Below are 56,668 nucleotides of genomic sequence, written 5' to 3' on the forward strand. Positions count from 1 at the left end.
GCTTCGAAGAATGAGAACGGGAAATACGCATTCATGGGTATCGGATTCGGTCAAGATCTGGCCGTCGCCCTGGACACGGCAGGGACCGAGGCAGGAAAACTGGTCTACGAGTTTCCTGCCGATGCTTGGTTCATGATTGACGAAGATAGCGTGCATGGCCTCAATAAGCAGGCGGAATCCGTGATGGGAAAAGGGGATTGGAGTCTTTCCCGTTACATGGAGTATGTTCATGGGCGATACAGTGATCCGGAAGTGAGTATGGAGCACGGACAGAATACCGCCACGGGCGGAGCCGGATTGCTTCCGGACCAAGATGAAGTGGAACGTTCCGGTCTCCTGTATGTCGGCCTGGGCATTCTGTTCATAGTGGGAGTCTTGATGACGTCTAGAATGAAGAGAAAAAGATCCTCTTAATCTCATAAAATGGAACATTGAAATCTGGAGGTAGCATATGACAACCCAATGGCAAGAAATCACCATCATCAAAGGAGAGGAAATCGATCTCCATCTCGTTAAAACCGTACCGGGCAACCCGGCAAAGAATTGGGTACCGGCCTATCATTTCAACATCGCCCTGAAGGGTTCCGCCACGCCGATCGGTGTCATCGATCTCCGCATCGGCCATAACGAGAACCTCTACTATGGAGGACATATCGGCTATGCCGTCCATTCCGAGCATCGGGGCCATCACTATGCAGGGAAGGCGGTGCTCCTGTTGAAGGAACTTGCACTCGCACACGGGATGGAAAAGGTGACGATCACCTGCAACCCCGACAACCTCCCGTCCAGGAAGACGTGTGAATATGTGGGAGCGGAGCTGAAGGGAATCGTAGCCGTCCCTCCCCATAATGATCTGTACCAGCGCGGGGAAAAGGAAAAATGCATCTATGAGTTGGTTTGGTAGAATAATAGGCAATCAATTCGTTCAAACGTTTGTTTAATTTCAATTGTAGGGAGAGCATGCATTATGAAGAAAACCGTCATCTTTGATATGGACGGAACATTATTCCAGACAAATAAAATCCTCGAGGCGTCCCTCGTGGATACGTTCGATCATCTTACCCGTGCCGGCAAATGGCAAGGGACCGCTCCTTTGAAGGAGTATCAGGACATCATGGGAGTCCCCCTTCCGAAAGTGTGGGAGACGTTGATGCCCAATCATTCAGAAGTGGACCGCAACGAAACGGATCGGTACTTCCTCGAGAGCCTGATCGCCAACATCCACGGGGGAAAAGGTGAGCTGTATCCGAACGTGGCCGAGCTTTTTGAACGATTGGATGCGGGTGGCTGTGCCATCTACATAGCCAGTAACGGGTTGAAAAGGTATCTGGCTGCCATCGTGGACCACTATAAGCTCGACCGCTGGGTTGCAGGAGTCTACAGCATCGAGGAAATCGACTCCCTGAATAAATCCGACCTGGTCGGAGCCATCCTGGCAGAGGCGGGGAACGGACCTGCCGTGATGGTCGGGGACCGCCTGTCCGATTTCAACGCAGGGCGTGATAACAACATCCCGTCCATCGGCTGCAGGTTCGACTTTGCCCGGGAGGAAGAGTTGGCATGTGCCGACTATGTCATCGATAATCTGTTGGATGTAGTGGAGATTATGAACAAGACTGAATATGTAACGGAGTGATAGGTGGATCCTGATTCTGAATGAATCGGGATCTTTTTTTGTTTATCCGACATCCCCCTGACACATTCGCTCCCTACAATACAACTATAGACCAAGCGAAAGGAGGAACAAATATGAGTCAAATCGGAAGAAAAGAACTGAAATTCGCCATTTCCATCCCCGAATATCACATCCTGATCCATAAGCTCAAGTGGCTGATGACGAGGGATGAGCATGCCGGACGGGACGGGAAGTACCATATACGAAGCGCTTATTTCGATAATATGGACGACCGGATCCTGACGGAGAAGAAGGAAGGCTACCTGAACCGTGATAAGTACCGGGTGAGGATCTACAACCTCTCCACGTCCGTGATCCACCTTGAGCGGAAGAGCAAGCGGAACAATCAGACGTTCAAAACGAAATGCCCGTTGACCCGGAAGGAATATGAAGCCATCCGCCGGGGAGAAACGGAGTGGATGGAGGATGACATGCGGCCCCTCATCCGCGATCTTCACGGGGAGATGACGAGACGGTTGATCAAGCCGGTGGCGGTCGTCGATTATGAGCGGGAAGCCTACACCTATCCGTATGGAAACGTCAGGATCACCTTTGATCAGAATATCCGCACGAGCCTGAGGAATACGGCGATGTTCGACCGGAACCTGCCCATGGTTCCCGTCATGGAAGAGCCCCTCATCATCCTTGAGGTGAAGTTCGATGAATATCTCCCGGATATGATCAAATATGCCCTGCAGGCAGTGGATACAAGGACGGAAGCCTACTCGAAGTATCAGCTCAGCAGGATGTTCGGCTAAATCAAAAAATTGAATAAGAAAGATGAGGTACACCAACGTGAATGAACAAATCAATTTCAGTGATATTTTTAAATCCAGTTTCATCGAGAAGACGACGTCGTTCAGCCTGACCGACTCCATCATCGGTCTCGTCGTAGCTTTCTTGATCGGCCTTTTCATCTATGTTGTCTATAAGAAGACATTCAATGGGGTCATCTATTCCCATTCTTTCAATATTTCCCTGCTCATCATGACGATGGCGACGGCCCTTGTCATCATGGGGATTTCGAATAACGTCCTCTTGTCACTTGGTATGGTCGGTGCATTGTCTATCGTACGGTTCAGGACGCCGATCAAGGATCCCATGGATCTGGTCTACATCTTCTGGTCCATCGTGTCAGGTATCCTTTGTGGAGCGGGGTTCATCCCCCTTGTCGTCATCGGTTCTGTCCTGATCGGGCTCGTCCTCCTTGTATTTGTGAATAAGATCACCGTGGAGAATCCGTTCCTGCTGATCGTGAAGGCAGACAGTGGAAGCAGCAGTGAAACGATCGAAGCAGAACTCAAAAAGCTGACTTCCCGCTATCAGCTGAAATCTCAATCCTTCATGGGAAGCGACGAAATGGAAACGACCTATGAAGTACGCATGAAAACAGGCGAATCGGCCATGCTTGCCGAACTGAAGGCACTGCCGGGTATCAAATCCGCCGTCATGGTGAGCTATGATGGAAACTTCACTGCATAGGAGGTGGAGGGAATGATCGGAAAAAAGATGGTGGCTGTGGTCTTTGTCCTCCTCATGCTTACCTTTGTGGCAAGCGTATATGTCCTTCCGGCCGCCGGACTCGAAGAGAAGGATACGTCCACCTCCTATAAACAGACGGTCTTCAACGAGAGCGAGGTGGGGCGCGTCGATATCGAAATCGACGAAGACGACTGGGATGACCTTGTGGAAAACGCAACCAAGGAGGAATATAAGCGGGCGACCGTGACCGTCAACGGCAAAAAGGTGAGCGATGTGGCCATCAGGGCGAAGGGGAATTCTTCCCTGACGTCCGTTGCCAATAGTGACTCGGACCGGTACAGCCTGAAGATCGATTTTGATCATTATGACAGCTCTCAAAGTCTGTATGGCCTGAAGAAATTGAATTTGAACAATAACTATAGTGACTCGACGCAGATGAGGGAATTTGTTTCCTATGAAATGATGGAAGAGATGGGGATCGCGACGCCTGCCCACTCTTACATGTATGTGACCATCAACGGTGAGGACTATGGTCTGCTCCTTGGAGTCGAACAGGTGGATGAAACGTTCCTCGCAAGCGAGTTCGGATCCAATGACGGATTCCTGTTCAAGCCTGACGGGGTCGGTTCCGACCTTCAATGGATCAGTGATGATCTCGACGACTACACGGGTGTCGAGCTGAAAACGAACGAGTCCAACAAAGATCAGTCGACCTTCACCGATATGCTCGATGCCATCAACAACGGCGGCGACATCGGGAAGGTTCTGGATGTCGATGAAATGCTCCGCTATTTCGCCGTCAATACAGCGCTCGTCAACCTCGACAGCTATCAGGGGCAGATGAAGCACAACTATTATCTCTATGAAGAGGATGGGAGCTTCTCCATCATCCCTTGGGATTATAATATGTCCTTCGGAGGCTTCGGCGTCGGAATGGGCGGAAGGGGCAATGCGGGAGAAGAAGGTCTAGAGGACGGGGAACAGGCTGAAGAGCCCGGTGCCCAAGATGGCAATGCGAACGATGCTCCTCAAGGGAACGATGGGATCGACAAGCGCGGCATGGGGGACGGAATGATGACGAGCCAGCTCATCACCGACTCTGCCATCGACTTCAGCGTGAGCGAGCCCGTTGTCAATACGACCCTTGAAGACCGGCCCCTGCTCAATGCCCTCCTATCCAACTCGGAGTATAAGGAGAAATACGAAGAGTACTTGAAGACCTTTGCTGAAGAGATCTTCACAGAGGAGCGCGTTTCCGAGATCACGAACAATCTGGCGTCGATCCTGACCACTTATGTCGAGAGCGACCCGACCAAGTTCTTCACAACGGATGAATTCCTGAAAGGCGTTTCCGGCGACGAAAGCCTTGCGGAATTCACGAAGCTGAGATCCGAGTCGATCCTGGAACAGCTGTCCGGCGAGCGGACGGTTGAAAGCCAGGCCGGATCCGGCGGTCAGGGGCAGGGCCCTCCGAATGGCGGACAGGCAAATGAAGGTCAGGATGATAAGGCAGGGCAAGGCAATCCAGCAGCAGACAATGCTCAAGGGAATGCTCCTCCGGCCGAGGGAGGACAAAATGGTGCTCCTCCCGATGGAGGGAACGGCGGACAGGGAGAACCACCAGAGGGGTTCGATCCCGCTGATAGACCCGATGGATTCAACCCCGGGGCTGGTCCCGGGGGAGGAGGACCACAAGGGAACGAAACAAAAGAAGCAGCCGTCGATCCGATGGCAGCCCTCACGGTGAGTGGAGTCTCCATATCCGTGCTCATGCTTGGTCTCATTGCAGCATGGCGGTTCAGGAGAAGAAAGGGCTTCCGCTGAGACTCGGACAGGCAAGATCCTTTACCGTCCCGCCGGAAAACCGTATACTTATACTAATCTATTTCGCGATGACACCCATATTAAGTAACCGGACAGCCCTCTGCGGCTCTGGTTACTTTTTTGTTGGGGTGGGTACGATAAAAGAGACATTCAATCGCAGGACGAGTAAAGGGTTTGATGACAATGAGACAACTACATCGACAACATATATGGCTTGGACGCTTCCTCGCTTCCGATCCCGGAAGAAAAAGGTTGCAGCAGGCCGGCAAGACAACGCTGAGCCTCATGACTTCGGTATTTATCACATTATTCCTATTGAAAATGAATGAGTATCCGTCCATCACACCTGCCATCGTTTCAGGGATGGTGGGGATGTTCGGTGTCCTGATCGTCTTGGATGATACGGACCGGAAGAAGAAAGTGACGCTGCTGTGCATCGCTGTTTCAGTGGCCGGGGGGATCACGGTCGGGTCCCTGTTCAGCCAACATCCTTATGCCGTCAACATCCTTCTCGTGGCGGCCATGTTCAGCGCCTTTTATTTTTCACGCTTCGCCGTCCGCTATTTCTCCATCGGGATGGCCTCTTTCATGTCGATCTACTTTTCATCCGTTCTTAAACTCGACGCATCGCATCTGCTCTGGTTCTATATCGGAATCGTGATCGGGGCGCTCAGTGCCTACATGTATCAGTTCCTTCTGTTCAAGAGTTCTTCTTACGTATTGAAAAGAAGCCTGATTTCGTTCCATATCCAGTCGAATCTGACATTCACCATCTTGTTGAAGGCGATGGAAGATCCAAAAAGCAGTGAGAAGAGGAAGAAAAGTCTCGATCGAAACGTACGCAAACTGAATGAGTATGCACGGACGCTGTCGGGTGACATCAATGAAAGTGATCTGAAGGAACTGTATCCAGGAATAGACGTATCGGAACTCAGGCTCTATGTCTTCGATGCGGAGATGCTGATCCAGACGCTATCTGATTCCTTGAAGAAGCTGAAGGAACTGAAGGCTTTCGAACAGGATGAAATCCGCCAGCTATTGATGCGGGTCATCCGTTCCTTGCGGGATGCCGACGTCCTGGCACAGGATTATGAACCGAAGACACTGGAAGAAACCGAACGTGCCCTTCAGGAACTGCGCCTGATGCTGGCGGATGTCCTGAAGGATGAGGAGGATCTCCCGCGATGGATTTATCTTCTGCGCAGGATCGAGTCCATCTCGAATCACGTCCTGCAGGCAGCCCTTACGATCCAGGAAGCCTTGAAGGGCGAACGGGAAGTCCATTCTGAAAAGGAAGAGGAGGAACCGGAGGAAGAAGAGAAGGAAGACGAAGAAGAGTCAAAAGGATTGAAGCCGTCGACGAGAAAAGCGATACAGGCTTTGATTGCAGGGATCCTCGCCATCGTGGCAGGAGAACTGATCGCCCCCGCCCAGCCGTACTGGGTGCTGTTGACCACGTTCATCATCATGATCGGTACTGAGACGGTGGGAAGAACCTATCTGAAGGCGTTCCAGCGTTCATTCGGTACCGTCATCGGGGCAATCGTCGGATTCGGGGCCGCGACCCTTGTGTCGGGGGTGAAGCCCCTTGAGGTGGGACTGCTTTTCCTGGCCCTCTTCCTATCATTCTACCTATTCCCCGTATCCTATACGCTCATGAGCCTGTTCATCACCATGCTCATCGCCTTTATGTACGATATCCTCCTTGGCGGGATTTCCGTTGGCCTCATGGGGGCGAGGGTGCTTGATACGATCATCGGTGCCTTCATCGCACTGATCGTGTCGGCAATCGTATTTCCGAAGAAGACGAAGGCCAAGGTCACGGATGCATTCGATGAGTTTTTTGATGAGCTCGGAGAATATGTGGAAACCTATCTTTCTTCCTTCCTGAAGGAGAAGAAAAAGCCCCTGACGGACCGGGCCTTCGATCTTGACCACAAGGTGCAGGCAATCAAGGATGAAGCCCAGTCGATCCTTCAGCGTCCAGGGGCCATGACCCGGACCGGACTCGGACGGTGGATCACCGTCGTCATCGCCGTCAATTATTATGCGAAGCATCTGCTTGCTTCTTCCCATAGACGGAACGAGCCCTTCCCGGAAGAATTGCAGAAGGTGATCGGGGTGACGAGCGAGAAACTGACGCAGAACATCGAAGCGGTCCGACTCATGATGAAAGATCCTTCCGCGCACTCCAGTCTCTGGGATCTCGCGGAAGAACGAAGGGAAATCGAAACCCAGGCCCCCGGGAGGCTGAAATCCCATATTGATGTCATTCATCATGTGTATTATATATGGAAAATCAATCAGTCCATCGTTTCTCTCGGCGAAGAGCTCGGGGGAAAAGTGAAATCGGAAGAGGAAAAAGGGTGAGAGCATATGCTCCCACCCTTTTTTGGGTTTACCGAATGATCATATCCCCGCTGGAGAGGTCAACATTGATGGAATGTTTTCCAGAACCTTTCGTCCCTTTGACGGATCGTTCGCTGCTTGTTTGATCCTTCAGGTCGATGGTGTTGAGGATATCTCCGCTGCCAGCCTTCCCGTTCAATTTGAAGCTTGCGTCTTCAGGCAAATTGAGATCGACATCCCCCGATCCAATGGTGAAATCAACATCCCCCGAAAGTTTTTTCATGGATACCGATAGATCCCCTGAGGAAACCGAGCCCTTCAATGGTCCTTCGTATCCCGTCAGCAGCACATCCCCTGAGCCCATATCAACCGATCCTTCCCGGGTTTTGATATCCTTGCCGACAAAATCTCCGGATGACCCCTTATATGTGAAGGATCCGGTATTGAAATTCCCGATTTTCATATCGCCTGAGCCGATCTCGGTCTTCAGGTCGTCCAGGGACATCATTTCGTCCGGTATGAAGATCAGTTCTCCTGAGCCGACCTCGATTTCCAGATTGTTTTCGTAGTTTTGAGGAAGAAATACAATCGTATCAAATTTTTTGTTGTTGAAGCCGATATAAAAGATAGGCTTCATTTTGACATCGAGATTGATTTCATCTCCCCGATCTTCAAGGTTCATAGTCCCTTTTCCATTGAATTCGACCCTGACTTCATCATCATCCGTCGTGACGATTTTCGTATCTCCGCTTCCGAGTGACAAGTGGATGAGCTTGGTTCCGTCTTTCACTTTTACACTGTCTGTGGATGTTCCACCTTTGGCAAACAGGGTGGTCCGATCATTCAAAATGAGGAAGATCGCACCCAGTGCCAACAAGGCGACCACGATGGCGAATACATTCTTTTTCATCTCTCTCTCTCCTTGGTTCGTTTTTCCAATCTTTCTATAGTGTAAGTGGAGAACCGTTATTCCGCAATGCGCCCCCGGATCAATTTTTTATCCGCCTCTGGTCTTAGTGGAGAGTTTGAACGTTGATCAATTGGGGGAGTATGCAGGATGAGAGGAAATGAAAGGTGGGAAACCATGACGCATCGTGTGTTGGAACAGACATTTTATGAACAGCCGACGCTTGAGCTTGCCAAGTCCCTCCTCGGCTGTCTGATGGTCAAAGAAACGGAGGAAGGGACCGTTTCGGGCTATATCGTCGAAACGGAGGCGTATATGGGACCTGAGGATCGTGCAGCCCACAGCTACGGCAACAGGAGAACGAAACGGACGGAAGTGATGTTCGCGGAATCGGGCAGGATCTATACCTATGTGATGCATACCCACTGTCTCGTCAATGTGGTAAGTGGAGGCATAGGCGTACCGGAAGCGATTCTGATACGGGCTATTGAGCCAGCTGAGGGTCTTGGACTCATGGGCAGCCGGCGTGAAGGCCACTCCATGAAAAATTGGACGAGCGGTCCCGGCAAGCTGACCAAAGCCATGGGCATCACCATGGAAGATTACGGTGGAAGCTTCCTTGAGCCTCCGTTGACTATTTGCGAAGGGTACCTGCCGGAAAGAATCGCCGAGGGTAAGCGGATCGGCATTGATAATAGCGGGGAAGCAAAGGATTATCCCTGGAGGTTTTGGATCGAAGGGAATCCCTACGTATCAAAGGGTCGCGGGCGAAATTCAGAAAAATAGGAATAAATACCCCCATAAACTATTTCGTTTATGGTATATTTTACTTATATAACCAACCTCACCGTCTATTGGGAAGGCGTTGAACCTGAATGTCCGATGGGCGCTTGCATTCAGGGGAGCCAGTAGCGCAACCGACCACATATGAAGTCTATTTCTATGTGGTTTTTTTGTACCTGTTTGTTCAAAAAATACAGAGAGATAAGGGGTCCTAATGAATATTTTCAGCATCTTTCAAGACGACTTGATCTATCACGAATTCCAGCCCTTGTACAGGCTGGGGCATCATCAGTCTCTCTATGCGTATGAGGGGCTCCTCCGCAATACGTTCAACCAGAATCCGGAGCACGTGTTTCAAACCGCCATCAAAGCCAATATCCTGTATAAGCTCGACACTCTTTCCATCACAAAGGCGATGGAGAGCTTCGTGAATACCGGCCTCGACTGCAAGCTGTTCTTGAATATTTACATCACGACCATCCTGCATCCGAGTTTCCGTCATTACTTCGACCATCTGATGAAGGCCCATCCTTCGATGGAAGGAAGGCTCGTCCTTGAGATCAACGAATCAAGTGCCGAGGAACTTTGGCAGAACCCCCTGTTAAAACAGGCGTTGAAAGGGTTGAGGGAGTACGGGGTGTGGTATGCCATCGATGACTTCGGGCAGGGGACGTCTTCCATCAAGAAGTCCATGGAATATGAGCCGGAAGTGATCAAGCTCGACCGCTATTTTGCCATGGATCTTGCACGCGATCCCAAGAAGCAGAGGTTCCTGTCGTTTTTCAGCCAGTTCTATTCCGAAGATACCCTCATCGTCCTCGAGGGGATTGAAAAGCAGGAAGACATGGAGGTCGCCCTTGAGATGGGGATCGCCATCGGACAGGGCTATCACTTGGGCAGGCCGGGAAGATTGTTGGCCTGATCAAGGCGCTGGGTTTGGCAGGGCTTGTGCCTCTCCCTATTTTTTATTGACAGAAAATAAATTAAATTGAAAAATATTGAAGAGGAGAGTAGGATAAAGGAAAAAGAGAAAAAGGGGATCCATATGAACAAGTACCTATCTGTACCATTGCGTTTTATTCTTTATTACATACTGGGGATTCTCGGAATCCTGGGCGTGAGCGTCGCCCCGCAGGTTCTGAGTGAAAAAGGACTGTACAACTTCGTCGCTTTCATTGAAGAATTCCTCAAATTCACCATCTATTTTGCTGATCCGGCAAACTGGGAATACAACTATAAGGGACAAGTCGACTCTCTTTTCAATGTCCTGTGGGAGCCTTATCTGTATTCCATGACCATCATTCTTGGGGCCATCGCCCTGGGCCTTGTACTGGCGGTGATATTTGCCGTGATTACCTTTTTCCTCCCGACTCCGATTTCTTCCATGCTGAAGAAAATCCTGAACTTCATGGAGTCGGTGCCGGATCTTCTATTTGCTTTTCTCCTGCAATTATTTATCGTTTTCTTCTTCAAGAAGTACGGCATTATGCTCATGGAGTTTACGGAGTTTGACGGGGTACAGATTTACGGGGCACCAATCTTCACCCTTGCCATCGTGCCGATGGTTTCCTTCTTCCGGATCCTCCTCCTCGTCATGGAAGAGGAAATGGTGAAAGATCACATTGAATTTGCCAGGAGCAAAGGGTTATCAAAAAGCCGCATCCTCTTCTCACATGTGATGAAGAATATCACACCAAGCTCCTTTTATCATGGGAAACTCATCATCTGGGGGACCCTGTCGAGTTTATTCATTATTGAAACCCTGTTTGATATGAAGGGGATCACTTTCTATATCACACAGGATTTCAGACCTGTCGTGATTGCGTATGCCCTGATTCTTCTTTTCACTCCGTTCTTTTTTATCTATCAAGGAGTTTACCTGTGGATGAATCGGGCCGCCGTGATCGATGATTCCCACTACCGCATCAAAAAGGACAAGGTCAAGTTCTCAGAATGGAAGATCTGGGGGTTCATCGCCACTTCGTGGAGGGCTTGGAAGGTGCACATGAAGAATCCGAAGTTTGCTGGAGGATTCATCATCATCTTCGGAATGATTGTGTATAGTTTCTGCCATTCCCTCTTCAAGGATGAACCTGTCAGCAAGCTTTACTATGTAAAGGATGATGACGGCACTCTGATCAGTGTCCCGCCTCATGCGCCATCTGAATTCATGGCGCTCGGATCCGACTACAACGGCTTCAGCATTTTGGACCAGCTTATCGTCGGAGCGAAATACACGCTCATCTTCGCCCTTGTTGTGGCACTGTTGCGGGTGATAGGCGGCTTCTATCTCGGGGTAGGCTATCACTTCTTCTTGAACGAACGCAGGAAGAACTGGGTGAACAGAATCGTGGATTCGATCCACTTCCTGCCGTTGAGCCTCATTGCGTATCTTCTATTAAGACCGGTGCTGTGGGGATTGACATTCGAAGGCTTCCAGCACTCCCTGTTTGAACGGCTCGTCTTCGAGGCTATCGTCCTGACGATCCTGGTGCTGCCGCTGACGATGGTATTGATCGGCAATGAGTTGAAGCTGATTGGACAGCAGGACTTCGTCGTCTCGGCCAAGCTTCTTGGAGGGAGTAACCGCCACCTGCTCTGGACTCATCTGTTCCCGCATCTCGCGCCGAGAATGTTCATCCTGTTCGGGCAGCAGTTCATTCAAACGATGCTCATCCTGGTCCATATGGGACTGTTCTATTTATTCCTCGGTGGAACCATCGTATCAAGGGGACTCCTTCCCGATCCGCCGAAATCTGCTACATTTGAATGGTCCGGGCTCATCAGTTCCTCCAAAGAAGCATTGATGACCGAGAAATATTGGATCGTATTATTCCCGCTCTTCGCCTTCATGATTGCCATCTTCGCCATGCAACTCGTGGTCCAGGGCGTCAAGGAGATCCAGCAGGCCAAGGTCGGTGTAAGGGTGAATAAGAAACCGATCAAAGGATGGAAAAAGTGGAGTAAGAGTGAAAAGGCTAAGGTGAACCCGCCTCTTGAAGGAGACTTCACCTTGACGCATCAGAACATCAAGGGATGATGTCCACCCGGCATGAAATCTGAAACGGAAGGACATGTTAAAGGAAAAGGAGTGATGAACGATGAGGATACTGCTCATCAGCTTGACGCTGACTTTTTCTTTGACAACGACGGGGGTTGCAAGGGACATCCTGCCCCTGCCCGCCCATAAAAAAGAACTTGCCATCGTGATTGATGACCTTGGGAACGATATGGAGGGAACGGAAGATATCCTTGATACAGAGGCGACGCTGACGATTGCTGTCATGCCGTTCCTGCCGTCTACAAAGAAGGATGCCGAACGGGCTCATGCGAAAGGCCACGAAGTGATTCTCCATATGCCGATGGAGCCGGTGACGGGAAAGGCAAGCTGGCTTGGGCCCGGGGCGTTGACAACAGACCTGTCGGATGATGAGATCCGAAGCCGTGTGGAGAAAGCAATCCAAGATGTCCCGCATGCCGTGGGGATGAATCATCATATGGGTTCGAAGGTGACAGCCGATGAACGCATCATGAGGATCGTCCTCGAAGTATGCAAAAAGCACGGGATGTTTTATCTCGACAGCAAAACAACGGGGAAAAGCGTCATCCCGAAGCTTGCTGACGAACTGAAGGTGCCGTATCTCGAGAACGGTCTTTTCTTCGATGATGTCTACACGAAGGAGCATATCGGACAGCAGGCGACGAAACTTGCCGCTAAACTTGAAAAAGACGACAGCATGGTAGCCATCGGTCATGTCGGTGTAACGGGTACGATGATTGCATCGATGCTGAAGGACTTCATTCCTGTCTACGAAAAAGAAGCCAATATTGTCCCATTATCCGACCTTATTCCTGAGTATCACTTGATTGATGAAAGCATGCCATGAGTTGTATGCTGATAGGTGATGAACAATCGGAAGGGGTGTCGATTACATGAAAATGGCTATTGTGACCGGAGCAACAAGGGGACTGGGCGAAGCAATCGCTTCGGGCCTGGTGAAAAAAGGGGTCGGGCTCATCAACATATCCCGGCGAGATAATGATAACCTGAAGGCCATGGCCACGGATGCAGGGGTGGCATATTCTTTCCATCCGTGCGATCTGACGTCTACTGCAGACACGGAGAAGGTATTCAGGGAAGTGGGGGCAAGCGTGTTTTCAAGCGGAGCCGACACGATTTATGTGATTCAGAATGCCGGCTTGGTCACTCCGATTAATCCGTCCGGAAAAGTGGATGCCGAGAGCCTGGAAGCGAGTGTGCACGTCAATCTCCTCGCTCCCATGATCGCCTTGAACGAATTGATCTCTGCGTCTGAAGGAACGGCTGGACAGATGCTGATCGTCAATATCAGTTCCGGTGCCGGCAGCCGGCCCGTCTATGGTTGGAGTACATACTGCTCCACCAAGGCAGGGCTCAATATGCTGACGGAAACCGTGAGCCTGGAGCTATCCGGTTCAGGACGTGATCATAAGGTCATTTCCTTCAGCCCTGGTGTCATGGATACGGATATGCAGGGAGAAATCCGTTCCTCAGCGAAGGAAGCTTTCGCTGAAGTGGAAAAGTTCAAACGCTATAAGGAAGAAGGGACGCTTCGCAGTGCAGAAACGGTGGCAGATGCACTCGTCGGGCTGATCACGGGAACAGAAGTGGAAAGCGGCAAACTTTATCACATCAATGACCTTGTATGATCTGACAAAAAAAAGCCCCGGGCTCTGGTTGATACCAGCATCCCGGGGCTTTTCCTGTTGAATTATGATCGTACCGGCTCTGTAGAATGAGCTTTCCTGCGGGTGAAACGAGGCAGGGCGAATTTGATCGCCACCAGGCCACAAATGGCCGTCAAGATCGGGTAGAATGCATACGGAAGGATGCTCAGTGGCGAAATGCCGGCTGTTTCTGCTACGAGAAGCATCTGGGCACCGTATGGGATCAGACCCTGGACGGCACATGAGAAGATATCAAGGATACTAGCTGTCTTCCGGTTGTCCACTCCGTATTCATCACTGATCGATTTGGCAAGGGGCCCGGCAATGATGATGGAGATTGTATTGTTGGCCGTGCAAAGATTCGTGGAAGCCACGAGTCCAGCTGTAGAGTATTGCGCGCCTTTGGATGAACCGATCTTCCTGGTTACAAGATAGAGAAGCGCCTGGATTCCACCGTTATGACGGATCAGTTCCACCACTCCACCGATCAGGATGGATAGGAAGGCGATCTCGCCCATGCCGAGCATGCCATCGGCAATGCTGCCGAAATAGCTGGTCGGTGTGAAGCTTCCGTCGATGAATCCGATGATTCCTGATAGAAGGATGCCGCCGAATAAGACGGCAAATACATTCAATCCCGACAGGGCGCCGATGATGACGGCAAGATACGGAAGGATTTTCACGATGGAATAGCTTCCGGCGTCGACGGACGACTGGTTGCCGAGCGTCACGAAGAATAGCGCAATGATCGTGATGATGGCTGCAGGCAGGACAATGAAGAAATTGACTTTGAACTTATCCTTCATCTCTGTTTTCTGCGTGCGGACCGCCGCAATGGTCGTATCCGAAATGAAGGACAGATTGTCACCGAACATGGAGCCCCCGACAACGGTCGCCATGGCAAGAGGAAGGGAGATATCCGTTCCTGAGCTGATTCCTACACCGATAGGGGCAAGGGCCGCAATCGTTCCCATGGAAGTTCCCATGGCGAGTGAGATGAAGGCGGCGATCACAAACAGTCCGACAATCAAAAGATTTTCCGGGATGACGGAAAGAGCAAAGTTGACCGTTGAATCAACGGCTCCCATTTTTTCAGCCACACCCGAGAAAGCGCCAGCCGATAAGAAGATCAAGACCATGATCATGATATCGAGGTTACCCGCTCCTTTGGCGAAGCGTTCAACCTTCACATTGAGGCTGTCCTTCCGGTTCATGGCCAGCGCCACGACAGCAGCGATGATGATCGCCACGAGTACGGGGAAGGAATAGAAGTCCCCTGAAATGATACCTGCCCCAAGGAACAGGGCAACGAATATGAGTAATGGTAATAATGCCAGTAGATTGCCTTTTTCCTGATTCATGTTGTGCACTCCTTTTAGATGATATGTTGCGCATAAAATAAAAAACCTCTTCAAATAAGAAGAGGTTTCCATGAAAACGAAACACCCTTCTTATCTTTCAAGCCGGTGGCTTGCTGGATGTGGCACAGCACTCGTTTGGTTGAGTCCGCTGCCGAGACATCATAGGGCCAGTCCCTCCGTCTCTCTGGATAAGAAGATTTTACGTTATGCAGTTATGTTTAAGATACTTACATACTTTAATGGGTTTCATCCTAAATGTCAAACGGGAAAATTTTCATTTTCCTTAAGCAAACGCATTCAAATTTTCATGATGAATTCCGTCGTTATTTGAACTGGAATAAATCAGATGCTATAATCAGTTAATGGAAAAATAAGGGGGTGGAAATCCCTCAGCACAACGGGAGAGGTGACCTTATGAAGAAGCGATATTGGCTGCTGGCAGTGGGTATGTGTCTGTTACTGGTGGGGTGTTCTCAAGGGAAGGGAAATGGTTCATCGAAGTTGACGTTGGAACCGTATGACCTGAGTGATAAGGAAGAAAAGGTGGTTGCCGCTACAGGGAGAGGTTCCATGTTCTTCTTTACCCTGGATGGAACCTTGGCGAAGGATATGGATCTTGAAAGGACCATAGAAGTGTATGAAAAAGGGAAGCTCGTAAGCGATGAGCCGTTTCAATACGACGAAGAAGCGAAAAAATATAAACACTCCCTGAACTCCTTCGGCATGGAAAGCTCTGAAAAGGATCTGAAGATCTTTAATGGGAGCGAGAGCGCCTTCATCACTATGGACGAAGACCCCATACCTGAAGAAAGTGGAAGCATTGCATCCTCCTTGTTGACAGAGAAAGTGGAGCTCAAGAAAGATAAGCCTGTGTATATTTACGGAATGGCTACTTCTAAAAACAACGGGGATTCCGTAGGTATTGGATTGGAAGATGGGAAACCTGTCGGTAGCTTCAAAAAATCCGACAAGGCCTATATCTATAAAATCACCCTGGTGGACCGTAAATCTGAATAATTTTCAGAATAAAGATTATTTTATTAGAATAATAGGTTTTAAATCTTTTGACTGGTGGTACAAGAAAGATATATATCACATATAGGATTCGAGCGTTATCAACTTTCATGTAAAAGGGGAGTCTATTATGGATAATACCTTCGTCTACTCAAAAGAATATGCCAACCTTGGCGACATTATAGAATTCAAAAGGAAAAAGCACGTCCTGCAAGGCGTCGTGACGACCCTAAGGGAGAACACGGTCATCGTGCGCATGGATAAGGAGTCAGCGATGAAACTGGACCTTCCCGATGATCAAACCGTGGTTGCCCATAAGAACTATGCCGTCATCGAGCGTGCTGAAAACGGCACGAATCCCGTCTTTGTCTACGATGGCTGGAACAGTGCGCTGAAGGCGTAAATAGTATATAAGAAAAATCCCCCGGCGCTAAAATGGGCGTCCGGGGGATTTTTTTGAGTTGTTCAGGTGATAAGGTGAAGCATGCAGGAAGATGGCTGTGCAGGTGGTTCACCTTCCCCCCGGTTCATCTCCGGTTTGCGTACTCCCTCACCATTTCTTCCGTCACGGTCTTGCGCTGGGGTACGACGCCCTGCCTTGCAAGGGCATTGATCTCCTGGGTGATGTGATTGATGCGGTCGGTGGTGAATGGCTTGCCGGCTTCGCATAATGTAAGGGCTTCTTCGATGGCCTGTTCCCTCGATTCATCAAGCTTCATGAACTCCTTCACGAGGCTGTGCTGCTTGCTTGAATGCTTTGTGATGTCCTTGTGTACGCTCATGCCCTCATCCCTCTTTCGATTGGTATATGTCTCATTATGCTTGTTTTTCGCAGCGGTGGCAATGGTTACAGGATCGGGGAGAGGAGCCGGGATATGGACTCCTTGAATTTGATCATGAGCGGACGGCGGTGATAGTCCTCGAGGGTCAATTCCCTGCTCAATTTCCTGTCTTCCATGAAGGAGCGGCTGAGCTCACGTGAAAGCTTCCGGTCATACAGGAAGGCGTTCACCTCGAAGTTCAGGCGGAAGCTCCTCACATCGATATTGGCGGTGCCGACCGATGAAAGTTCATCATCCACCACGATCGTCTTCGCGTGGATGAAGCCGTTATCGTAAATGAAGATCCTGGCCCCGGCTTTCAATAATTCCCCCACATACGAGTAGGTCGCCCAGTAAACAAACATGTGATCTGGCTTGTTCGGGATCATGATCCGGACGTCCTTCCCGGTCAGTGCAGCGATCCGAAGCGAATCGAGGAGGCTTTCATCCGGGATGAAATAGGGTGTCTGGATGTAGATCGAGTGCTTGGCCGATGAGATCATCTTCAAGTATCCGTTCTTGATCTGCTCCCATTCTGAATCAGGGCCGGAGGTGACGATCTGGATTCCCGTCGAACCGCTGAAGGAAGCGGTCGGGAAATATTTTCCTTCATAGGAGATCTTCCTTGACTTTGTGGCCTGGTTCCAGTCCAGGATGAAGCGTGTCTGCATGGCGAGGGAGGCGCTGCCGATCACCCGGAGATGCGTGTCCCTCCAGTAGCCGAACTTTGGATCCAAGCCGAGGTATTCATCTCCGACGTTGAAGCCGCCCACGTACCCTACCTTCCCGTCGATGATGACGAGTTTGCGGTGATTCCGGTAGTTGAGGCGCAGGTTCACAAACGGGATCTTCGACGGGAAGAAGACCGCGACTTCCCCTCCGACTGCCGTCAGATGCCTGAAGAAACGGGGCCTTGTTCGTCTTGAGCCCATCTCATCATAAAGGATGCGGACTTCAATGCCCTGTTTTGCCTTTTCGATGAGCTTATCCACGATTTTTTTGCCGAGCTGATCTTTTTTGAAGATATAATATTGAATATGAATATGGCTCCTTGCCTGTTCGATGTCGCGCAAGAGGGCTTCGAACTTCTCCTGGCCGTCTGTATAGAGCGTAACATCATTGTCCTGGGTCAGCAGGGCGTCATTGTTGATGAGGTGCATATAGATGAGGTCCTGATGGGGAGAAATTTCTCTGTGCCTGAAAGGGAGGGAACGTTCCCTCAACGACCGGGTCTGTTCAATCAGGAGGTCCTCGATTCCGATCTTTTTGATTCCTTCCCAGTCGAAGAGGCGTTTCCTGGTCATGTTTTGTCCGAAAATCAAATAAAGGATGAAGCCGAGATAAGGAATATAAAAGAGAACCATGAGCCAAGCCCACGTCGCCCCGGCATTTCTCCGTTCAAGGAAGACGATGATGGAAGCGAGCACCAGGTTAAAGAAGAATAAAACCCCTAAGAGGATGGAAAGAATGTGCATGCTTTTTCTCCTTTTCAAACCAACTAATGGTAATATATTGTAGTGTACGAGTTATAGTATGTCCGGATCAGAAAGAAGGTGAACAGATGAAGTATGCTTTCATACGGACGATGCTGATGGCGGGTCTCTGGGCGTTTTGGATAACAGAAGCCTATACGGGTCTTGAATCCCTTATCACCCTCATCGTTCTGTCTGCCTTGTCCATCGCACTGTTCTTCTTGGTGCCGTTGATGAAAATCCCCCAGATCAGCTATATGCTTCAGCTGCTTTTGGTGATGGTCGGAACCATCATCACCCATTATACACCACTCATCATGTGGGCCGTCGTGTTCCTGATCCACATGGAAGCTGCAGTCACACTAAGGAGGGATCAATTTCGGCAGAGTCTGTTTGCAACGGCCGCCTTCTTGATCGTGGTGGCGATTTATTCTTATCCTATCACCGATTATGAAATATGGATCATCGTGTTCTTTTTCCTCTTTTCTACTTATAAGGTAAATGAGGACCGGCTGGAAAGCAAGGAGCAACGGAAGCTCTATGAACAGTTATTGGGAGAATACAGAAACTTGAAGCGCCTGCAATACGTGACGGAGCAACATTCCAAGGCCGAGGAGCGTACCAGGATCGCACGTGATATCCATGATTCTGTCGGTCACAAACTGACGGCCCTCCTCATGCAGATCGAGATGCTGTCGATCCAGAATGGGAAGGAAGGATATCGAGATCTTAAGCGTCTTGCCGTAGATAGCCTGGAAGAGACGAGGGAAGCAGTAAGAACACTGAAGGATGGGGAACTGTCGGGTATCCAATCCGTCCTCCAGCTTGTCAGGAAGCTAGAATCAGAGAGTCATATCCAGATCCAGCTCACTACCCGACAGGGGATCCTCTCCTCAAGGTTTACGAATGAACAGAATGTCGCCCTTTACAGAAGCATTCAGGAGGGCGTGACGAATGCCATGAGACATGCTCATGTAAGAGAAATACGCGTGACCCTCGGAAAGACGGCACAGGGGCACGCAAGCTTGGTCATCGTGAACAATGTAAAAGATCCGGTCCCGTTCAAACCGGGATTCGGCCTGACGAATATGAGGGAACGACTTGAGAAGATCGGGGGTCGGCTTGACGTCCAACAGACCGATCGTGAGTTCTCTTTGACTATATCATTTCCTATAGAGGAGGCGTAGCCAGATGAAAAGGATCATGATTGTAGAAGATCAGGGCATCGTCCGCCAGGGTCTGAAGATGATGATCGAGCAGGATCCCGCCTTTAAGGTGGTCGCTGAAGCCTCTAACGGAAGAGAGGCTTTGGAGAAGATGGACCTTCATGCCCTGGATCTGATCCTGATGGATATCAGGATGCCTGAGATGAACGGAATCGAAGCGACAAGGGCCATCAAAGCAGGTTGGCCCCAGGTGAAGGTCCTGATGCTCACAACCTTCAACGATGACGAATATGCCATGCAGGCGTTGAAGGAAGGGGCCAATGGATTCCTCCTGAAGACCTCGGACGGGGAGCAGCTCCTGCACTCTGTCCACAGCTGCCTGAATGGAGGGATGACGATTCACGATGAAGTGGCGGCGAAAGTGGTCCCCCGCCTTCTTTCCACCCGGAAGGAAACGCCACCGACCCATTCCCTCACGCCCAGGGAACTGTCCATTACGAAGCTTGTGGGTGAAGGGAAGACGAATAAGGAGATTGCCGATCAGCTTTTCTTATCGGTGGGTACAGTGAAAAATCACATCTCCCAGATCCTGCAGAAGCTGGAGCTGAGGGATCGAACCCAGCTCGCTATCTATGCAGTGCGGCATGATATTGCCTGAGGCCGGTTATCCGGTCTTTTTTTATGGAAAATATGACGGAGGTCATGGGTGGAGGGGGATGGTTGTGACAAAGGTAAGTGTAAGGTGCACCCTCCTTCCAATAGAATGAATGTATAAAGAAGGAGGCGGTTCACTATGTTGGAAGCCGTGGAGCTGACAAAACATTTCAAGAAGAATAAGGTCGTGGACGGACTGAACCTGTTCATCGAGAAGGGAGAAACGGTCGGATTGCTTGGCCCGAACGGAGCCGGGAAGTCCACGACGATCTCGATGATCTCGACCCTCATCTCACCGACCGATGGAGATGTGAGGTTGAAGAATGAGAGCGTCCTGAGAAATCCTCAGCCCCTCAGGGAAGTACTCGGTGTCGTCCCTCAGGAAATCGCCCTATACACGGACCTCACGGCAAAGGAGAACCTGGAATTCTTCGGGAGGATCAACCATCTGAAAGGGAGCCTCCTGAAGGAACGGGTGAACCAGGTGTTGGACCAGATCGGGCTGACCGAGCGGAAGAATGATATCGTCAAAACCTTCTCAGGAGGTATGAAAAGGCGGCTGAACATAGGTGTCGCCCTTCTCCATGAGCCGGAAATCCTCATCATGGATGAACCGACCGTCGGGATCGATCCCCAGTCAAGGAGCTATATTCTGGAGCAGGTCAAGAGACTCAATCAGGAGAAGGGCATGACCATCATCTATACGAGTCATTACATGGAGGAAGTGGAGTTCCTATGCGACCGGATCTATATCATGGATAAAGGCCATATCATCGCCTCGGGTACAAAAGAGGAGATCAAAAGCATCCTTTCTTCTGAATCCACGATTGTGATCAAACTGGAGAAGATGGTGCCTTCCTTCGCTGAAGGCCTCTCTGCCATCCCATCCGTCATGAACGTGACGTCTTCGGAGAAGGAAATCGTGATGGTGATCCCAAAAGAACAGAATCTGTTCAATCAGGTATTCCAGCTTGCTGAGGATACCGGTGCCGTGATCCTGTCCATTGATCGAAAAATACCGACGCTTGAGGATGTTTTCCTCCATTTGACCGGTCGGGCATTACGGGATTGAGGAGGAGTAGAAGATGACGATTCCATTTATCAAAAAACAATTGCTCCTGATGATCCGGAACCCCCAAGTCCTCCTCATCCTGTTGGGGATGCCCCTTCTGCTCATCACCATCCTGGGGTTTGCCCTGGGAGATCTGATGAACGGGGAGGAAGAGCCCATTGAAGCCAAGGTTGGTTTTGTTGTGGAAGGGAATCCCTCAGATGAACTCAAGCAATTCCAAAAAGAAGTAGATGAGAGCGAGATGCCGGCACAACAAAAAGAGGGCTTGAAAGCGGCAGCCGCCAAGGCCCTTCCCATCGACGCCCTGAAAAAGGATCTATTCGGTAGTAAAGAAGTGAAGAAGTTCATCCACCTGAAAGAGAAAAAAGCAGAAGATCTTGACCGGCTCAGGGATAACGATGATTATTCAGCCATCATCCATTTTTCAGAAGGTTATACCCTGACCATGCTGCGTCAGGCTTTCCTTGACGGAAGTGAAAGTCCGGATATCACAGTGATCAAAAATGAAGGGAGGCCGCTAACGGCTAACCTGGTAACCGATCTGCTCACGTCGTATCAAGAGCAATATACGCTTGCCCTGCAGGCAGGGAAAGCAGGGATCGATCCTGCTGCCATCATCCCTGATGATGCATCCTTCGGTTCCGTGGAGAAGCTCGAGGACCGTCAATCCCTTTCGTCCATGGCGTATTATGCGGTGGGGATGAGTGTCATGTTCGTCCTTTATATCGCGACGAATATGGGAAGCTTCGCCTTCATGGAGAAGGAAGATCGCGTGTTTGACCGTCTGATCTTCGCCGGAGTATCACCATTGAAGTATCTGTTGAGCGTATTGATCACCACGATCATCCTCGCGTTCCTCCAGATCAGTATCCTGTTCGGTGCGAGCGCGCTCATCTATGGAGTGAAATTCCCGGACATAGGCGCATTTCTTCTTGTGACCGTATGCATCTGCTTTGCCGTCGGCGGACTAGGGGCATTGATTACGGCCATCTGCTATAAAGGCAACTCAGAGACGGTCGCGAGCTTTTTCTCCTCCATCGGAGTGGCAGTCCTCGCCTTCCTCGGTGGAAGCTTCGGTCCGCTTACGAGCGGCAAGCTCATGGGGATCCTCGCCGATCTGGTTCCGAATGGGGCCGCCATGACAGCGTATTTCAAAGTCTTTCAAGGATATGGGATCGGAGATGTCCTCCCGAATATATGGGCCATGCTCGGTTTCGGTCTCCTTGCCATCATTGTTGCCACGATTATATTTCCTAAGGAAGGGGGGCACGCAGCATGAAGGGTCTATTGTACGGGAAATTGAAAATGTTGATCAGGAAGCCTTGGCCGTTCCTGCTCACCACCATTGTCTGCCTGATGTTTGCTTTCTTTACCAGTCAGTCCGGCGCCAATGAAGTGACCGTGCCGTACTCGACTGAAGGGGGGGAAGATGCTCCCAAAGCGATCATGGAGGAATTGAAGGCATCCGATTCAATCATCTTCCAGGAAATGTCGAAGGGTGACCTTAATGACCAAGTCAGTGAAGGGAAGAGCCCACTGGGCCTTGTACTTGGTGATGACGATTATACCATCATTGCTTCGGCCGATACCCCGAACGTTCCACAGGTCGATCAGATCGTGAGGAAGGCGTACATGAAGGTGGCACAACAGAAGGGATTGGAGGCTGTTGCTGCGGAGAAGGGAATCGGCTCGGATGAGGTACAGGGATGGTTCCGTGATGTCAAAGATGACCCGTCTTTCTCTCTAAATGAAACGACGTTCCGGAGCGACGGGGACTGGGTATACGATGTGAAGCTTCAGTCGCTATTCGGATTCTCCCTGTTTTTCGTGATTTATACGATCGCTTATAATGTAGCGACCATCATGCATGAGAAGCGTATGGGGATCTGGGACCGGATGATCCTGTCTCCCGTGAAGAAGTGGGAAATGTATACGGCGAATCTGTTATACAGCTTCATCCTGGGGTACGTACAGATCCTCCTTGTATTCATGGTGTTCCGGTACATCACCGATGTTAATTTCTACGGCCATTTCGCATGGGTGCTCGTATTGCTCATCCCATATGTCTTTGCAATCGTGGCATTATCCATCTTCATCACGGGGCTTGTGAAGAAATCCCAGCACTTCAATGCCGTGATTCCCATTGTTGCCGTGAGCATGGCCATGCTTGGTGGGGCTTACTGGCCGCTTGAGATCGTGAACTCCCCCGTGATGATCGCGATTTCCAAAGTCATCCCCATCACATATGGAATGGAGATCCTGAAGGGCATTACCGTCAATCAGCTCGGTCTGGGAGACATCCTTTACCCGGTATCGATCCTTCTCCTTATGGGAGTGTTATTCCTCGGTCTGGGGCTCAATTTCATGGAGAAAAGGCACGTATAGAGCCTAGAAGATTTTCCAGAATCCGAGTACGACCAGCAAGACGCTGGTGATGACTGTGATTCCGATCAGCATAAAGAAGAAATCAAGAACGCTGTCTACGAATACTTTCTTGCGGTTGGAACGTCTGAAATGGCGAACTTCCTTACGTGGTGTATGCGTATGGACGACTCGACTCATAGTGAGATTCCTCCTTTATGGTAGTAATGAGTTAATTCGAGGAATGAAGTGAAAATCCTTCCTTGTCTGAAGAATTATGCCGAAACCTGTTGAAGGAGGGGCAGGCAAAAAGGGTCATTACGATGCTGTTCCATGAGTGAGGATAAGCCGGGCGCCGATTCGACGCCCGGTTTTTCATATGTCAGTGTTTCCATAGCGGGGAATGGTTCTTCGGGTGAACCCGTCACCGATCGATAGGCCGGAAGGAGAAAAAAGTTCAGCTCTATAGGATTATTGTTTCATTTTTGGGGAAAAAGAAAAGCAATTGAATAAAGGTGAAACTTTTTATAGCGTCGAACGTACAAATAGGTGAGTGATACATACAAGAGCTGTCGCTGTTGATTATGATCCTGCTTGTACGAAACCAACCTGGCCTAAGGCCAAAAAAGAGGTGAATAACGTGGTAAAGGAGAACGATCGCTTAAAACGAGTGATAACCAAATTGTCGAATGTCGGTGTCAATATCACCAAAACGAAATCAAGACGGGAAATCCTACAGTCACTGAAGCAGTATCAACCATTACCGAAGACGTTAACACAAGACTCTTAATGTCCATGGGTTGTACAGACATAATTCCCGGCCCTTCACGATATACTATGGAATAATGAAGAGGAGGGGATCCCATGGAGAAACTGATGTTCGATATGGCTACGCTGAAGGACATCAAGAAGAAAGCGGATGAACTGTCCTATTTTTGTCTGAGCAGGACCGATGAACCGGACACGGTGAAGTTGACCCAGGCGCTGGATCAAGTGAGCCGCGCGCTGTCGATGTTTGCAGAAGTTGAGCTCCATCTGATGAATGGCCGTTCGATTCCATTTGATCCCGAGAGCTACATCAGGGGCAGGCTCGGGCTGGCACACCGTTCATTGCTGTCTGTATCCGAATCACATACAGCCTAGGAAAGAGGTTGACCCAAGACGGGTAAACGCACTGACACATGAGTGAGGCTTTTGACTGTTAAATGAATACGCAGAACTCATTTGGCCTGTCCTTTAAGGATGACTATTCCTCATCGTTTTGGGTCAGCCTCTTTTTGGTTTCCGGAAACTTCGGCTGCATACCCTTATGAGAAGAAAGCAGGTGAGCGCCATGTACTCAGATATTCTATTGATATGCAACGGAAAGGCGGGGCAGGGAAAACTGGAAGCACTGCTGAAGGACACCATTCCCCCGCTTTTGGATGTGTGCACGAATATAACGATCCACCCGACCAAAGATAAAGGCGACGCCGAGCGCTTCTGCCGGGAAAAAGGCCATTCATTCGACCTCGTCATCGTCCTTGGAGGGGACGGGACGGTCCATGAGGTCATCAACGGGCTCGCTGACCTTGAGGTGCGTCCTTTGACAGCCATCCTTCCTGGCGGGACATGCAATGATTTTGCCCGATCCCTTCATATCCCCATGAATATCAAGCAGGCTGTCCAGCTTATCGTCGAGCACCCTCTCCGGAAGAGTGTAGATCTCGTCAAAACGGACAGCCGATACTTCAGTAATTTCTGGGGAACCGGATTGATTTCACAGACGAGCGATAACATCGACGTCGGATCAAAAGGTGTCCTCGGGAAGCTGAGTTATTATATCAGTGCCTTTCAATCCATCCAGGATGCCCCGGTTCTGAAGGTGAAAGTGAGGACCGACGAAGAGGAATTCGAAGAAGATGTGGTGATGGTCCTGGCCGCCAATGGGAAATCCATCGGTGCGAATGCCCTGCCACAGTCCATCAGTCTGGACGACGGACTCCTCGACCTTTATCTTGTAAAAAGGAGCGGCTTCCCGCTTCTGAAGGAATTCTTCTTGATGAAGGGGACCGGCGATGTGAGCCACACGTTCGAAGATATCCGGCATATCCGTACATCGAGTTTGGAGGTCGAGCTCTCCGATGAAGAGAAGTTCGATATGGACGGGGAATTGTATGACGGTAAGCGTCAGACGATGAAGGTGCTTCAAGGTCATATGGATTTTATCGTAGGCGTTGAAAGATAAAAGGAAAGAGGCCGTACCCTGGGGTGCCCAGGATACGGCCTCTTTATTTTCATTGTACGGACGTTCTTCTTTTTTTGATCAAGACGTATCCGACATACAGGGTGACGAGAACGGCCCCTACAACGAAACTGAGCATGGCGAAGTTTTGTTCAATAAATGGCTTTGCCTTCTCACCGAGTGTCATGATGATGATCGCTTCGAGGAAGAAACGGAATCCGCGACCGATGATGGACCAGATGACCAACACGCGGATCCGGATGCCGGAAACTCCTGCGAAGATGGTGAAAATCTTATAAGGAACGGGAGTGAGTCCTGCAATAAGGATGGCCATCGGGCCGAATTTATTGAAGTAGTCCTCCACTTTTTGTATGCGTTCTTCTTTGAATAAATAGACCAGTACCGGTCGACCGAGCTTCTTTCCGATCCACCATCCGAAAAGGGCTCCGATAACGGAAGCGACTGTCGTATAAAGGGCATATAACAATGCGCTATCCGGGTTGGCAATCGACATGGGGATAAGAAGGACATCAGGGGGAATCGGGAAGAAGGATGAGTCTGCGAAAGACACCAGGATCAATCCCCATACACCATAATCCATTAACCACGTTTCAAACATATGTATCCATTCAGACATATTCAATGAGTCTCCTTGTTCAATAAGTGTCGGCTCACGCACTGGCAAGCAGCAATGCAGGTCGACCGAATATTCTTTCAATCGACACAGTGTACATGCCCTGCAGGATAGGACTTCTGAAAGTATACCATGATTACAGGGAAGAGTCATCGGACCCTTCGTTACAGTTTCGTGAAATCAATCGATTCCTGTCGCTATTTCCCGAGAAATATCCGACAGGAATCGATATTACATTTCTGATGGTGCTGATATGCCCAAGATGCGCAGTCCTTCCGTCAGGACGATGGATACCGCAGCTACGAGGCTCACGCGTGATGCCTGATCTCCATCGCCGGAAAGAATCTTTGATTTCCCATAGTAGCGGTTGAAGTGCTGAGCCGTTTCAATCAAGTATTTCGCCAGGATCGACGGGGAATAGTGAGTCCAGGCACGGGCGATCACGTCTGGGAACAACCGCAGCTGCTTGATGACTTCCCAGCTTTCTTCATCAGCAAGGCCTGTGAACTCTCCAGCCTTCACATCGGATTTTCTCAGGATTGAGTGGGCCCTTGCGTTGGTATATTGGATATACGGTCCGGTCTCGCCTTCGAATGTGAGCATATGCTGGAGCGAAAATTCTATGTCATTCATTCGGTCATTCTTCAGGTCATGGAAGATGACGGCCCCGACACCGACTGCATTGGCCACCCGTTTTGCATCCGGCAGATGGGGGTTCTTGCTTTCGATGTTTTGTTGGGACAGGGCGATTGCCTCTTTCAGTACTTCCTCGAGGAGGATGACCCGGCCTTTCCTCGTGGACATTTTCTTCCCATCCTTCAGGTAGAGGCCGAAGGGGATATGTTTCATATGGTCGGCCCATTCGTAGCCCATCTGTGCCAGTACGTTTTTCACCTGCTTAAAGTGGACGGTCTGTTCCTGCCCCACGATATAGAGGGCCTCATCGAATCCATACTCCCGCTGGCGGTATAGGGCGGCGGCGAGATCACGGGTGGCATATAAGGTAGCGCCATCCGACTTTTTAATCAGGCAGGGTGGAAGGCTTGTGTCATCGGTCATCCAGACCACCTGGGCACCATCGGATTCAGTCAGTAATCCTTTTTCGGACAGGAGTTCGACCACTTCATCCATCTTGTCGTTGAAGAAGGCTTCCCCGTTATACGAATCGAACTCCACTCCAAGAAGGGTATAGATCTCCTTGAACGCATCCAGTGATTCATCCTTGAACCATTTCCAAAGAGAAACCATTTCCGGATCGCCGTCTTCAAGGAGTTTGAAAGCTTTCCTGCCTTCCTCGTCCAAGGAAGGATCGTTTTCTGCTTCTTCATGGAATCGCTTGTAGAGGGTGAAGAGCTCCGCAATAGGGTTCTGTTTCACTTTTTCCTCGCTTCCCCATTTCTTGTACGCAACCATCAGCTTACCGAACTGGGTGCCCCAATCCCCGACATAGTTAATTTTGACCGTATCAAATCCGCATTTTTCACCGATGCCGGCAATGGCGTTTCCGATCACTGTGGAACGGAGATGCCCCATGGAGAAAGGCTTGGCGATATTGGGGGAAGAAAGATCCAGGACGACGGTGCGATCATTCCCGAACGACTGGGTTCCGTATTCCTGCTGTAGATCAAGGATGGTGGAGACAATCTGCTGGCCGGCTTTGACCGGGTCGAATTTGACATTCACATAAGGACCTGCTGCTTCGACCGAAGCGAAATAAGGGGATCCGATCTTTCCAGCAAACTCAGCAGCTATTGCCTGCGGCGCCTTCTTCAGTTCCTTGGCAAGGCCAAAGCAGGGGAAGGCTGCGTCGCCCATATGAGAGAACTTTGGCGTCTCGATCAAGGTATAAAGCTCTTCTTTGTTCCAATGCGGTACAACCTGTTCATGCAGTGCGTCTGCGAAAATCATCTTTAAATCCATCTTCATCCACCTCCAGATAAAATAAAAAAACCCGCCTCTATAGAACATAGAGACGAGTTTGAACTCGCGGTACCACTCTGATTCCCTCCAACAAGGGCTCTCATTGCATAACGGGGGGATTCCCCGGCCGTAAAACGGCATCTCAAAAGTGCGGTTCATCCCGTGCTTCCCACCAGGCTCCCACCATCCCCGGCTCGCTTTGTTCCACAATGGGATTACTCTCTTCATCATCGACGGTTTGTCATATAATTAACTATATTTTACACATTTTGATGGAGAATGCAACTCCTGATCAGGAATTATCCGACGAGAACATATACGAACGGTGATGGAACTTCATGCTGAATATGAGGCCGAGTGCAAGCATATTCCCCATGAGCGAGCTTCCTCCATACGAGATCAACGGAAGCGGGATCCCGGTGATCGGAAGGAGCTGGATTGTCATTCCGATATTCTGGAATACGTGGAAGGTGATCATGCTGATGACCCCTGCACACACATACGCATTATATGGCTCTTTCGTATCAAGGGCGGTCTTGGTCAAGTGGTAGATCAGGATGAAGAAGAGACTGATCACGACGCTTGCCCCGACAAAGCCGAAACGCTCGGCGATCCCGCTGAAGATGAAGTCGGTGTGGGCTTCCGGGATATAGACTTCACTGCCGTTGAATCCCTTCCCGTAAATCTGCCCCGATCCGACCGCGTTCAGGGATTTGATCAAGTGGAATCCTTCTTCCCTTGTGTAGTTATACGGATCGAGCCACGAATAGATCCGACCGAATTGGTACTTGTCCACACCGAGATATTTTTCAAGGAAATCCGGTGCATAGAGAACAAGGGAGAAGATGGTCCCGCCGATGACGGCAATGCTGCCGTAGATCGGCACGATGATCTTCCACGTTATTCCCGAAACGAGGATGATCCCGGTGACGATGGCAATGAACACGAGAGCGGTCCCGAGGTCATCGGTGATGATGAGGGCCAGTGGCCCAAGGGCCGTCAATCCAATTTTCGCAAGAAGCATGAAGTCGGACTGTACGGTCTTTACCTGGTTTTGCTCATGGTGGTTCGTGATCACCCGTGCAAGGGCGAGGATCAGGAAGGTTTTGACGAACTCTGAAGGCTGGATCAGGATCGATTCCGAGATTTTATACCAGCTGTGTGCACCGTTCCGGTAAGGGACGATGCTTTCAGGCATGACCCTGAGACCGAGAAGGAGCACGATCCCGATTCCATATGCGTACCAGGCGAGTCGCTTGTACTGGTCCGAGTCGAAGAAAAGGGCTCCTGTAATGATCACGCCCCCCACCACATACCAGAAAGCCTGGCGGATGACGAAGTTCTGAGTATACTGTCCTGAAGTTTGGGCGCTGCTTATACTGATGGCACTGACAATAAAAAATAACATGAGGATGAAAAGCAATCCCCAATCGATTCGATCAGCGAGACGCTGGCGGTTTTCCATAATCATTTCACCTGTACTTCTAAAGATTTCACATATCTTAGTCTAATAGAAAGAGAGGAAAATTTCTACTCTCTATCTACGGCTTTCCGTTTGCGATGGATGGGAGAAGGGGGGAGGCTGTAAGCGATTGGTAAAGAAAAAGCCGTCAGTGGAAGGGTTCCACGGATCGGCTTTTACGTTTCTATACCATTTATTACATTATTGTGAAAGAGCTTTGTCTGTCTGCACGAGTGGTGCAGGCTCCCCGGTCGTTTCCGTGATCGAGTGGAGCTTCGTCACTTCGACGGATTTGATCTGGTGGTCTTCCATCGTCTGGATGTAGAACTCAAAGTCGGCGTACGAGATGCTGTCTCCTTGCTGTGCGTCGTAATTATGCGTCAGGATCCAGCCGCCGAGGGTATCGACATCATCTTCGGTCACGTCGATGCCGAGGATATCCTTCAGTTCGCTGACAAGGACCTTTCCATCGAGGATAAAATGGTTGTCCTTGATTTTTCGAATCTGTGGTGTCTCATCCATATCGAATTCATCCCGGATCTCCCCGACGATCTCTTCGACGATGTCCTCGATGGTGACAAGTCCGGATGTCCCGCCGTATTCATCGAGAAGGATGGCAACGTAGGTCTGTTCCTTCTGCATTCTGAGGAGCAGGACGTGGATCGGAATCGTCTCGAGGACTTGTATGATCGGTCTTACGTACGATCCGAGCGGCCTGAGCTCCGTATCCTTGTGGAGGAGGTCGGTGAAGACTTCCTTCACATTGATGAATCCGGTGATATGGTCCTTATCGCCGTCAGTGACGGGATAACGGGTGAACTTCTCCTCCTGCACAAGCTCGAGGAGTGTATCGATGGGATCATCAGCGGATAAGGTCACGATTTCGGTGCGCGGGACCATGATTTCTTTCGCTGAGCGTTCGTTGAATTCGAAGATGTTGTTCACATATTTGAATTCGGACTGATTGATTTCTCCGCTTTTATAGCTTTCCGATACAATCAGGCGAAGTTCTTCTTCCGAGTGGGCCCCGTCATGCTCGGATGCGGCCTTCAGGCCGAACATCCTCGTCACGACCCGGGCAGAGCCGTTCAATACCCAGATGAAAGGGTACAAAATCCTGTAGAAGGTGATAAGTGGACGGGCGAATAACAAGGCCAGTGATTCCGCTTTTTGAATGGCAACGGTCTTCGGGGCCAGCTCTCCGACGACGACGTGCAGGAACGTCATGAGAGTGAAGGCGATCCCGACGGATATTCCGTGGGAAAGGGCCTCGGACGCAGCTATTTTCGATAGTAAAGGTTCCAAAATACCAGCGATGGCAGGTTCTCCGATCCAACCGAGCCCCAGAGCGGTCACGGTTATACCGAGCTGGCATGCGGAGAGGTACTCATCCAGATTTGTAATGATTTTCTTAGCAGCTATGGCATTTCGATTACCTTCCTCGACCAGTTGCTCGATTTGTGATTTTCTTACCTTCACGATCGCAAACTCCGAAGCTACGAAAAAAGCTGTTAAACCGATCAAAATCGCGACAAGCACCAAACTGTATATGTCCAAATAATTTTCCTTATCCCGTCAGACGGGTAAGGAGTCACCTCCTGTTGGTTATCAGTGATAACCGGATAAGTTTAAGTTAAAATCATTATAAGAATAACTACTTTCAGCGTCAAATTCTAAATAGGAAGAGATTTAATAATAAACTATGTCAAAAGCTAACCAATATGATGGTTATTTTCCGATTTTCGCACGTTCGCTTTCCTTCCGATGTAGCCTTTCCTATTATATTACTATATTCGACAATTCTATACTGCTTTTGTCATCATTTTGAAATGAAATAGAAAAGAGCAAGAGGGGAAATAATTTGATAAAATAGGAAGTATTAATCATGCATCGTGTCACCACTTGGAGGGAACGTTTTTGAAGGCTAATAATGTAGTGAAAGATATCATCTATGTCCATCAAAATGCGGATCAGCAATTCGTTGTGTCTTATGGGATCCATTTCAATGAATTTGTCATGAACGCTCATCATCCGTTACAGAACCTGCTCCTGATCAAGCATCAGTATGAGCATGGAGGGTTCAACATACATACCCATATGGAATATGTGGAGCAGGGTGATATGAAGAAGCTCATGAATGATCATGTACAGACGTACGGTGATTTCTGCTGGATCGATTTCGAGGAGGAAGTCGGGGTCGATGAGCTGAACGGCCAAGAGATCGCGGAGCTGCTCTATATGGGACATATCAAGCAGCCTCTCAATCTTCCTTTCTACTCCAAGCTGAACAACCGCTTTGCGTACCTTACTCACGATGACGGCTGGTTCAATAAAGTATTTTACAGGGATTTCGAAGACTTTTACCATCTCCTTGGGGAAACGATCACGTCGAAGTTGAAAACCTCCAAAGCCGGGAAGGGTCTCTTCGGCATGAAGAAGGAAAAAGACTTTCCCGCCATCGGGAAGGACGTCATCCGTTCACTCCGTGACAAGCTCAAAGAAGGAGTCGTCATCTCCCTTGAAAAGGCCATCCTCGCCAGGGGCAAGATCGAGATCCCGTTCTGGGTGATGGGGGACTATTTCGATATGGATGAGATGGGGGAAGACTACAAGCAGATCAGAAAGGCGCCGGCCAACGGCCTTCTTTCCTTCGACAGGAAAACGAAGAGCTGGAGCGCGCTCCTGAAATGAGGGAGGAGCCGGGCATGACGTCACTGAAGATCGGGGAAGGGCTCGTTGAAGCCACTTTCCGTTCCCGACCGAACCGGTTCATCCTCCACTGCGAGCTGCCAGGGGGCTCGGTGGAAAAGGTTCATCTGCCTGACCCGGGAAGACTGACGGGGATCCTTGTCCCAGGGCGCAGCATTTGGCTCCTGCCGGCAAAGGATCCTGCGCGGAAGACGAAATGGTCGGCCGTCATGGTCCGCGATCCCGACAGCGGTGCCTATATCTCCCTGAATACACAGCTTCCCAACACATTGATCCGGGAGGCCTTCATGAACGGTGCCCTGGATGAATTCTCTGATTGGGCATTCGAACGGGCTGAATACCGCATCGGTCATTCCCGCTATGACTTCCTTCTTCGACACAAGAAGGAGGACGCTTCCCTTTTGGTCGAGGTGAAAAGCGTCACCATGGCAGATGGACGTGCAGGTAGATTCCCCGATGCGGTGACGGCCAGGGGGGCGAGACACGTAGAAGGGCTCGCGGCTCTGCAGGGAGAGTACGAGACCGCCGTTTTGTTCGTCGCCCAGCGGGGGGACATCGATTCGATCACCTCGGCGCCTGAGATCGATCCGTATTTCGCCAAGGTCATGGAGGAAGCGGGACAGAAAGGCGTCCGTTTTTATGGACGCGTATGTGAAGTGACACCGACCCATTTGACACTGGGAAGGAAGATTCCAGTGGATACCACGATATAAAAAGGATTCCCCGCCACCGGCGGAGAATCCTTTTTTCTATGGAAGCTCGATTTCTTCCGTTACTTTATACTCGTCCGCCCCTTTGGCTGTCAGCCAGGCGCTCAGTGTGTACGTGCCTGCAGGAAGATCGGGAAGCTTGATTTCCTGTGCAAGTGCATCACCGGGAGCGATGGTTTTTTCCCGGATGGCCTGGGTGTACATCTTGTTCTCGGAATCCTTGTAAACGACCTTGCCGTCGGCGTCCTTCAGTTCGAAATCAATCGTCTGCCCCGAGGTGAAGGTGAAGGTCATTTCTTTGTCGGTCTCGTTTTTGACACTGTATTCATACGTCGAATCTTTCTTCGTTATGGCGGCTTTCATTTCCCCGTCCTCCATTCCATTGTGTTCAACATGATTTCCGTTCTCTTGATCTCCATCTTTCACTTCGTCCGTACCGCAGCCTGCCAGGACCACCCCTGTCAGTATGAATGGGATGAGTTTCTTCATCATTTGACACCTCTCTCAGGTAGAAGTGGCGTTTACGCCCGCATGGTCACCTCCCCGCCCTGAAATACGCAGGGAAAGGTTTCCGAAACCAGATTATAGGGGATTGATTTACATACATAATAACACGCAATTCCGGTAAAGGGAGGAACAAGATGAAAAGATATGCATTTGTGATTATGGTCTCATTGATCCTGGCGTCGTGCGGGACCAAAACAGGTGAAACAAAGCTCCCCGACGATTGGAATGAAATCGTCAGTCAGGCGGAAGGCTCCAAGGTCAACCTCTTTATGTGGGGAGGGGATGAGGCCGTCAATCACTACATCGATGACGTGGTGGCTCCCGGATTGAAGAAGGAATACGGCATCTCATTGAAACGTGTCCCGATGGATACCCCTGAAATCCTGCAGAAGCTTCAAACGGAAAAACGGGCGGGGAAAAAGGACGGGTCCATGGACATCGTATGGATGAATGGGGAGAACTTCAAGAATGCGAAGGAAAATGATCTTCTGTCCGGACCGATCACGGACCGCCTTCCCAATTTGACTTCATACTATAACGAAAAGGATTTCGAAAATGACTTCGGAACGCCTACGGGAGGATATGAGGCACCGTGGGGGAAGGTTCAGTTCGTCTTCTTCTACAATTCTGACAAGATAGACAGCCCGCCGCGGACGGTGGACGAGCTGAAATCGTTCGTGAAGGAGCATCCAGGGAAATTCACCTACCCTGTTCCGAGGGACTTCACGGGGAATGCCTTCATCCGTCATCTCCTCAACGCGAACTCGGACCAACCCATCGAAAAGGCCGGGGAAGATATAGAAGAAGCAGGAGGGAAGGTCTGGGATGACCTGAATGAAATGAAAGGTGATCTGTGGAGGGATGGGAAGACATACCCGAAGGAGCTGACGGATCTGGATCGTCTATTCGGCCAGGAGGAGGTATGGATATCCATGGGATACAACGAAGCAAGGGCGGAATCACTTGTGAAGAAGGGGATCTATCCTGAAGGGACCAAACCGTTCCTCCTTGAAGATGCGGGCTCGATCGGGAATACACATTTCCTTTCAGTGCCGTTCAATTCCCCGAATCAGGCGGGAGCCCTCGTCGCCATCGACTATATGCTTTCCCCCGAAATGCAGCTGGAAAAGATGCAGCCGGACGGGTGGGGTGACAGCACCCCGATCTCCATGGATAAGCTTGAAGATGGGATGAGGAAGAAGTTCGAAGAGCTCGACAGGGGCGATACGGTTCCCGATCCTGCTCTTTTGGAGGAGGCTTATATAGGGGAGATGGACGCCTCCTATGTGGAATGGGTAAAGGAGCACTGGGTTCGTGAAGTGGCGGAAACGGACTGAGGGGCTGTTCCTTGTGCCAAGCATCCTTTTCCTGATGATCTTCGGACTGGGCATGCTCATGGCATTCATGGAGAGCCTCATGGATGACGGGACGGCGACGATGGGCTATTATATGGAATTATTCAGGAAGGAACGCTTCATGCGTTCCGTCCTATACAGCGTCTGGATCACGGCCGTGTCCACGGTCCTTTCCCTCGTCATCGGCCTCCTCTTCGTCCGGGTGTTCAAGGAAAAGCTGAAGGGCGGAACAGGGCGGCTCCTTGTATGGATCCCCATGCTGTTCCCCCATTTCGTATGGGCCTATCTTGTGTTCCTGCTTTTGAATCAAAGCGGATTCCTGTCCAACCTCTTGGGTGTCAGTGGTCTGATGGCCGAACGGACGGATTTTCCCGTCCTCGTGCAGGATCCGGGCGGGATCGGGATCATTGTCACATATGTTTGGAAAGAGGTGCCGTTCGTCATATTGATGCTCCTGCCGGTCTATGCCTCTCTTTCTAAAGGGTACAGGGAAGCGGCTACCCTTCTTGGTGCCAACCCCGTTCGCATGTTCACCACGGCAGAGTGGCCCTTCATCAAGCCGGCCCTTATCGAGACGGGTGCCATCCTGTTTGCGTTTATCTTCACAGCGTTCGAGGTCCCCCAGCTCCTTGGGGTCACGTCGCCACAAATGATCGCTGTCCTTACATACGAATGGTTCTACAGCGGAGCGTGGACGGATCGTCCCTTTGCATTCGCCGCCCTGCTCCTGGCGGGGGGCGCTGTCGGGATGAGCATGTGGCTCCTGACCCACTCCATGAATAAAGAGAGGCTCAGGATCGCCAGTGGAGGGAGGGGCGGATGAAACGAATCGGATTCTATTCGGCCACCCTCCTGTTCTTCTCGTTTCCCGTCTGCTTTTTCATCTATAAAAGTTTCTTCGGGATCTGGAGATGGGGAGAGGCATTCCCTGTAGATCCCGACGCGAGGGCGTGGAAGGTAATCGCTGGGGAAGGAGAGCTCCTCTCGGCCGTGGTGGTGTCCGTCGGGATCGCCGTAATGGTACTCATACTGAACCTCTTGATCGGGTTGACCGCAGGGAAAGCGTTCGCCCTCCATCGGTTCAGGGGGAAGGTCATCCTGGAAAGCATGCTGATGATGCCTCTGTTCCTTCCGGCATTAGTCGTCGCCGCCGGTCTCCAGCTCGTCTTCATCCGTCTTGGACTTGCCGATACGCGGCTTGGTGTCGCCGTTGTGCATTTGATCCCCACGGTCCCTTATAGCATCAAACTCTTCAAATCCGCCTATGAGGGGATCGGGACGGAATTGATCGAGCAGTCCATGCTCCTCGGGGGAGGCGCTATGGACAGGTTCCGACATATCGAACTGCCCCAGCTCATCCCTGCCATGAACAGTGTCCTGTTCCTGACCGTCGTGATCAGCCTTGGCCAATACGTGCTTACGGCCATCATCGGCGGGGGCAACGTCGTCACGCTGGCCATGATCTATTACCCGTTCACCCGCACGGCGGATGAGTCGGTCATGTCGGCCTTCTCCCTTATGTTCATGATGATCCCCTTGATCACATACCTCATCTCGGTGATGGTGTTGAGATTCTTCATCCCGTACCGTCCGTCAAAGAAAAGGAGGGGGAATGAAACCCCATGGAACTGAAGGAATTGCACAAGAAGTATAAAAAGCGATCGATCCTTTCGGGGGTCTCACTCCGTATGGAAGAGGGAGAAATCGTCTCCCTTGTTGGTTTATCAGGGTCGGGGAAATCCACTCTTCTCCGCATCATATCCGGGCTGGAGTCACCCGATGCCGGTTCGATCCATCTGGCGGGACAAGACGTCACATCCATGAAACCGAAAGACCGGCCAGTCGGTATGGTCTTCCAAAAACCACTCCTATTCCCGCATATGACGGTTCTTGAAAATGTCCTGTATGGGCTCAAAATGAAAGGATACAGGAAGAGCGATGCGAAGAAGGAAGCGGATGAATTCATCGAAATGGCGGGCCTTTCAGAGGTGCTGGATCATTATCCGTCCGAGCTGTCGGGAGGTCAGATGCAGCGCGTATCACTTATCCGATCCCTGATCCTCCGCCCGAAGCTCCTCCTGCTGGACGAACCGTTCGCCAGTCTGGATCATACCCGGAGGATGGAAATCCGTGCGTGGGTCAAAGACGTGATCAAGGAAGTGGGCACCACGGCGCTATTCGTGACACATGACCGGGATGAAGCGAGCGAAATGGGCGACCGGATCGCCGTCCTTGAATCGGGGCGCATCTCCCAGATCGGAACGCCGGAGCATGTTTATCACCATCCTGCCACTCCGTTCATCGCCGGTCTCATGAGTGACGGTATCCACCTCGGGAATGAGCGGTTCGTCCACCGGGAACACTTATCGACAGAGAGACACCATCCGGATGATTTACAATGGGTGGGATTGATACGGGAGAAAAAGTATAGGATGGGACATCATATGTATTCCATCCATATTGAAGAGCTTCAGCAGTCGGTCGTCCTGAAGGTGGCTGACGGTGATCAGGGTGGGCCTGTCACGATTACGGCTTCAGAAAAAAACATTCAAACGTTTGATTGAGAGGGAAGGGAGGGAAAAGGATGAAGAAGAAGGAATGGTTGAAGATCGCCCTTGTGCTCGCAGTCATCCTGTTTTTGATCTGGTTCAGCCGTCATGTGTTCAGTGTGAACCCGATCGCCATCAGGGATTGGATCACCTCCTTCGGGATCTGGGCACCCCTGGTGTTCATTGTGGCCTATACCATAAGGCCTCTCATCCTCTTCCCGGCATCGATCCTGTCGTTCGGGGCCGGTCTTGCATTCGGTCCCCTGGAAGGTTTCGTGTACATCGTGGCCGGTGCAATAGGAGGGGCGACCGTAGCGTTCTTTGCCGCCACCCTGCTCGGGGACCGGATCCTGAAGAATCCCTCTGAACGCATGAGGAGGATTCGCGGGCGGATGGAGGAGGACGGATTCATCTACATCCTTGTGATGCGCCTCGTCCCGTTCCTGAACTTCGATTTGGTCAGTTATCTGGCCGGCATGGCGAAGGTGAGGTATGGTCCGTTCATCCTGGCGACGGCCATCGGGATCCTGCCGGGCACATTCGGATATGTCTATCTGGGTTCGAGTCTTGTCCAGGACGATAAAAGTCATATTTACATAGCCATCTTCGTGTTTGTCCTTGTGGCGGCGGTACCTTTCCTTTTCAGGAAGAAGCTCAAGAACTGGCTCGGGTTATCTAAAAGGCGGTAGGAGGAAGGAACATGCTGGATACACATGCGAGAAAATGGGTGCAGCCGGGCATCGAGACGACCGCCCGTTTATTTTTGAAGGCCGGGTTCACTCCAAATGGGGTGACGGTAGGGGCGTTCATCATCGGAGGAGGGACGGGAATTGTTTATTATACCGGATTCCCCATCCTGGCTGTCCTGCTTCTGTGGGTATCGGGATTTTTGGATGCAGTCGACGGCTCCATGGCAAGGCTCACAAAGCCTTCACCGTTCGGGACCGTCATGGATGTCACATTCGATCGCATCGTCGAGATTTCCGTGATCCTTGGCGTTGCCGCGGTACATCCCGAAGCCGTCTGGCCACTCCTCCTTCTCAGTGTTTCGATCATCATTTCGATGACGATCTTCCTGACCGTCGGTGCCGTCTCTGAGAAAGAAGGCGGGAAATCGTTTTATTACCAGGCGGGTCTGGCTGAAAGGACAGAAGGTTTCATCCTCTTCAGCCTGATGATGCTGTTCCCGTCGATTGTCGTTTGGACGACCCTTCTATTTGTTGCAGTGGAATTGTACACGGGCTTTCAGCGGTTTGCAGAAGCAAAGCGACTACTTTCATAATGGAGTGATATAGATGGAGAAGTATGATGTGATGGTGATCGGTGGAGGATCAGCGGGATTGACGGTCGCGTCGGGCGCGGCGTCACTTGGTGCGCGTGTCGCCCTCATCGAACAGAGCGGGCGCCTCGGAGGTGACTGCCTCCACTTCGGATGCGTCCCGTCCAAGGCGTTCATCCAGGCGGCTAAGGAAGTCTCCATAGCACGGAAGGCCGCTTCGTTCGGATTTGACGTGAGCGGAGCAGTCGATATGTCGGCGGTGAAGAAACGTGTCGAAGAAGCAGTGGCGAGCATCCAACAGCATGATGATCCTGAGCGGTTCACAGAGCTGGGGGTGGACATCTATTTCGGGCGTGCAGAATTCGTCACCCCGAACGCCCTCCTGATAGAAGGGGAGGATTACGTCTACGGAAAAAGCATTGTCATCGCTACGGGATCGAGTCCTCTCATCCCGGACATCCCCGGCTTGGAAGATGTGAGCTATCACACGAATGAATCGGTGTTCGATCTTGAGCAACTTCCGGAAAAAGCCATCTTCATAGGGGGAGGACCGATCAGCCTCGAGATCGCCCAGGCTTTCAGCCGTCTCGGTTCTGACGTGACGGTGGTCGAGAAGGCCTCATCCATCCTTTCCAAAGAAGATCGGGATATTCAGGAAGTTGCCATTGAAGTCCTACAGGAAGATGTGAGGATCGTGACGGACGCCGACATCCAGAAGGTGACCAAAGACGGGAACGGACTTTCACTCTACTGTACGGTTGACGGGAAGGATCTCCACATCAACGGCGACATGCTCTTCGTCGGGACGGGGAGGAAGCCTCATTCTGAAGCCCTCAATGTGGACAAAGCAGGTGTGGAGACGGATCAGAAGGGCTTCATTCCTGCCGGTGACGATCTGAGGACGAATGTGTCCCACATCTTCTCCATCGGTGATGCGAACGGTCGCTATTTCTTCACGCATGCGGCAGGGATGGAAGGGAAGCAGGTGGTGCAGAATGCCGTCTTCGGCCTGAAGGGGAAGGTAAACTACGATCAGCTACCTTGGGTGACGTACACTTCACCGGAGATCTTCCATGCGGGAATGACGGAGGAAGAAGCAAAGGAATCGGGTATCAAATACAAGGTGTACCAAACGACCCTTGATGAAGTCGACCGTTTCGTGGCAGATCATCAAACCCGCGGCCTCGTGAAGATTCTGACGGATTGGAAAGGGAAGATCCTCGGGGCGCATGCCGTCGGGGAAGGAGCGGGGGATTGGATGCAGCCAGTCCTATACGCCATGGCGAAGAACAATGGTATCGGCTCCCTTTCGAATATGACCTATCCATATCCGAATCATGCAGCAGCCGTACAGCAGACAGCGGATCTATTCTGGCGGGAGAAACTTTTTGACGGACCGGTTCCGGCCGTGACGAAGAAGCTGATTGAGTATAAAAGATAAAGCCATTAAAAAAACAGGACGACCAGGTATGGAAGGTAGACCCTTTCCCTGGTCGTCCTGTTTTATTTTTCATGGAAGGTGTACTTCTCCATGAATGACCGGTCCAATCTCTCCTTGAGTTTCCTTGTCCATCTGCCCTGGACCGCGAATGATCCGTACAGGAGGAACCCGTGTCCATTACCCGTCGACAGGATCGACAGATATCGGCTTCGCGGTTGAAAGGCATGGAGTTTCCTGCCTGTTAGAAACCGGTTCAGATTATCCCACAGGACGGGTCCCTGGCGGACAGCCGTGACCCCGTTTTTGGGGAGGTCGAGGAAATTTTCCAGTGTTCCGCAGTCGCCGACAGCGAAGAGATCCGGAAATGAGATGGACTGAAGATGGGCGTTCGTCAGCATGAATCCCTTCTCATCCGTCGGGATCAGACTGCTGCCAAACAGGCCTTGTGCCGCCGCTCCGCCGAGGAACATCACTTCGTCAAAGGGGATGTGACGGCCCCGGTCGGTCACGATGGTCCCTTCCTGAAGCTGTTCGGCTTTTCCTCTCACGGTGGAAATACCCCGGCGAGCGAGAAGCGATGCCATACTCCTGGATGCAAGGACTCCGGTCCCGTGGAGCAATGGGGATGAATGAACGACTGTGATGGAATCACCGGGATCCCCGTTTTTTTCTTTCCAGGCGCGTAAGGAGAGCGCGAGTTCGCATGCCGCCGCTCCGCCTCCGATGAAGACCGTGTTCCTGCTGCGGTACAGTCTTTCGACCTGGGAAGGGAAGTGGTGATTCGGTTTGATTTTAAGATTGACTCCCGATAGACCGGGAATGTCCGGATCCTCATTCCGGGAGCCGATATCAAAGGAAGCTGCGTCATAGGAATACAGATCCCCCGTATCTGTCAGCAGCTGCTTTTGGATGGGATCGACGGAGAGTACGGAAGCTTCGACGAAATCGCATTGTGCTTTCCGGCACAGGTCCTCAAGGTCGACCCGGATTTCCTCCTCGCTATACATGCCTTCTACGAATCCCGAAAACATCCCGCTGTAATACTGGTGGCGCGAAGGAGAGATGAGGATCCATCGGTCGGCCGTTTTTTCCTTGGACCGTTCCAGGAGGCAATGGAGGTGACTGTGACCGCCTCCTGCTAGAATGACGGTCTTCATTTCCGATCCTCCCATTCTTCCCTGGTGATGCCCATTCGGATCGAGTCGTAATACACGCCTTCATGATAGCGGCATTTCCTCATCCTGCCCTCGAGGATCATGCCGATTTTCTCGGCGGTACGCATCATGCGTTCATTACCCGACCAGGTGGTGATGCCCACCCTGCCGATGTCTTTGGTGGCAAAAAGGTGCTCCACCCACTGGGCGAGTGCGTCCGTACCATACCCGCCGTTCCAGTAGCGCGGATCGTAAATGCCGATTCCGGCCTCCAGCCACCTTGTCGGTTCATATTCCCAGTAAAAGCTCACTGTCCCGATGATGACCCCGTCACATTCAATGATGCGCTGATGCTCGAGGAATCGGTCCGGATCTGCAACATAGGAAGCTTCGTACTCGTCCAATGACATGTTGACATGAGGGAAATAGGGAGCGTCCCATTTTTTCCACTCGGGGGAGGGGTCGCGGTATAACAGGTTCCATAAGGCGGGTAGATCTTCTTTTTCAATCGGGCGAAGCTGTGTTTTCACATCGTTTCCTCCAGTCTCTTTCTTGATGACTTCCATTATACCGAAGTTCCGGAAGATGGGGTGAAGATAAAAAACAGGATGGCCCGGCTTGGCCATCCTGTGTCTTCCAATCTATGAAACGGGTTGTTTTTTACCTGTAAGACGATCTGCGATGGACGCAATCGCCCCGTCGCCTGTAACGTTACAAGCTGTACCGAAGCTGTCCTGTGCCAGGTAGAGGGCGATCATCAGGGATGTCATGGTCGGGCTGAAGCCGAGCATGGTCTCGAGCAGTCCGAGGGAAGCCATGACGGCTCCGCCGGGCACTCCGGGTGCAGCGATCATCGTAATCCCGAGCATGAGGATGAACGGGAAGATCTGTGTGAACTCCAGTGCTTGTCCCTGGATGAACATCACGGCCATGGAACAACTCACAAGGGTGATGGTGCTCCCTGAGAGATGGATCGTGGCAAGGAGAGGGATCGAGAAGTCCGCGATTCCTCCCCGCGTACCGTTCAGCTTCGTCCTTTCAAGCGTCACAGGGATGGTGGAGGCAGAAGACTGGGTGCCGAGGGCCGTGAAATAGGCGGGCATCATCGTCTTGATCATGGAAAACGGATTCTTTTTCCGGAGGGTTCCGGCTGCTGTGTACTGTACCAGAAGAAAGAATAAATGCAGGATGATAATCATGATAAAGACTTTGGCAAAAACAGAGATAATCGATGTCACCTGACCTCCCTGGGTCATATTGGCAAAGATCCCGAGGATATGGATCGGGAGGAGCGGGATGATGATTTTTTCGATGAGCTTCTCGATAATGTTCTTGAACTCTTCCAAGCCTTTTTGAAGCACATCCCCTTTGATGGCCGCCATTCCGACTCCAAGTGTGAAGGCGATAAGGAGAGCGGTCATCACGCCCATGACAGGCGGCATTTCCACGGTGAAGAATCCTTTGAGCAGCGCTTCTTCGGGGTTTTCAAACGATTTGGAGCTTTGATTGACAAGCAGGGATGGGTACAGGGATTTCGCCGCAATGAACGCCACCAGGCCAGCCAGGATGGTAGAACCGTATGCGAGGGCCGTTGTCAGGCCAAGGAGTTTGCCCGCCCCTTTCCCCATGGAACCGATTCCCGGTGCGATGAATCCGATGATGATGAGCGGGATGGCAAATCCAAGAAAGTTCCCGAATAGTTCATTGAATGTAACGAAAATCTTGATGAACCAATGAGGGGCGAACATCCCGACAATGATTCCTAGTACGATCCCCAGAATGATACGTGGTAACAATCCAAGTCTTTTCATCTTCCTGTCCTCCTTGAGTGTACAAATGTTTATGTTAGATGGATTATACAATGACGGGATCGATTGTTTAATAGGTTTTATAATAGGCGGAATGTTAAGTGTATTCTGATAACGTCGCGAATGTTTAGTCGCAGGACTAGTTTGACATGGCATACATATAACAAAGGAGCGCAGGCGGAAGATAAATTGCATTTTCCATATGAATCATTCTTTCTCTTTCCTTTGAACATGATAAAATAGAAATATCTATTGTTATATTGGAGGTCACTCAAAAAATGAAAACCAAGCTTTGTTTATTATACGGCGGAAAATCCGCGGAACATCAGGTCTCACTGCAAACGGCCAAGGCAGTCATCGGTGCCCTGGATTTAAATAAATTCGATATTCACCCGATCTTCATCTCGACAGACGGCGCGTGGATCAAAGGATCACAGCTTGAAGGACCGGTCGATGATGTGAAAGAACTTCAATTCTCCGAAGGGGAAGCCATTGCCCCGAACGCCCTCACGACGTCGGTCGAAGGATCGGACGGATACGATATGATCTTCCCTCTCCTTCACGGACCGAACGGTGAAGACGGGACCGTACAAGGGATGCTTGAATTATTGAATCTTCCGTATGTAGGGAACGGCGTGCTTGCGTCTTCCGCAGGTATGGATAAAGTCATCATGAAGAATCTGTTTGCCCAGGCCGGTATCCCGCAGGTAGGCTACACCTGGTTCATCAGAAGCTCATGGGAAAGCGACCGCGAGGCAGCCTACAAGCAAGTGGAGGAAGAAATCGGCTATCCATGCTTCGTAAAACCGGCCAACCTCGGTTCTTCCGTAGGGATCAGCAAATGTACGTCACGTGATGAACTTGAAGCGGCTTTCGAAGAAGCCTTCCAATTTGATCGTAAAATCATCATTGAAGAAGGAGTCGTTGCCAGAGAGATTGAACTCGGCGTACTGGGGAACGATCATCCTGAGTGCTCGGTAGCGGGAGAGATCGTCCCTAAGAAGGATTTCTACGACTACAAAGCGAAATATGAGGATGGCGATACCGCACTCATCATCCCTGCAGAGGTCGACGAGGAGCTTTATGCACGACTCAAGGACATTGCGATCCGGTCATTCAAGGCGCTTGATTGTTCAGGGCTTGTCCGTGCCGACTTCTTCGTGACGAAGGACGGAAGGATCTTCATGAACGAAGTGAACACCATGCCTGGATTCACCCCGTTCAGTATGTTCCCGCTTCTTTGGAAACATACGGGCATCGACTACCCGTCACTCATCGCGAAGCTGGTTGAACTCGGGGCGGAGCGACACAAAGAAAAGCAATCAATCAAGTATACGATGTAGTCACCATGGGACCGGCAGCGGACGAAATGAAAGTTCGGGCGGTCCCATCTCTGTTGCACATGGATGAACGAGTAAAGGAGTATAGGATCATGTTCGAAAAAACGATTAACGATATATGCACGATGCTCGATGTGAAGAATGATCTATCTTCATTCAGCGACATCGTGGTAAAAGGTGTATCCATCAACACACGTACGATGGAAAAAGGGAATCTATTCATCCCGTTCAAAGGGGAGAACGTGGACGGTCACCGATTCGTCCGTTCTGCCATAGAAGAAGGTGCGTCGGCTGCACTATGGGATGTAAGCGTCCCGAATCCGCCGGAAGATCTTCCGGTTCTAGTGGTGGACGATCCTCTTGAGGCGCTTCAGTCCCTTGCCAATCAATACCGTCACGAACTGGATCTCAAAGTCGTGGGCATCACAGGAAGCAACGGGAAGACAACCACGAAGGATATCGTCGCGAATATCCTGGCGCAGAAGTACAAGGTCCATAAAACCCAGGGGAACTATAATAATCACATCGGTTTGCCGCTTACCCTCCTGGCTCTGCCTCAGGATGCGGAAGTTGCCGTGCTGGAAATGGGGATGAGCGGATTCGGAGAGATTGAACTCCTATCCGATATCGCACAGCCGGATGCAGCGGTCATCACCAACATCGGTGAGTCCCACCTGCAGGATCTCGGTTCCCGGGAAGGCATCGCCAAAGCGAAGCTTGAGATCATCCACGGTCTGAAGGAAGACGGCCTGTTCATTTATTACGGGAATGAGCCCCTCCTGAACGAACAAGTGAAAGAACTCGGATTGAAAAGAGTGGAAACGTTCGGGAAGACGGCTGATAACACCATTTCCCCGACGAAAACGGAAATGAACAATACGGGCAGTTATTTCGAAACTTCCATGGAGGAAGGGGAAACCTTCCACTTGCCGGTGCTTGGGCAGCATAACATCCATAATGCGCTCGCAGGCATCCTGATCGGGAAGGAATTCGGTCTAACAATAGAGGAGATGAAACAAGGCTTAAAGTCCCTTGAGCTGACGAAGATGAGAATGGAAATGATTGAAGGTAAAAAAGGAGAGCGCATCATCAATGATGCGTACAATGCCAGTCCCACTTCTGTAAAAGCGGCAATCCAGCTGATTTCCGAGCTGGAAGGTTTTGATACTAAGATCCTGGTACTCGGGGACATGCTCGAGCTTGGGGAGCATGAAAAGGAATACCATGAGGAAATCGGTCAGTTGATCGACCCTGAACGCATCCGTCACGTGTTTACTTTTGGTCAATTGGGTGAATATATGGCTAAAGGGGCAAAAGTGAATTTCCCCGAAGAGCGCGTACACGCATTCCTTGATAAAGAGGCCCTGCTGGAAGAATTGAATGCACTCATCACCGGCAAGGAACTGATTCTCTTCAAAGCATCGAGGGGAATGAAGCTTGAAGAGATCATTGACGGGCTGAAGTAAGCAAGGGGCTTGTCCGTGCGCCACACTAATGGGAAAAGGTGAGAGCATGATCGGATGTTTAGTGCTCCACGGGTTCACAGGGGGACCATACGAAGTGGAACCCCTTGCTGAATACCTGAGGAAGCAGACGGATTGGAAGATTGTCGTCCCGACCCTGCCTGGTCACGGAGAAACACTATCCCTAAGGGGAATCAAGCATGTGCAATGGATTGAACATGCGGAAGATTGTCTCAAATCACTGCTTGAGACATGCGACAAAGTCTATGTCGCCGGCTTTTCCATGGGTGGTCTCATTGCATCCTATCTTGCAGTCCATTATAATGTTAGTAAGCTTGTGCTGTTGAGCGCTGCCGCCAGATATATCCATATCAAGCAGCTCTTCAGAGACATCGGGGGTTTGATCAGAGAGGGATGGCAAGGAAATCTCCTCGAGAACGAACTGTATAATCGATATAAGGTAAAAATGACCAATACCCCGCTTCTATCCACCTATGAATTCAGGAAGGTCGTCACCATTGCCCGACCGCTGCTGAAAAAAGTCACCATCCCCACATTCATTGCCCAGGGGGAAGTGGATGGAATCGTCCCTCCCGCCAGTGCAGCTTACATCTATGAAACCATTTCGTCCCGACAAAAAAATATTTATTATGCCTCAAGATCCAAACATCTCATCTGTCATAGCGAAGATAAGGCTGAACTTTTTGATCATATTTACCATTTTCTCGAAGATGAATAGAGTGACTATTTGACATGTCATTGAAATTCATTTCTAGAAGTGGTAACATTACTACAACATAGTTCTATTTGTTGGACGTGCCAGCTCTTCGATTTTGAAGAGTGTATTTTTTTGTACACAACATAAACTAAACATCTCATATAGACGGTTTTAGATTAGATACCGAAGTCGGCATGTAAGATTTGGATCCGATTTAAACATATAATCAGCTCCATCGATTAGTTATAAAAGATGTATACCAAAAGGAGAATGAATAGCATTGACAAAGTTTGCAGATTTAAACTTAAGCGCAGCTACGTTGAAATCCATTAAACGTATGGGCTTTGAAGAAGCAACTCCCATCCAGGCCAGCACGATCCCGGTAAGTCTTGAAGGAAAAGACATCATCGGTCAAGCACAAACAGGTACAGGTAAGACGACGGCATTCGGTATTCCGATGATCGAGAAGATCGATGTGAAGAACCCGGCAGTCCAAGGTCTTATCATCGCCCCGACACGTGAACTTGCGATCCAGGTTTCGGAAGAACTATACCGCATCAGTGCAGATAAGCGCGCACGCGTCCTTTCTGTATACGGCGGTCAGGATATCCAGCGCCAGATCCGTGCGATGAAAAAGAACCCGCACATCATCGTTGGAACGCCAGGACGTCTTCTTGACCACATCAAGCGTAAAACATTGAACCTTACAAATGTTCATACCCTTGTATTGGATGAAGCGGACGAAATGCTCAACATGGGCTTCATCGATGACATCGAGAGCATCCTTGAAACCGTTCCTCCGACTCGTCAAACCCTTCTATTCTCAGCAACCATGCCGGATCCGATCCGTCGCATCGCTGAGCGTTTCATGACTGAACCTGAAGTCATCAAAGTGAAATCGAAAGAAGTGACTGTATCCAACATCGAGCAGTTCTTCACAAAAGTGACCGAGAAAGAGAAATTCGACGTTCTTTCACGCTTGATCGACGTTCAGTCTCCTGAACTTGCCATCGTATTCGGACGTACGAAACGCCGTGTAGATGAGCTTTCACGTGCATTGAGCATCCGTGGTTACCTTGCAGAAGGAATCCATGGTGACCTTTCACAGGCTCGCCGTATGACGGTCCTTAAAAAGTTCAAAGAAGGACGCATCGACGTTCTTGTTGCTACTGACGTAGCGGCTCGTGGACTTGATATCTCTGGTGTAACGCATGTATACAACTTCGATATCCCACAAGATCCTGAAAGCTACGTTCACCGTATCGGACGTACGGGCCGTGCAGGTAAGAAAGGGATGTCCATCACATTCGTCACTCCACGTGAAATGGGCTACCTTAAAGTAGTAGAACAAACAACCAAGAAGAAAATGACGGCTCTTAAGCCACCTAGTCATAACGAAGCTCTTGAAGGTCAGCAGCGCCTGGCTCTTGAAAAGCTTACAGAAGCAACGAAAGAATCTGATCTTAAAGATTACTATGCGTTGGCTGAAGAATTCCTTGCGAATCATGAATCCATCGAAGCGGTGGCAGCGGCCATCCGCGTTCTGACAAAAGAACCGGATACCACTCCAGTCGAAATCACCGAAGAACGCCCACTTCCATCAAGAGGCGGCGGTCGCGGTAATTCCCGAGGCGGCGGATACAAAGGTGGTTCACGCTCTGGTAAAGGCGGAAGCGGCGGAAGCCGTTCAGGCGGTTACAACCGTGGCGGCGGTTCATCCCGCGGCGGAGATCGCAACCGTTCAGGCGGAAGCAGACCACAATCTTCTTCTAAGCGTAAATCATATAACTCTTAATGAATGGAGAACACGACGGCAGAGATGCCGTCGTGTTTTTTTTTTGAGTAGATTCCGGGGAGCGGGAAGTTGAAAGTAAATCGTGAAAGTTGAAAGTAATCGGTCCGAGTTGAAAGTGAGATTTGGAAAGTTGAAAGTAAAACGTTCAGAGTTGGAAGTAAATCGCGAAAAGTTGAAAGTAATCGGTCCGAGTTGAAAGTGAGATTTGGAAAGTTGAAAGTAAAACGTTCAGAGTTGGAAGTAAATCGCGAAAAGTTGAAAGTAAAATGTTCAAAGTTGAAAATTAATCGCGAAAAGTAGAAAGTGAAAGATTCAAATTTGAAACTAAATCCCAAAAGTCGAACGTAAACACTTAGAACTCATAAACCATCCACCATCTAAAAACGACTGATCCTGCAATAAACCAATGCAATCCCGTCCATACTACTCCTAACATCACCCAGGCCCTGTGCCTGCCAAAGGAGTATCCCTACATGACCATCATCCGATTCGGCTACGTAGCCATGAGCATGAATCTGCAGCACGCTTCCCCTTCTCAGACCATGACCCACAAGCAGTTTTCCGGCTTGAAGGATGAAGAGGCGGCGATCAGGAAGCTGGAGCGGATTGCTGTGTCCAATATCGAGAATTGCCTGCGGCTCCTGAAGCATAATGCGCTTCATGACATTCATTTTTTCCGTTTCAGTTCGAAGCTCATTCCTCTTGCCAATCACCCCGATCTTGCGGGATGGGACTTTTTGACGCCGCTCCTGCCTGCTCTGGACGGGATCCGATCTTATCTGCAGGAGCATCCCATGAGGGTCGATTTCCATCCGGATCATTTTGTCCTCCTGAATTCAACTGATCCGCAGGTGATGAAGAATTCATTGAAGACCCTGCGTCTTCATGAGGGGCTTCTGAACGGGATGGGCATCGATCCCTTGCACCGCTGCGTCCTCCATGTCGGCGGTGCTCATGGCGATAAGGAGAAAGCGATGGAGCAGTTCATCCACAACTGGGGACTGACACCGGAGAGCATCCAAAGGATGATCATGCTGGAGAATGACGATACCGTATTCTCGGCATTCGATGCCCTTTACCTTTGTGAAAAACTCGGGATCCCCCTTGTATTCGACCTTCACCACCATATGGCGAATGGGGAACGCGACTGGATGCTTGATTGGGATCGTGTCGTCGCTACGTGGGAGAGATCTCCGCTTCCCCTGAAGATGCACATCTCCAGTCCGCGGTCCGTTGATGATTTCAAAGCTCACGCAGATTACATCGATCCTCATGATTTCCTCGGGTTTCTTCACCAAGTGAAGGGAAGTGTAGATCGCATCGATTGCATGATCGAGGCGAAGCAGAAAGATAATGCCCTGTTCCAGCTGATGGACGCCCTGGTGCAAGAAGAAGGGATCCGCCGAGTGGACGGGTCTACGATCGAAATCGTTTAAATGAAACCATCCCCTACTCAAATGCGTATCTATACTGTAAGATTTAGACATAGAAGGAAATGGGGGATGGATATGAAGGAAGGACCACGCAACAGGGTTTCACCGAAGGCTCTCAATGTATGGCGGATCTATGGTGGGATCGAGACCTTGATCGCACTCGTCGTCGCAGGTGGGATCATTACACTAACCGTTCTATTCGACTGGCCGGCTTGGATTTCCATCGTGGCGGGAATCGCTGTCGTCATTCTTGCATACATACAGATCAAAGTTGTTCCTGATGTCAGGTGGAAGCGCTGGCGCTATGAAGTAAGGGAGCAGGAAATCGAGCTTCAACGAGGCATTTTTATTGTCAAAAGGACGCTTGTCCCGATGGTACGGGTCCAGCATGTGGATACGGTGCAGGGGCCGATCTTGAAGAAATACGGCCTATCGACAATCACGATCTCCACAGCTGCAACGGTTCATGAGATCCCTGCCCTCGACACAGAGGAAGCGGACGGACTGAGGGATTCCATATCCCAACTGGCAAGGGTGGCGGAAGATGATGTCTGAGTATAAGCGGCTGCACCCCATCTCGGCCATCGTCAACTTCATGAAACAAGTGAAGGAAATGATCATCCCGATCGTCGTCCTCTTGTTCGTGAACGGTTCGGGAAGCGGCGGGGGTTTCTGGAGATACATGCCCGTCATTTCCATGGTAACGGTCCTCGTCCTTGTCCTTGGTGCCGGGATCATCAAGTGGATGCGGTTCACCTATCGCCTGGAAGACGGGGAACTGCGGATCGAACACGGTTTATTTGTGAAAAAGAAGCGGTATATCCCCTATGACCGGATCCAGAGCCTGAACTTCTCGGAAGGGATCCTTCACCGCCCGTTCGGACTAGTGAAGGTAAAGGTGGAGACCGCCGGTTCTTCATCTGATAAAAAATCGGAGGCGGAACTGACGGCGATCCTCAAGGAAGAAGCTATTCAGATCGAGAAGACGATCTTTAAAGAAAAAGAACGCCTATCCGAATCCCCGGAAGCCGTCGTCGAAGAGAAGCCTGACCGTCAGGAGGAAATCTTCAAGATGTCCGGGAAGGATCTGCTGATGCTCGGTTTGACGTCTGGCGGAGTCTGGGTCATCTTGTCGGGTGTCGGAGCTTTCCTTTCACAGTTTGATGACTTCATTCCGTTTGAAGAGATTTACGAAGGAGCTTCAGGCTACATCAGGGGAGGGGTCCTCATCATCGGGATCCTGGCATTCGTCGGCCTGTTCATTGCCTGGCTGCTTTCACTCGTGTGGACCTTCGTTGTGTACGGGGACTTCCGGATCCGGCTCACCGATGAAAACATCATCATCAATCGGGGGCTGTTGGAAAAGAAGCAAGTGACGGTACCGTTCAAGCGCGTGCAGGGAATCCGTATCATCGAGAACCCCGTGCGTCAGCTCCTTGGTTACTGTTCCGTCCAGATTGAAAATGCCGGGGGCTCCGCCCTTGAAAAGGACAGCTCGAGTATCAAGCTGTTTCCTATCGTAAGGAAAAGGGAAGTGGAGAACCTTCTTGCCGAGATTTTCCCGGATTACTCCGTAGAGACCGAATTCAATCGGCTTCCTGTCCGTTCAATCAGGAAATATATGATCCGTGCGGCCGCGGTCGGTGTCATCCCGACGGTCGTGGTATCGATCTTCCTCTGGCCCTATGGGATGTGGGGGCTGATCCTTGTGGCGCTCCTTGCGTTCCTTGGATACCGGCAGCACCGGTCCGGCGGATGGAAGCTCAGCGAAGGCCAGTTGTCCTTGCAATATCGGACCTTTTCAAAAAGCACGGTCTTTTTGAAAAAGAACCGTATCCAGTCGCTTGACCGGCAGGAAACGTGGTTTCAATCACGCATGGACTTAAGTACATTGCGGACGACCGTGAAGTCGGGTGATGCCGGGTACAAGAGCACGCTGAGAGATCTTGAGGAAAAGGATATGAAGCAGATCGAAATCTGGTATTCCTATGAAGAATAAAAAAAGTGACCTGCTGAGGTCACTTTTCTACTTTCTCCCGGCAATGAAGCCGATGAGGAACCCGGCGATGAGGCCGAATAGGTGAGCGGTGATGTTGATCCCGGACTGGGTGAAGGTCATGATCAACCCGATGATGACGATCGGCAGGATCACCTGTTTGCTCTCGCGGGTGATGAAGGGGTTCTTCGTCGCGATCATGGCCAGATAATAGCCGAATAATCCAAATATCGCCCCGGAAGCACCCACATGGCTGTATGTGAGGGGCTGACTGACGTAGGTGATGATGTTGGCAAAGATGCCGCTCACAAGATACAGGGCCATGAATTTCCATTTTCCAAGATGCTCTTCAAGTGCCGGACCGAAGAGGACGAGTGAAAATGAATTGAACAAGACGTGGGAGAATCCCATATGGACGAATATCGGCGTGATCAGGCGCCACCATTCGCCGTCCCGTATGAGCAAGTTGATGCCTGCGAGTTGTTCGTACACCCACATTTGAGGGAAAATGGGGAGGGAACTGATCAAATACAGGATCAGGTGGATGGATACAATAACAGAAATGACCGGATATTTCTTCAGGAACTGAGAGAAGCTTTCCGTCCTAACAAACATGGATCGTCCTCCTCCAAAAGGATGGTAGTACTGATATTGTCGCTTATGTGAGCCTGCTAGACAAGGTGTTTCCTTATACGGATATGCCGGACAGGACTTGAGTAGAAGGAGAATGATAATGATCAAAGGAATCGGATTGGATATTGTCGAGCTGAAACGTATCAAGGACATGATAGACCGTCAGCCCAGATTCCCCGGGCGCATTTTAACAGAAAGGGAAAGGGATTCATTCGATTCCCTCTCAGATAGAAGGAAGGTGGAATTCCTTTCCGGGCGCTTTGCGGCAAAGGAGGCATTTGCCAAGGCCGTGGGCACGGGTATCGGAAAGGAACTGTCTTTCCAGGATATCGAGATCGAGAAGGATGAAAGGGGGAAACCCCATATCGTAAAGCCTGCTGGACTGAGGGTCCACCTCTCCATCACCCACAGCCGGGACTTTGCGGCGGCACAGGTCGTATTGGAAGATTGATGCTTGTCAGTTCTTTTTGCATATTCCCCATGGTTGTCTCATATATTCAGTAGTGCAATAGGAGAGACAAGACCGGTGAGGTGAAAATCGCGGTTCATCCGTAGAACGCGAGGGGGATTCTGCATGAGTCGTCCATTTCCACCCTCCGGTCCACCCCTCTCTGATACGTATATCCTGAGACAAAAGGGGCTGTAGAAATGAACAAGAAACTGGTGGTGCTCGTGCTGGCCGTACTGACCGTATTGATGCTGGCCGCATGTGGGGAAAAGTCCAAAGAGGATGTAACCAAGGATCTCAAGTCGAAAGTGGAAGACCTGAAAGGCTATAAGGCAGATGCCAAGATGACCCTTCAAGTCGGGGAAGATCCACAGACGTATGAAGTGGAAGTTTGGCATAATGATCCGAACTATTACAGGGTATCCCTGAAGAATGAGGCCAAAGACCAAAGCCAGATGATCCTGCGGAATGAAGAGGGTGTCTTCGTCCTGACGCCTGCATTGAACAAGAGCTTCCGCTTCCAGAGCGACTGGCCGTCCAACAGCAGTCAGGCCTATCTATATGAATCACTTGTGAAGGACGTCCTGGAAGACAAAAATGCTACATTCAAAGAGACGAAAAATCATTACGTCTTCAATACAAAGACACGCTATCAGAACAATCAAATGCTTCCTACACAGGAAATCACCTTCAATAAAAAAGATCTTACCCCGGTATCGGTGAACGTCATGGATTCCGATAAGAACTCCTTGGTGAAGGTCGAGTTCTCCAAGATGGATGTGAAGGCTGCGTTTGACAAAAAAGACTTCGACATGAAAAAGAACATGACGGGGGCACAGCTTGAGATTCCGGTGAGCGGGAATGTGGAAGAGAAAGAATTCTCCGTCCTCTACCCTACAGATGGAATCAGTGGTGCAGAGCTTGTGGATGAGGAAGAAGTCGCAACGAAAGACGGCAAGCGGGTCGTCCTGACATACGATGGCGAAAAATCCTTTACCATCATCCAGGAACAAACCACATCGGTTCCGACCATGACGGTTTCGACATCCTTTCAGGGAGAAGTAGTGGACCTCGGCTTCACGGTAGGGGCCATGACGGATCAGTCCATCACCTGGACCCATGACGGAGTGGATTATATGCTTGCATCGAAGAGCCTCTCGCAGGATGAGATGGTGACCATCGCCAGGTCCGTGCAAGGTTCAATGGTGAAATAAAGAACACCGAGGCAGCCTGAGGGCTGTCTTTCTTCATGTGCGGACTGCCTGAAAGAAAAGAATGAATCTCGATGGAAGGAATGGTATTCTTGTAAGGAAGGAAATCGTTTAGGAAGTGAATGGACATTGGATACACTTTTCTTCAGAGATACATGGGCCGAAATCAACCTGGACCATGTAAGTGAAAACGTCATGAACTTTAAAAAACATATACCGGACAACGTGAAAATGCTTGCCGTCGTGAAGGCGAACGCTTACGGGCACGGGTACGAACAGATTGCAAGGGCCGCACTCGAGGCAGGGGCGGACGGACTTGCCGTCGCTTTCCTTGACGAAGCGCTGCTCCTTCGAAAAGCGGGCATCAATACCCCGATACTCGTCCTTGGTGCTTCAAGACCGGAGGATGCCGGAACGGCAGCTGAACAGGGGGTCTCCCTCACCGTCTATACGAAGGAATGGCTTGAAGAGGCAACCCGTCACGTGGGGCAACGCCTGAACCTCCATGTGAAATGCGATACGGGCATGGGGAGGATCGGCGTGAGGAACGCACAAGAGCTGCTCGAAATCACAGATGCCATCAACGCCCATGAACATTTTCATTTCGAAGGGGTGTTCACCCACTTCGCGACGGCCGATGAGCTGGATGATACGTATGCCGACACCCAGCTTGAAACCTTCAATTCGATGATCAGTCAGCTTCCACAGCTGCCCGAGTACGTACACTCTTCCAACAGTGCAGCTACACTCCGGCGGAAGGACGCCCTTTTCAACACCGTCAGGATCGGGATCAGCCTCTACGGCCTGACACCTTCACGGGAGATGCAGCCTCATCTCCCTTTTGAGCTGAAGGAAGTCCTGTCCCTCCGGACGAAACTCATCCATGTGAAAGAAATGGATGAAGGGGAAAAAGTCAGCTACGGCGCCACCTATGAAACAGGGAACAGGGAGTGGATCGGCACCCTTCCCATCGGATACGCCGACGGATGGATCAGGAAGCTTCAGGGGCAGGAGGTCCTGATAAGCGGACGTCGCGCGCCCATCGTGGGCAGGATTTGCATGGACCAGTGCATGGTCAGGCTCCCCGGTCCGGTGGAGACGGGGGAACCCGTCACGCTCATCGGCCGCCAAGGGGATGAGCATATTCCCGCAGATGAACTCGCAGATAAGCTGGACACCATTAACTACGAGGTGACCTGCATGATCGCAGCTCGTGTCCCGAGGGTCTACACGAGAGGCGGCGCCGTTGTCGAAGTATCCAATCACCTTCTGTAAGCAGGACAGAAAAGACCGCCTATTTCAAGAAATCGCATGAATAATCCATGTAACATATGGTGGATAATAGAAGAGATTAATAAATTGACTTTTCATTCCCATTGTTTGATGGTATGATTAACATGTTATAAAATGAAACGGTATGTAGTGATTGGTGGAGGTGTAGTTTGTGTCTGAATCCAGCGCAACAACGGAAATTTTGATTCGTCTTCCGCAACAGCTCGTCACAGAACTGGACGGCTTTGCAGATCAGGAAAATGTGAATCGCAATGAGTTTATTTATCGTGCTACTAAAATGTATTTAAGAGAGCGTAAGAAACGACATCTGCGTGAATCCATGAGACGAGGCTATATGGAAATGGCTAAGATCAATCTCGCCATCGCTTCGGAAGCAATCCAGGCAGAATATGAGGCAGAACATACAGTCGAACGCTTAGTAAGCGGAGGTTAATCCTTTGATTGTAAAGCGTGGTGACGTATATTTTGCAGACCTTTCTCCTGTTGTTGGGTCGGAACAAGGAGGCGTCCGGCCGGTCCTTGTCATTCAAAACGATATAGGGAACAGGTTCAGTCCCACTGTTATTGTCGCTGCTATCACTGCTCAGATCCAAAAAGCGAAGTTGCCTACCCATGTCGAAATCGATTCCAAACGGTACGGCTTTGAACGTGATTCCGTAATCTTGCTCGAACAGATCAGGACCATCGATAAACAGCGTCTTACCGATAAGATCACACACCTGGACGACGAAATGATGGAGAAAGTCGATGACGCCCTCCAGATCAGTGTGGGTCTCATACAATTTTAATCAGAAACGCCATGCAAATAAATATTGGGAATACAACAGCAAGCACCTGCTGATCAGTCAAACGATCGGCAGGCTTTTTTTATGCTCCTGTGATCCTTTCCGGCTGAACATCGGTAAGGGTGGCATAATCCGCAATGATTCATGAAAATC

General features: G+C 50.5%; 57 protein-coding genes and 2 riboswitches (1 of these 59 cut by a window edge). Of the genes, 43 read left to right on the forward strand and 14 right to left on the reverse strand.

Annotated elements, in window-relative coordinates; translation table 11 throughout:
* From ACNA6I_RS10260 to ACNA6I_RS10290, 7 genes are all read left to right on the forward strand, one after another.
* A protein-coding gene (locus ACNA6I_RS10260; RefSeq protein ID WP_416313261.1) for a hypothetical protein crosses the window boundary here: on the forward strand, positions 1-414 show its 3' portion. 315 nt of this gene lie to the left of the window's left edge; only the last 414 of its 729 coding nucleotides appear in the window; its start codon lies off the left edge, out of view; the stop codon is at positions 412-414.
* 37 nt (positions 415-451) lie between these two features.
* Positions 452-904: a GNAT family N-acetyltransferase gene (locus ACNA6I_RS10265; protein WP_416313262.1), complete on the forward strand. Its 453-nt coding sequence runs from the start codon at positions 452-454 to the stop codon at positions 902-904.
* A 63-nt stretch (positions 905-967) separates the two neighbouring features.
* Entirely contained in the window at positions 968-1,636 is a 669-nt protein-coding gene (locus tag ACNA6I_RS10270) for an HAD hydrolase-like protein (RefSeq protein WP_063191099.1), read from the forward strand.
* Between the two features lie 113 nt (positions 1,637-1,749).
* A complete protein-coding gene (locus ACNA6I_RS10275) occupies positions 1,750-2,433 on the forward strand; it encodes a polyphosphate polymerase domain-containing protein (protein ID WP_063191098.1) in 684 nt (227 codons plus the stop codon).
* Positions 2,434-2,455: 22 nt separating this feature from the next.
* On the forward strand, positions 2,456-3,157 hold the full coding sequence (locus ACNA6I_RS10280; protein ID WP_063191097.1) for a DUF4956 domain-containing protein: 702 nt from the start codon (positions 2,456-2,458) through the stop codon (positions 3,155-3,157).
* Positions 3,158-3,169: 12 nt separating this feature from the next.
* Positions 3,170-4,981, forward strand: coding sequence for a CotH kinase family protein (locus tag ACNA6I_RS10285; RefSeq protein WP_416313263.1), 1,812 nt, complete (start codon positions 3,170-3,172; stop codon positions 4,979-4,981).
* Between the two features lie 183 nt (positions 4,982-5,164).
* Entirely contained in the window at positions 5,165-7,351 is a 2,187-nt protein-coding gene (locus tag ACNA6I_RS10290) for an FUSC family protein (RefSeq protein ID WP_416313264.1), read from the forward strand.
* 28 nt (positions 7,352-7,379) lie between these two features.
* On the opposite strand, the gene ACNA6I_RS10295 is transcribed toward ACNA6I_RS10290, so the two are convergent.
* Positions 7,380-8,240, reverse strand: a complete 861-nt coding sequence (locus tag ACNA6I_RS10295; protein WP_053072532.1) for a DUF4097 family beta strand repeat-containing protein — start codon at positions 8,238-8,240, stop codon at positions 7,380-7,382.
* A gap of 174 nt (positions 8,241-8,414) precedes the next feature.
* On the opposite strand from ACNA6I_RS10295, the gene ACNA6I_RS10300 reads away from it, so the two are divergent.
* The 5 genes from ACNA6I_RS10300 to ACNA6I_RS10320 all read left to right on the forward strand — a co-directional run bounded on the left by ACNA6I_RS10300 (position 8,415) and on the right by ACNA6I_RS10320 (position 13,709).
* Positions 8,415-9,023, forward strand: coding sequence for a DNA-3-methyladenine glycosylase (locus ACNA6I_RS10300; RefSeq protein WP_048015226.1), 609 nt, complete (start codon positions 8,415-8,417; stop codon positions 9,021-9,023).
* A gap of 63 nt (positions 9,024-9,086) precedes the next feature.
* A riboswitch (cyclic di-GMP riboswitch) is annotated at positions 9,087-9,169 on the forward strand.
* A gap of 65 nt (positions 9,170-9,234) precedes the next feature.
* Positions 9,235-9,942 carry an EAL domain-containing protein gene (locus tag ACNA6I_RS10305; protein WP_048007266.1) on the forward strand — a complete coding sequence of 236 codons (708 nt, stop codon included), beginning with the start codon at positions 9,235-9,237 and terminating at the stop codon, positions 9,940-9,942.
* Between the two features lie 147 nt (positions 9,943-10,089).
* A complete protein-coding gene (locus tag ACNA6I_RS10310) occupies positions 10,090-12,060 on the forward strand; it encodes an ABC transporter permease subunit (protein WP_414130599.1) in 1,971 nt (656 codons plus the stop codon).
* Between the two features lie 61 nt (positions 12,061-12,121).
* Positions 12,122-12,907: a divergent polysaccharide deacetylase family protein gene (locus ACNA6I_RS10315; RefSeq protein ID WP_053072092.1), complete on the forward strand. Its 786-nt coding sequence runs from the start codon at positions 12,122-12,124 to the stop codon at positions 12,905-12,907.
* 46 nt (positions 12,908-12,953) lie between these two features.
* Complete coding sequence (locus tag ACNA6I_RS10320) at positions 12,954-13,709, forward strand: (S)-benzoin forming benzil reductase (protein ID WP_048007265.1); 756 nt, start codon at positions 12,954-12,956, stop codon at positions 13,707-13,709.
* Between the two features lie 62 nt (positions 13,710-13,771).
* Here the strand turns inward: ACNA6I_RS10320 and ACNA6I_RS10325 are convergent, their stop codons facing one another.
* Entirely contained in the window at positions 13,772-15,088 is a 1,317-nt protein-coding gene (locus ACNA6I_RS10325; RefSeq protein WP_048007264.1) for a Na+/H+ antiporter NhaC family protein, read from the reverse strand.
* 87 nt (positions 15,089-15,175) lie between these two features.
* A riboswitch (SAM riboswitch) is annotated at positions 15,176-15,283 on the reverse strand.
* A 219-nt stretch (positions 15,284-15,502) separates the two neighbouring features.
* On the opposite strand from ACNA6I_RS10325, the gene ACNA6I_RS10330 reads away from it, so the two are divergent.
* Both ACNA6I_RS10330 and ACNA6I_RS10335 read left to right on the forward strand, forming a co-directional pair.
* Complete coding sequence (locus ACNA6I_RS10330) at positions 15,503-16,105, forward strand: hypothetical protein (RefSeq protein WP_416313265.1); 603 nt, start codon at positions 15,503-15,505, stop codon at positions 16,103-16,105.
* Between the two features lie 127 nt (positions 16,106-16,232).
* Positions 16,233-16,505, forward strand: coding sequence for a DUF2187 family protein (locus tag ACNA6I_RS10335; protein WP_048007262.1), 273 nt, complete (start codon positions 16,233-16,235; stop codon positions 16,503-16,505).
* Between the two features lie 124 nt (positions 16,506-16,629).
* On the opposite strand, the gene ACNA6I_RS10340 is transcribed toward ACNA6I_RS10335, so the two are convergent.
* Together ACNA6I_RS10340 and cls are read right to left on the reverse strand one after the other, a co-directional pair.
* On the reverse strand, positions 16,630-16,884 hold the full coding sequence (locus tag ACNA6I_RS10340; protein ID WP_159639840.1) for a YpbS family protein: 255 nt from the start codon (positions 16,882-16,884) through the stop codon (positions 16,630-16,632).
* A 65-nt stretch (positions 16,885-16,949) separates the two neighbouring features.
* Positions 16,950-18,398 carry a cardiolipin synthase gene (cls, locus tag ACNA6I_RS10345; RefSeq protein WP_367024990.1) on the reverse strand — a complete coding sequence of 483 codons (1,449 nt, stop codon included), beginning with the start codon at positions 18,396-18,398 and terminating at the stop codon, positions 16,950-16,952.
* Positions 18,399-18,484: 86 nt separating this feature from the next.
* On the opposite strand from cls, the gene ACNA6I_RS10350 reads away from it, so the two are divergent.
* From ACNA6I_RS10350 to ACNA6I_RS10370, 5 genes are all read left to right on the forward strand, one after another.
* Positions 18,485-19,582, forward strand: coding sequence for a sensor histidine kinase (locus ACNA6I_RS10350; protein WP_048007259.1), 1,098 nt, complete (start codon positions 18,485-18,487; stop codon positions 19,580-19,582).
* Between the two features lie 4 nt (positions 19,583-19,586).
* Positions 19,587-20,219, forward strand: a complete 633-nt coding sequence (locus tag ACNA6I_RS10355) for a response regulator (protein WP_048007258.1) — start codon at positions 19,587-19,589, stop codon at positions 20,217-20,219.
* 135 nt (positions 20,220-20,354) lie between these two features.
* The gene (locus ACNA6I_RS10360) at positions 20,355-21,287 is read left to right on the forward strand and encodes an ABC transporter ATP-binding protein (protein ID WP_048007257.1); all 933 of its coding nucleotides are present in this window, start codon (positions 20,355-20,357) and stop codon (positions 21,285-21,287) included.
* A gap of 13 nt (positions 21,288-21,300) precedes the next feature.
* Positions 21,301-22,566, forward strand: a complete 1,266-nt coding sequence (locus tag ACNA6I_RS10365) for an ABC transporter permease (protein ID WP_048015215.1) — start codon at positions 21,301-21,303, stop codon at positions 22,564-22,566.
* On the forward strand, positions 22,563-23,672 hold the full coding sequence (locus ACNA6I_RS10370; RefSeq protein WP_048007255.1) for an ABC transporter permease: 1,110 nt from the start codon (positions 22,563-22,565) through the stop codon (positions 23,670-23,672). The genes ACNA6I_RS10365 and ACNA6I_RS10370 overlap by 4 nt, the downstream gene beginning before the upstream one ends.
* A gap of 3 nt (positions 23,673-23,675) precedes the next feature.
* On the opposite strand, the gene ACNA6I_RS10375 is transcribed toward ACNA6I_RS10370, so the two are convergent.
* On the reverse strand, positions 23,676-23,849 hold the full coding sequence (locus ACNA6I_RS10375) for a hypothetical protein (RefSeq protein WP_156183343.1): 174 nt from the start codon (positions 23,847-23,849) through the stop codon (positions 23,676-23,678).
* A gap of 439 nt (positions 23,850-24,288) precedes the next feature.
* Between ACNA6I_RS10375 and ACNA6I_RS10380 the strand changes: the two genes are divergently transcribed.
* From ACNA6I_RS10380 to ACNA6I_RS10390, 3 genes are all read left to right on the forward strand, one after another.
* Positions 24,289-24,438, forward strand: coding sequence for an Lmo0850 family protein (locus ACNA6I_RS10380; protein WP_258523275.1), 150 nt, complete (start codon positions 24,289-24,291; stop codon positions 24,436-24,438).
* 74 nt (positions 24,439-24,512) lie between these two features.
* On the forward strand, positions 24,513-24,791 hold the full coding sequence (locus ACNA6I_RS10385) for a hypothetical protein (protein WP_416313266.1): 279 nt from the start codon (positions 24,513-24,515) through the stop codon (positions 24,789-24,791).
* Between the two features lie 190 nt (positions 24,792-24,981).
* On the forward strand, positions 24,982-25,875 hold the full coding sequence (locus ACNA6I_RS10390; RefSeq protein WP_048007254.1) for a diacylglycerol/lipid kinase family protein: 894 nt from the start codon (positions 24,982-24,984) through the stop codon (positions 25,873-25,875).
* A 49-nt stretch (positions 25,876-25,924) separates the two neighbouring features.
* Here the strand turns inward: ACNA6I_RS10390 and ACNA6I_RS10395 are convergent, their stop codons facing one another.
* The 4 genes from ACNA6I_RS10395 to ACNA6I_RS10410 form a co-directional block, all read right to left on the reverse strand.
* On the reverse strand, positions 25,925-26,509 hold the full coding sequence (locus ACNA6I_RS10395) for a YqaA family protein (RefSeq protein ID WP_416313267.1): 585 nt from the start codon (positions 26,507-26,509) through the stop codon (positions 25,925-25,927).
* A 228-nt stretch (positions 26,510-26,737) separates the two neighbouring features.
* Complete coding sequence (gene argS, locus ACNA6I_RS10400; RefSeq protein ID WP_416313268.1) at positions 26,738-28,426, reverse strand: arginine--tRNA ligase; 1,689 nt, start codon at positions 28,424-28,426, stop codon at positions 26,738-26,740.
* Positions 28,427-28,718: 292 nt separating this feature from the next.
* Positions 28,719-29,891, reverse strand: coding sequence for an FtsW/RodA/SpoVE family cell cycle protein (locus ACNA6I_RS10405; protein ID WP_048007251.1), 1,173 nt, complete (start codon positions 29,889-29,891; stop codon positions 28,719-28,721).
* 198 nt (positions 29,892-30,089) lie between these two features.
* Positions 30,090-31,445 carry a hemolysin family protein gene (locus ACNA6I_RS10410; protein WP_048015219.1) on the reverse strand — a complete coding sequence of 452 codons (1,356 nt, stop codon included), beginning with the start codon at positions 31,443-31,445 and terminating at the stop codon, positions 30,090-30,092.
* A gap of 360 nt (positions 31,446-31,805) precedes the next feature.
* Here ACNA6I_RS10410 and ACNA6I_RS10415 point away from each other — a divergent pair, with 360 nt between their 5' ends.
* Together ACNA6I_RS10415 and sfsA are read left to right on the forward strand one after the other, a co-directional pair.
* Entirely contained in the window at positions 31,806-32,579 is a 774-nt protein-coding gene (locus ACNA6I_RS10415; RefSeq protein WP_048007249.1) for a hypothetical protein, read from the forward strand.
* A 14-nt stretch (positions 32,580-32,593) separates the two neighbouring features.
* Positions 32,594-33,310 carry a DNA/RNA nuclease SfsA gene (sfsA, locus tag ACNA6I_RS10420; protein ID WP_416313269.1) on the forward strand — a complete coding sequence of 239 codons (717 nt, stop codon included), beginning with the start codon at positions 32,594-32,596 and terminating at the stop codon, positions 33,308-33,310.
* Positions 33,311-33,346: 36 nt separating this feature from the next.
* Here the strand turns inward: sfsA and ACNA6I_RS10425 are convergent, their stop codons facing one another.
* The gene (locus ACNA6I_RS10425; protein ID WP_048013987.1) at positions 33,347-33,799 is read right to left on the reverse strand and encodes a BsuPI-related putative proteinase inhibitor; all 453 of its coding nucleotides are present in this window, start codon (positions 33,797-33,799) and stop codon (positions 33,347-33,349) included.
* A 149-nt stretch (positions 33,800-33,948) separates the two neighbouring features.
* Between ACNA6I_RS10425 and ACNA6I_RS10430 the strand changes: the two genes are divergently transcribed.
* Genes ACNA6I_RS10430 through ACNA6I_RS10460 form a run of 7 tightly spaced genes read left to right on the forward strand, consistent with a single transcriptional unit; the run spans position 33,949 to position 40,438 of the window.
* Positions 33,949-35,151, forward strand: a complete 1,203-nt coding sequence (locus ACNA6I_RS10430; RefSeq protein WP_416313270.1) for an ABC transporter substrate-binding protein — start codon at positions 33,949-33,951, stop codon at positions 35,149-35,151.
* The gene (locus tag ACNA6I_RS10435) at positions 35,129-35,992 is read left to right on the forward strand and encodes an ABC transporter permease (protein WP_053072531.1); all 864 of its coding nucleotides are present in this window, start codon (positions 35,129-35,131) and stop codon (positions 35,990-35,992) included. Before ACNA6I_RS10430 ends, ACNA6I_RS10435 begins: the two co-directional genes overlap by 23 nt.
* Positions 35,989-36,801, forward strand: a complete 813-nt coding sequence (locus ACNA6I_RS10440) for an ABC transporter permease (RefSeq protein WP_416313271.1) — start codon at positions 35,989-35,991, stop codon at positions 36,799-36,801. The genes ACNA6I_RS10435 and ACNA6I_RS10440 overlap by 4 nt, the downstream gene beginning before the upstream one ends.
* Positions 36,792-37,733, forward strand: coding sequence for an ABC transporter ATP-binding protein (locus ACNA6I_RS10445; protein ID WP_416313272.1), 942 nt, complete (start codon positions 36,792-36,794; stop codon positions 37,731-37,733). Before ACNA6I_RS10440 ends, ACNA6I_RS10445 begins: the two co-directional genes overlap by 10 nt.
* Positions 37,734-37,753: 20 nt before the next feature.
* Complete coding sequence (locus tag ACNA6I_RS10450) at positions 37,754-38,407, forward strand: TVP38/TMEM64 family protein (RefSeq protein ID WP_048007244.1); 654 nt, start codon at positions 37,754-37,756, stop codon at positions 38,405-38,407.
* 11 nt (positions 38,408-38,418) lie between these two features.
* Positions 38,419-39,000 (forward strand): CDP-alcohol phosphatidyltransferase family protein, encoded by a 582-nt coding sequence (locus tag ACNA6I_RS10455; RefSeq protein ID WP_416313273.1) that lies wholly within the window; start codon positions 38,419-38,421, stop codon positions 38,998-39,000.
* A gap of 13 nt (positions 39,001-39,013) precedes the next feature.
* The gene (locus ACNA6I_RS10460) at positions 39,014-40,438 is read left to right on the forward strand and encodes a dihydrolipoyl dehydrogenase family protein (RefSeq protein WP_416313274.1); all 1,425 of its coding nucleotides are present in this window, start codon (positions 39,014-39,016) and stop codon (positions 40,436-40,438) included.
* A gap of 62 nt (positions 40,439-40,500) precedes the next feature.
* Here the strand turns inward: ACNA6I_RS10460 and ACNA6I_RS10465 are convergent, their stop codons facing one another.
* The 3 genes from ACNA6I_RS10465 to ACNA6I_RS10475 all read right to left on the reverse strand — a co-directional run bounded on the left by ACNA6I_RS10465 (position 40,501) and on the right by ACNA6I_RS10475 (position 43,403).
* Entirely contained in the window at positions 40,501-41,595 is a 1,095-nt protein-coding gene (locus ACNA6I_RS10465) for an FAD-dependent oxidoreductase (RefSeq protein WP_416313275.1), read from the reverse strand.
* Entirely contained in the window at positions 41,592-42,158 is a 567-nt protein-coding gene (locus ACNA6I_RS10470) for a GNAT family N-acetyltransferase (RefSeq protein ID WP_048007336.1), read from the reverse strand. Before ACNA6I_RS10470 ends, ACNA6I_RS10465 begins: the two co-directional genes overlap by 4 nt.
* Before the next feature lie 75 nt (positions 42,159-42,233).
* Entirely contained in the window at positions 42,234-43,403 is a 1,170-nt protein-coding gene (locus ACNA6I_RS10475) for a dicarboxylate/amino acid:cation symporter (protein ID WP_048007240.1), read from the reverse strand.
* A 275-nt stretch (positions 43,404-43,678) separates the two neighbouring features.
* Between ACNA6I_RS10475 and ACNA6I_RS10480 the strand changes: the two genes are divergently transcribed.
* The 7 genes from ACNA6I_RS10480 to ACNA6I_RS10510 all read left to right on the forward strand — a co-directional run bounded on the left by ACNA6I_RS10480 (position 43,679) and on the right by ACNA6I_RS10510 (position 52,148).
* Positions 43,679-44,743 carry a D-alanine--D-alanine ligase gene (locus ACNA6I_RS10480; protein WP_048007239.1) on the forward strand — a complete coding sequence of 355 codons (1,065 nt, stop codon included), beginning with the start codon at positions 43,679-43,681 and terminating at the stop codon, positions 44,741-44,743.
* 89 nt (positions 44,744-44,832) lie between these two features.
* Positions 44,833-46,206, forward strand: coding sequence for a UDP-N-acetylmuramoyl-tripeptide--D-alanyl-D-alanine ligase (locus ACNA6I_RS10485; RefSeq protein WP_048013984.1), 1,374 nt, complete (start codon positions 44,833-44,835; stop codon positions 46,204-46,206).
* A 28-nt stretch (positions 46,207-46,234) separates the two neighbouring features.
* Positions 46,235-46,942, forward strand: a complete 708-nt coding sequence (locus tag ACNA6I_RS10490; RefSeq protein WP_231578989.1) for an alpha/beta hydrolase — start codon at positions 46,235-46,237, stop codon at positions 46,940-46,942.
* Between the two features lie 259 nt (positions 46,943-47,201).
* Complete coding sequence (locus ACNA6I_RS10495) at positions 47,202-48,716, forward strand: DEAD/DEAH box helicase (protein WP_048007237.1); 1,515 nt, start codon at positions 47,202-47,204, stop codon at positions 48,714-48,716.
* Between the two features lie 473 nt (positions 48,717-49,189).
* The gene (gene uvsE, locus ACNA6I_RS10500; protein WP_416313276.1) at positions 49,190-50,152 is read left to right on the forward strand and encodes a UV DNA damage repair endonuclease UvsE; all 963 of its coding nucleotides are present in this window, start codon (positions 49,190-49,192) and stop codon (positions 50,150-50,152) included.
* 72 nt (positions 50,153-50,224) lie between these two features.
* Positions 50,225-50,704 (forward strand): PH domain-containing protein, encoded by a 480-nt coding sequence (locus ACNA6I_RS10505; RefSeq protein ID WP_048007334.1) that lies wholly within the window; start codon positions 50,225-50,227, stop codon positions 50,702-50,704.
* Entirely contained in the window at positions 50,694-52,148 is a 1,455-nt protein-coding gene (locus ACNA6I_RS10510; RefSeq protein ID WP_416313277.1) for a PH domain-containing protein, read from the forward strand. The genes ACNA6I_RS10505 and ACNA6I_RS10510 overlap by 11 nt, the downstream gene beginning before the upstream one ends.
* 27 nt (positions 52,149-52,175) lie before the next feature.
* Here ACNA6I_RS10510 and ACNA6I_RS10515 read toward each other — a convergent pair whose 3' ends face one another.
* A complete protein-coding gene (locus ACNA6I_RS10515) occupies positions 52,176-52,760 on the reverse strand; it encodes a rhomboid family intramembrane serine protease (RefSeq protein WP_048007234.1) in 585 nt (194 codons plus the stop codon).
* Between the two features lie 118 nt (positions 52,761-52,878).
* Here ACNA6I_RS10515 and acpS point away from each other — a divergent pair, with 118 nt between their 5' ends.
* The 5 genes from acpS (at position 52,879) to ACNA6I_RS10540 (ending at position 56,518) form a co-directional block, all read left to right on the forward strand.
* Positions 52,879-53,229: a holo-ACP synthase gene (gene acpS, locus ACNA6I_RS10520; RefSeq protein WP_048007233.1), complete on the forward strand. Its 351-nt coding sequence runs from the start codon at positions 52,879-52,881 to the stop codon at positions 53,227-53,229.
* Positions 53,230-53,426: 197 nt separating this feature from the next.
* The gene (locus ACNA6I_RS10525) at positions 53,427-54,440 is read left to right on the forward strand and encodes a LolA family protein (protein ID WP_416313278.1); all 1,014 of its coding nucleotides are present in this window, start codon (positions 53,427-53,429) and stop codon (positions 54,438-54,440) included.
* Between the two features lie 126 nt (positions 54,441-54,566).
* Positions 54,567-55,712 carry an alanine racemase gene (alr, locus tag ACNA6I_RS10530; protein WP_416313279.1) on the forward strand — a complete coding sequence of 382 codons (1,146 nt, stop codon included), beginning with the start codon at positions 54,567-54,569 and terminating at the stop codon, positions 55,710-55,712.
* 169 nt (positions 55,713-55,881) lie between these two features.
* A complete protein-coding gene (locus ACNA6I_RS10535) occupies positions 55,882-56,163 on the forward strand; it encodes a CopG family ribbon-helix-helix protein (RefSeq protein WP_048007231.1) in 282 nt (93 codons plus the stop codon).
* A gap of 4 nt (positions 56,164-56,167) precedes the next feature.
* Positions 56,168-56,518, forward strand: coding sequence for a type II toxin-antitoxin system PemK/MazF family toxin (locus ACNA6I_RS10540; protein ID WP_048007230.1), 351 nt, complete (start codon positions 56,168-56,170; stop codon positions 56,516-56,518).
* Positions 56,519-56,668 lie beyond the last annotated feature (150 nt).

Origin of the sequence: Rossellomorea sp. FS2 (genome assembly GCF_047915635.1) — a bacterium.
Lineage (GTDB): Bacteria > Bacillota > Bacilli > Bacillales > Bacillaceae_B > Rossellomorea > Rossellomorea marisflavi_A.

What these genes read in the sequence shown, in the direction of transcription:
- ACNA6I_RS10350 (WP_048007259.1), top strand. Translation starts at nt 18,485, where the DNA reads ATGAAGTATGCTTTCATACGGACGATGCTGATGGCGGGTCTCTGGGCG.
- ACNA6I_RS10465 (WP_416313275.1), bottom strand. Translation starts at nt 41,595, where the DNA reads ATGAAGACCGTCATTCTAGCAGGAGGCGGTCACAGTCACCTCCATTGC.
- ACNA6I_RS10485 (WP_048013984.1), top strand. Translation starts at nt 44,833, where the DNA reads ATGTTCGAAAAAACGATTAACGATATATGCACGATGCTCGATGTGAAG.
- ACNA6I_RS10315 (WP_053072092.1), top strand. Translation starts at nt 12,122, where the DNA reads ATGAGGATACTGCTCATCAGCTTGACGCTGACTTTTTCTTTGACAACG.
- ACNA6I_RS10475 (WP_048007240.1), bottom strand. Translation starts at nt 43,403, where the DNA reads ATGAAAAGACTTGGATTGTTACCACGTATCATTCTGGGGATCGTACTA.
- cls (WP_367024990.1), bottom strand. Translation starts at nt 18,398, where the DNA reads ATGCACATTCTTTCCATCCTCTTAGGGGTTTTATTCTTCTTTAACCTG.
- ACNA6I_RS10405 (WP_048007251.1), bottom strand. Translation starts at nt 29,891, where the DNA reads ATGGAAAACCGCCAGCGTCTCGCTGATCGAATCGATTGGGGATTGCTT.
- ACNA6I_RS10525 (WP_416313278.1), top strand. Translation starts at nt 53,427, where the DNA reads ATGAACAAGAAACTGGTGGTGCTCGTGCTGGCCGTACTGACCGTATTG.
- ACNA6I_RS10480 (WP_048007239.1), top strand. Translation starts at nt 43,679, where the DNA reads ATGAAAACCAAGCTTTGTTTATTATACGGCGGAAAATCCGCGGAACAT.
- ACNA6I_RS10375 (WP_156183343.1), bottom strand. Translation starts at nt 23,849, where the DNA reads ATGAGTCGAGTCGTCCATACGCATACACCACGTAAGGAAGTTCGCCAT.
- ACNA6I_RS10515 (WP_048007234.1), bottom strand. Translation starts at nt 52,760, where the DNA reads ATGTTTGTTAGGACGGAAAGCTTCTCTCAGTTCCTGAAGAAATATCCG.
- ACNA6I_RS10505 (WP_048007334.1), top strand. Translation starts at nt 50,225, where the DNA reads ATGAAGGAAGGACCACGCAACAGGGTTTCACCGAAGGCTCTCAATGTA.
- ACNA6I_RS10330 (WP_416313265.1), top strand. Translation starts at nt 15,503, where the DNA reads ATGAAGAAGCGATATTGGCTGCTGGCAGTGGGTATGTGTCTGTTACTG.
- ACNA6I_RS10365 (WP_048015215.1), top strand. Translation starts at nt 21,301, where the DNA reads ATGACGATTCCATTTATCAAAAAACAATTGCTCCTGATGATCCGGAAC.
- ACNA6I_RS10450 (WP_048007244.1), top strand. Translation starts at nt 37,754, where the DNA reads ATGAAGAAGAAGGAATGGTTGAAGATCGCCCTTGTGCTCGCAGTCATC.
- ACNA6I_RS10290 (WP_416313264.1), top strand. Translation starts at nt 5,165, where the DNA reads ATGAGACAACTACATCGACAACATATATGGCTTGGACGCTTCCTCGCT.
- ACNA6I_RS10270 (WP_063191099.1), top strand. Translation starts at nt 968, where the DNA reads ATGAAGAAAACCGTCATCTTTGATATGGACGGAACATTATTCCAGACA.
- ACNA6I_RS10335 (WP_048007262.1), top strand. Translation starts at nt 16,233, where the DNA reads ATGGATAATACCTTCGTCTACTCAAAAGAATATGCCAACCTTGGCGAC.
- ACNA6I_RS10305 (WP_048007266.1), top strand. Translation starts at nt 9,235, where the DNA reads ATGAATATTTTCAGCATCTTTCAAGACGACTTGATCTATCACGAATTC.
- ACNA6I_RS10360 (WP_048007257.1), top strand. Translation starts at nt 20,355, where the DNA reads ATGTTGGAAGCCGTGGAGCTGACAAAACATTTCAAGAAGAATAAGGTC.
- ACNA6I_RS10445 (WP_416313272.1), top strand. Translation starts at nt 36,792, where the DNA reads ATGGAACTGAAGGAATTGCACAAGAAGTATAAAAAGCGATCGATCCTT.
- ACNA6I_RS10285 (WP_416313263.1), top strand. Translation starts at nt 3,170, where the DNA reads ATGATCGGAAAAAAGATGGTGGCTGTGGTCTTTGTCCTCCTCATGCTT.
- ACNA6I_RS10430 (WP_416313270.1), top strand. Translation starts at nt 33,949, where the DNA reads ATGAAAAGATATGCATTTGTGATTATGGTCTCATTGATCCTGGCGTCG.
- ACNA6I_RS10295 (WP_053072532.1), bottom strand. Translation starts at nt 8,240, where the DNA reads ATGAAAAAGAATGTATTCGCCATCGTGGTCGCCTTGTTGGCACTGGGT.
- ACNA6I_RS10395 (WP_416313267.1), bottom strand. Translation starts at nt 26,509, where the DNA reads ATGTCTGAATGGATACATATGTTTGAAACGTGGTTAATGGATTATGGT.
- ACNA6I_RS10425 (WP_048013987.1), bottom strand. Translation starts at nt 33,799, where the DNA reads ATGATGAAGAAACTCATCCCATTCATACTGACAGGGGTGGTCCTGGCA.
- ACNA6I_RS10440 (WP_416313271.1), top strand. Translation starts at nt 35,989, where the DNA reads ATGAAACGAATCGGATTCTATTCGGCCACCCTCCTGTTCTTCTCGTTT.
- ACNA6I_RS10460 (WP_416313274.1), top strand. Translation starts at nt 39,014, where the DNA reads ATGGAGAAGTATGATGTGATGGTGATCGGTGGAGGATCAGCGGGATTG.
- ACNA6I_RS10510 (WP_416313277.1), top strand. Translation starts at nt 50,694, where the DNA reads ATGATGTCTGAGTATAAGCGGCTGCACCCCATCTCGGCCATCGTCAAC.
- ACNA6I_RS10265 (WP_416313262.1), top strand. Translation starts at nt 452, where the DNA reads ATGACAACCCAATGGCAAGAAATCACCATCATCAAAGGAGAGGAAATC.
- ACNA6I_RS10300 (WP_048015226.1), top strand. Translation starts at nt 8,415, where the DNA reads ATGACGCATCGTGTGTTGGAACAGACATTTTATGAACAGCCGACGCTT.
- ACNA6I_RS10390 (WP_048007254.1), top strand. Translation starts at nt 24,982, where the DNA reads ATGTACTCAGATATTCTATTGATATGCAACGGAAAGGCGGGGCAGGGA.
- ACNA6I_RS10385 (WP_416313266.1), top strand. Translation starts at nt 24,513, where the DNA reads ATGGAGAAACTGATGTTCGATATGGCTACGCTGAAGGACATCAAGAAG.
- uvsE (WP_416313276.1), top strand. Translation starts at nt 49,190, where the DNA reads ATGACCATCATCCGATTCGGCTACGTAGCCATGAGCATGAATCTGCAG.
- ACNA6I_RS10280 (WP_063191097.1), top strand. Translation starts at nt 2,456, where the DNA reads ATGAGGTACACCAACGTGAATGAACAAATCAATTTCAGTGATATTTTT.
- ACNA6I_RS10355 (WP_048007258.1), top strand. Translation starts at nt 19,587, where the DNA reads ATGAAAAGGATCATGATTGTAGAAGATCAGGGCATCGTCCGCCAGGGT.
- ACNA6I_RS10370 (WP_048007255.1), top strand. Translation starts at nt 22,563, where the DNA reads ATGAAGGGTCTATTGTACGGGAAATTGAAAATGTTGATCAGGAAGCCT.
- argS (WP_416313268.1), bottom strand. Translation starts at nt 28,426, where the DNA reads ATGGATTTAAAGATGATTTTCGCAGACGCACTGCATGAACAGGTTGTA.
- sfsA (WP_416313269.1), top strand. Translation starts at nt 32,594, where the DNA reads ATGACGTCACTGAAGATCGGGGAAGGGCTCGTTGAAGCCACTTTCCGT.
- ACNA6I_RS10455 (WP_416313273.1), top strand. Translation starts at nt 38,419, where the DNA reads ATGCTGGATACACATGCGAGAAAATGGGTGCAGCCGGGCATCGAGACG.
- acpS (WP_048007233.1), top strand. Translation starts at nt 52,879, where the DNA reads ATGATCAAAGGAATCGGATTGGATATTGTCGAGCTGAAACGTATCAAG.
- ACNA6I_RS10325 (WP_048007264.1), bottom strand. Translation starts at nt 15,088, where the DNA reads ATGAATCAGGAAAAAGGCAATCTACTGGCATTATTACCATTACTCATA.
- ACNA6I_RS10340 (WP_159639840.1), bottom strand. Translation starts at nt 16,884, where the DNA reads ATGAGCGTACACAAGGACATCACAAAGCATTCAAGCAAGCAGCACAGC.
- ACNA6I_RS10275 (WP_063191098.1), top strand. Translation starts at nt 1,750, where the DNA reads ATGAGTCAAATCGGAAGAAAAGAACTGAAATTCGCCATTTCCATCCCC.
- ACNA6I_RS10470 (WP_048007336.1), bottom strand. Translation starts at nt 42,158, where the DNA reads ATGGAAGTCATCAAGAAAGAGACTGGAGGAAACGATGTGAAAACACAG.
- ACNA6I_RS10490 (WP_231578989.1), top strand. Translation starts at nt 46,235, where the DNA reads ATGGGAAAAGGTGAGAGCATGATCGGATGTTTAGTGCTCCACGGGTTC.
- ACNA6I_RS10320 (WP_048007265.1), top strand. Translation starts at nt 12,954, where the DNA reads ATGAAAATGGCTATTGTGACCGGAGCAACAAGGGGACTGGGCGAAGCA.